The 57671-nt window shown below is 61.5% G+C and carries 49 protein-coding genes and 1 pseudogene (2 of these 50 only partly in view); 17 read left to right on the forward strand and 33 right to left on the reverse strand.

Features of this window, described 5'->3' with window-relative positions; all coding sequences use genetic code 11:
• The 11 genes from KP004_RS12945 to scpC form a co-directional block, all read right to left on the reverse strand.
• Nucleotides 1–197: the beginning of an enoyl-CoA hydratase/isomerase family protein gene (locus KP004_RS12945; protein WP_216798949.1), read on the reverse strand. The gene continues 586 nt to the left of window position 1, outside the view; 197 of the gene's 783 nt are visible here — the first part of the coding sequence; its start codon is at nt 195–197; its stop codon lies off the left edge, out of view.
• A gap of 18 nt (nt 198–215) precedes the next feature.
• Nucleotides 216–1067, reverse strand: coding sequence for a 3-hydroxybutyryl-CoA dehydrogenase (locus tag KP004_RS12950; RefSeq protein ID WP_216798950.1), 852 nt, complete (start codon nt 1065–1067; stop codon nt 216–218).
• A gap of 41 nt (nt 1068–1108) precedes the next feature.
• Nucleotides 1109–2284 (reverse strand): thiolase family protein, encoded by a 1176-nt coding sequence (locus KP004_RS12955; RefSeq protein WP_216798951.1) that lies wholly within the window; start codon nt 2282–2284, stop codon nt 1109–1111.
• Nucleotides 2285–2539: 255 nt separating this feature from the next.
• Entirely contained in the window at nt 2540–3706 is a 1167-nt protein-coding gene (locus KP004_RS12960; protein ID WP_216798952.1) for a M24 family metallopeptidase, read from the reverse strand.
• Complete coding sequence (locus tag KP004_RS12965) at nt 3700–4233, reverse strand: nitroreductase family protein (RefSeq protein ID WP_216798953.1); 534 nt, start codon at nt 4231–4233, stop codon at nt 3700–3702. The genes KP004_RS12960 and KP004_RS12965 overlap by 7 nt, the downstream gene beginning before the upstream one ends.
• Before the next feature lie 97 nt (nt 4234–4330).
• The gene (gene icmF, locus KP004_RS12970) at nt 4331–7579 is read right to left on the reverse strand and encodes a fused isobutyryl-CoA mutase/GTPase IcmF (protein ID WP_216798954.1); all 3249 of its coding nucleotides are present in this window, start codon (nt 7577–7579) and stop codon (nt 4331–4333) included.
• A gap of 25 nt (nt 7580–7604) precedes the next feature.
• Nucleotides 7605–8189 (reverse strand): DUF6125 family protein, encoded by a 585-nt coding sequence (locus KP004_RS12975; protein ID WP_216798955.1) that lies wholly within the window; start codon nt 8187–8189, stop codon nt 7605–7607.
• 305 nt (nt 8190–8494) lie between these two features.
• Entirely contained in the window at nt 8495–10504 is a 2010-nt protein-coding gene (locus tag KP004_RS12980) for a solute symporter family protein (RefSeq protein ID WP_216798956.1), read from the reverse strand.
• A gap of 32 nt (nt 10505–10536) precedes the next feature.
• Nucleotides 10537–10842 (reverse strand): DUF485 domain-containing protein, encoded by a 306-nt coding sequence (locus KP004_RS12985; protein ID WP_216798957.1) that lies wholly within the window; start codon nt 10840–10842, stop codon nt 10537–10539.
• 115 nt (nt 10843–10957) lie between these two features.
• On the reverse strand, nt 10958–11797 hold the full coding sequence (locus tag KP004_RS12990) for an IclR family transcriptional regulator (protein WP_216798958.1): 840 nt from the start codon (nt 11795–11797) through the stop codon (nt 10958–10960).
• Nucleotides 11798–11820: 23 nt separating this feature from the next.
• The gene (scpC, locus tag KP004_RS12995; RefSeq protein ID WP_216798959.1) at nt 11821–13380 is read right to left on the reverse strand and encodes a succinyl-CoA:acetate CoA-transferase ScpC; all 1560 of its coding nucleotides are present in this window, start codon (nt 13378–13380) and stop codon (nt 11821–11823) included.
• A gap of 500 nt (nt 13381–13880) precedes the next feature.
• Here scpC and KP004_RS13000 point away from each other — a divergent pair, with 500 nt between their 5' ends.
• Nucleotides 13881–14297: a MerR family transcriptional regulator gene (locus KP004_RS13000; RefSeq protein WP_216798960.1), complete on the forward strand. Its 417-nt coding sequence runs from the start codon at nt 13881–13883 to the stop codon at nt 14295–14297.
• Between the two features lie 26 nt (nt 14298–14323).
• Here the strand turns inward: KP004_RS13000 and KP004_RS13005 are convergent, their stop codons facing one another.
• The 6 genes from KP004_RS13005 to KP004_RS13030 form a co-directional block, all read right to left on the reverse strand.
• The gene (locus KP004_RS13005; RefSeq protein ID WP_216798961.1) at nt 14324–16894 is read right to left on the reverse strand and encodes a hybrid sensor histidine kinase/response regulator; all 2571 of its coding nucleotides are present in this window, start codon (nt 16892–16894) and stop codon (nt 14324–14326) included.
• A gap of 19 nt (nt 16895–16913) precedes the next feature.
• On the reverse strand, nt 16914–18098 hold the full coding sequence (locus KP004_RS13010; RefSeq protein WP_216798962.1) for an FIST signal transduction protein: 1185 nt from the start codon (nt 18096–18098) through the stop codon (nt 16914–16916).
• 38 nt (nt 18099–18136) lie between these two features.
• Entirely contained in the window at nt 18137–19186 is a 1050-nt protein-coding gene (locus KP004_RS13015; RefSeq protein ID WP_216798963.1) for a DUF3187 family protein, read from the reverse strand.
• 202 nt (nt 19187–19388) lie between these two features.
• The gene (locus KP004_RS13020; RefSeq protein ID WP_239026801.1) at nt 19389–19664 is read right to left on the reverse strand and encodes a YtxH domain-containing protein; all 276 of its coding nucleotides are present in this window, start codon (nt 19662–19664) and stop codon (nt 19389–19391) included.
• Between the two features lie 24 nt (nt 19665–19688).
• A complete protein-coding gene (locus KP004_RS13025) occupies nt 19689–20285 on the reverse strand; it encodes a DUF3618 domain-containing protein (protein ID WP_216798964.1) in 597 nt (198 codons plus the stop codon).
• Nucleotides 20207–20650, reverse strand: a complete 444-nt coding sequence (locus KP004_RS13030; protein WP_216798965.1) for a phage holin family protein — start codon at nt 20648–20650, stop codon at nt 20207–20209. The genes KP004_RS13025 and KP004_RS13030 overlap by 79 nt, the downstream gene beginning before the upstream one ends.
• Before the next feature lie 355 nt (nt 20651–21005).
• Between KP004_RS13030 and KP004_RS13035 the strand changes: the two genes are divergently transcribed.
• Nucleotides 21006–21374, forward strand: a complete 369-nt coding sequence (locus KP004_RS13035; RefSeq protein ID WP_216798966.1) for a DUF3135 domain-containing protein — start codon at nt 21006–21008, stop codon at nt 21372–21374.
• Between the two features lie 118 nt (nt 21375–21492).
• Here KP004_RS13035 and KP004_RS13040 read toward each other — a convergent pair whose 3' ends face one another.
• A complete protein-coding gene (locus tag KP004_RS13040) occupies nt 21493–22542 on the reverse strand; it encodes an adenosine deaminase (RefSeq protein ID WP_216798967.1) in 1050 nt (349 codons plus the stop codon).
• Nucleotides 22543–23040: 498 nt separating this feature from the next.
• Here KP004_RS13040 and KP004_RS13045 point away from each other — a divergent pair, with 498 nt between their 5' ends.
• Entirely contained in the window at nt 23041–24408 is a 1368-nt protein-coding gene (locus tag KP004_RS13045) for an ABC transporter substrate-binding protein (protein ID WP_216798968.1), read from the forward strand.
• Nucleotides 24409–24417: 9 nt separating this feature from the next.
• Here KP004_RS13045 and KP004_RS13050 read toward each other — a convergent pair whose 3' ends face one another.
• The 3 genes from KP004_RS13050 to KP004_RS13060 all read right to left on the reverse strand — a co-directional run bounded on the left by KP004_RS13050 (nt 24418) and on the right by KP004_RS13060 (nt 28206).
• Nucleotides 24418–25164 carry an SAM-dependent methyltransferase gene (locus KP004_RS13050; RefSeq protein ID WP_216798969.1) on the reverse strand — a complete coding sequence of 249 codons (747 nt, stop codon included), beginning with the start codon at nt 25162–25164 and terminating at the stop codon, nt 24418–24420.
• A gap of 534 nt (nt 25165–25698) precedes the next feature.
• A complete protein-coding gene (locus tag KP004_RS13055; RefSeq protein ID WP_216798970.1) occupies nt 25699–27543 on the reverse strand; it encodes an outer membrane protein assembly factor BamB family protein in 1845 nt (614 codons plus the stop codon).
• Nucleotides 27544–27666: 123 nt separating this feature from the next.
• Complete coding sequence (locus KP004_RS13060; RefSeq protein WP_216798971.1) at nt 27667–28206, reverse strand: hypothetical protein; 540 nt, start codon at nt 28204–28206, stop codon at nt 27667–27669.
• A gap of 461 nt (nt 28207–28667) precedes the next feature.
• Here KP004_RS13060 and KP004_RS13065 point away from each other — a divergent pair, with 461 nt between their 5' ends.
• Complete coding sequence (locus KP004_RS13065) at nt 28668–28850, forward strand: hypothetical protein (protein ID WP_129128231.1); 183 nt, start codon at nt 28668–28670, stop codon at nt 28848–28850.
• A 394-nt stretch (nt 28851–29244) separates the two neighbouring features.
• Here KP004_RS13065 and KP004_RS13070 read toward each other — a convergent pair whose 3' ends face one another.
• The 5 genes from KP004_RS13070 to KP004_RS13090 form a co-directional block, all read right to left on the reverse strand.
• Nucleotides 29245–29733: a DUF3592 domain-containing protein gene (locus tag KP004_RS13070; protein WP_216798972.1), complete on the reverse strand. Its 489-nt coding sequence runs from the start codon at nt 29731–29733 to the stop codon at nt 29245–29247.
• 174 nt (nt 29734–29907) lie between these two features.
• Nucleotides 29908–30366: an ankyrin repeat domain-containing protein gene (locus tag KP004_RS13075; protein WP_216798973.1), complete on the reverse strand. Its 459-nt coding sequence runs from the start codon at nt 30364–30366 to the stop codon at nt 29908–29910.
• A 57-nt stretch (nt 30367–30423) separates the two neighbouring features.
• Nucleotides 30424–31152 (reverse strand): DUF4304 domain-containing protein, encoded by a 729-nt coding sequence (locus tag KP004_RS13080; protein WP_216798974.1) that lies wholly within the window; start codon nt 31150–31152, stop codon nt 30424–30426.
• A 15-nt stretch (nt 31153–31167) separates the two neighbouring features.
• Nucleotides 31168–31581 (reverse strand): hypothetical protein, encoded by a 414-nt coding sequence (locus KP004_RS13085; protein WP_216798975.1) that lies wholly within the window; start codon nt 31579–31581, stop codon nt 31168–31170.
• Nucleotides 31582–32281: 700 nt separating this feature from the next.
• Nucleotides 32282–32908, reverse strand: coding sequence for a fibronectin type III domain-containing protein (locus KP004_RS13090; RefSeq protein ID WP_216798976.1), 627 nt, complete (start codon nt 32906–32908; stop codon nt 32282–32284).
• Nucleotides 32909–33426: 518 nt separating this feature from the next.
• Here KP004_RS13090 and KP004_RS13095 point away from each other — a divergent pair.
• From KP004_RS13095 to KP004_RS13105, 3 genes are read left to right on the forward strand one after another with little or no spacing between them, the layout of a single operon-like run.
• Nucleotides 33427–34533 carry a putative Ig domain-containing protein gene (locus tag KP004_RS13095; protein WP_216798977.1) on the forward strand — a complete coding sequence of 369 codons (1107 nt, stop codon included), beginning with the start codon at nt 33427–33429 and terminating at the stop codon, nt 34531–34533.
• Nucleotides 34534–34543: 10 nt separating this feature from the next.
• Entirely contained in the window at nt 34544–35128 is a 585-nt protein-coding gene (locus tag KP004_RS13100; protein ID WP_216798978.1) for an archaeosortase/exosortase family protein, read from the forward strand.
• Between the two features lie 34 nt (nt 35129–35162).
• Entirely contained in the window at nt 35163–35594 is a 432-nt protein-coding gene (locus KP004_RS13105) for a hypothetical protein (RefSeq protein ID WP_216798979.1), read from the forward strand.
• A 223-nt stretch (nt 35595–35817) separates the two neighbouring features.
• Here KP004_RS13105 and KP004_RS13110 read toward each other — a convergent pair whose 3' ends face one another.
• The gene (locus tag KP004_RS13110; RefSeq protein WP_216798980.1) at nt 35818–37716 is read right to left on the reverse strand and encodes a methyl-accepting chemotaxis protein; all 1899 of its coding nucleotides are present in this window, start codon (nt 37714–37716) and stop codon (nt 35818–35820) included.
• 194 nt (nt 37717–37910) lie between these two features.
• Between KP004_RS13110 and KP004_RS13115 the strand changes: the two genes are divergently transcribed.
• The 9 genes and pseudogenes from KP004_RS13115 (at nt 37911) to KP004_RS13150 (ending at nt 50528) form a co-directional block, all read left to right on the forward strand.
• On the forward strand, nt 37911–39683 hold the full coding sequence (locus tag KP004_RS13115) for a transporter substrate-binding domain-containing protein (RefSeq protein WP_216798981.1): 1773 nt from the start codon (nt 37911–37913) through the stop codon (nt 39681–39683).
• On the forward strand, nt 39680–41095 hold the full coding sequence (locus KP004_RS13120) for a sigma-54-dependent transcriptional regulator (RefSeq protein ID WP_216798982.1): 1416 nt from the start codon (nt 39680–39682) through the stop codon (nt 41093–41095). The genes KP004_RS13115 and KP004_RS13120 overlap by 4 nt, the downstream gene beginning before the upstream one ends.
• 80 nt (nt 41096–41175) lie before the next feature.
• Complete coding sequence (locus tag KP004_RS21580) at nt 41176–41358, forward strand: hypothetical protein (RefSeq protein WP_437178155.1); 183 nt, start codon at nt 41176–41178, stop codon at nt 41356–41358.
• Nucleotides 41335–41604, forward strand: a pseudogene (locus KP004_RS13125) (glutaredoxin family protein); the annotation flags it as partial. The gene KP004_RS21580 and the pseudogene KP004_RS13125, both read left to right, overlap by 24 nt.
• A gap of 323 nt (nt 41605–41927) precedes the next feature.
• Nucleotides 41928–43568: an anaerobic C4-dicarboxylate transporter gene (locus tag KP004_RS13130; protein WP_216798984.1), complete on the forward strand. Its 1641-nt coding sequence runs from the start codon at nt 41928–41930 to the stop codon at nt 43566–43568.
• A 144-nt stretch (nt 43569–43712) separates the two neighbouring features.
• Entirely contained in the window at nt 43713–46676 is a 2964-nt protein-coding gene (locus KP004_RS13135; protein ID WP_216798985.1) for an NAD-glutamate dehydrogenase domain-containing protein, read from the forward strand.
• A gap of 189 nt (nt 46677–46865) precedes the next feature.
• Nucleotides 46866–49403 carry a hybrid sensor histidine kinase/response regulator gene (locus KP004_RS13140; protein WP_239026802.1) on the forward strand — a complete coding sequence of 846 codons (2538 nt, stop codon included), beginning with the start codon at nt 46866–46868 and terminating at the stop codon, nt 49401–49403.
• A gap of 37 nt (nt 49404–49440) precedes the next feature.
• Nucleotides 49441–50037: a chemotaxis protein CheD gene (locus tag KP004_RS13145; protein ID WP_216798987.1), complete on the forward strand. Its 597-nt coding sequence runs from the start codon at nt 49441–49443 to the stop codon at nt 50035–50037.
• 20 nt (nt 50038–50057) lie between these two features.
• A complete protein-coding gene (locus KP004_RS13150) occupies nt 50058–50528 on the forward strand; it encodes an SRPBCC family protein (protein WP_216798988.1) in 471 nt (156 codons plus the stop codon).
• A gap of 235 nt (nt 50529–50763) precedes the next feature.
• On the opposite strand, the gene KP004_RS13155 is transcribed toward KP004_RS13150, so the two are convergent.
• From KP004_RS13155 to KP004_RS13180, 6 genes are all read right to left on the reverse strand, one after another.
• Complete coding sequence (locus KP004_RS13155) at nt 50764–51066, reverse strand: J domain-containing protein (RefSeq protein ID WP_216798989.1); 303 nt, start codon at nt 51064–51066, stop codon at nt 50764–50766.
• A 51-nt stretch (nt 51067–51117) separates the two neighbouring features.
• A complete protein-coding gene (gene tkt, locus KP004_RS13160) occupies nt 51118–53193 on the reverse strand; it encodes a transketolase (protein ID WP_239026803.1) in 2076 nt (691 codons plus the stop codon).
• A 293-nt stretch (nt 53194–53486) separates the two neighbouring features.
• On the reverse strand, nt 53487–54482 hold the full coding sequence (locus KP004_RS13165; protein ID WP_216798990.1) for an aldo/keto reductase: 996 nt from the start codon (nt 54480–54482) through the stop codon (nt 53487–53489).
• 322 nt (nt 54483–54804) lie between these two features.
• Nucleotides 54805–56235 (reverse strand): OmpA family protein, encoded by a 1431-nt coding sequence (locus KP004_RS13170; RefSeq protein WP_216798991.1) that lies wholly within the window; start codon nt 56233–56235, stop codon nt 54805–54807.
• 256 nt (nt 56236–56491) lie between these two features.
• The gene (locus KP004_RS13175; protein WP_216798992.1) at nt 56492–56860 is read right to left on the reverse strand and encodes a rhodanese-like domain-containing protein; all 369 of its coding nucleotides are present in this window, start codon (nt 56858–56860) and stop codon (nt 56492–56494) included.
• Nucleotides 56861–56872: 12 nt separating this feature from the next.
• Entirely contained in the window at nt 56873–57073 is a 201-nt protein-coding gene (locus KP004_RS13180) for a hypothetical protein (RefSeq protein WP_239026804.1), read from the reverse strand.
• 396 nt (nt 57074–57469) lie between these two features.
• On the opposite strand from KP004_RS13180, the gene flgM reads away from it, so the two are divergent.
• On the forward strand, nt 57470–57671 hold the 5' portion of the coding sequence (flgM, locus tag KP004_RS13185) for a flagellar biosynthesis anti-sigma factor FlgM (RefSeq protein WP_216798994.1). Its footprint extends 83 nt past the window's final position; the window shows 202 of its 285 coding nt (coding positions 1–202); its start codon is at nt 57470–57472; the stop codon falls past the right edge of the window.

Raw genomic sequence — 57671 nt, forward strand, 5'->3', positions numbered from 1 at the left:
GCGCCGGCGACGAAGGCCTTTTCACCGGCTCCGGTGAGGATGACGACCCGCACGGCGTTGTCCTGCTCCAGCTTGTAGAGGGTGCACTCCAGCTCCCCGAGAACCTGGCTGTTCAGCGCGTTCAGACTCGCCGGGCGGTTCACCGTGACGGTCGCCACTCCCTCGGCGATATCGCAAAGGATGTTCTGGTTTTCCATGATGATCGCTCCCCGGGCCTAGCCCTGATAGTCGTAGAATCCCTTGCCCGATTTCTTGCCGAGATACCCGGCGTTGACCATGTTCACCAGGAGCGGACAGGGGCGGTACTTGGGATCCTTGAAGCCGTCATGCAGGACGTTGCAGATGGCGAGCACGGTGTCGAGCCCGATGAAGTCAGCGAGGACCAGCGGCCCCATGGGCTGGTTGGTGCCGAGCTTCATCCCCTTGTCGATGTCCTCGGCGGTGGCGATCCCCTCGTAGAGCGCGAAGATGGCCTCGTTGATCATCGGGATCAGCACCCGGTTGACGATGAAGCCGGGGTAGTCGTTGGCAACGGCCATCTCCTTGCCCAGGCGCGCAACCAGGGCGCCTATGGCCTGGAAGGTCTCCTCGCTGGTGCCCAGTCCCCGGATCACTTCGACCAGTTGCATGATCGGCACCGGGTTCATGAAGTGCATGCCGATCACCTTGTCCGGACGCCTGGTGCAGGCCGCGATGCGGGTGATGGAGATCGAGGAGGTGTTGGAAGCGAGGATCGTCTCCTGCGCCACGATCTCGTCCAGCTTCTTGAACAGTTCGAATTTCAGGTTCTCGTTCTCGGTGGCCGCCTCCACCACCAGGTCGCACTGGGCGAAGTCCTTGAGTTCCTTGGTGGCGGTGATGCGTGTCATGATCCCTTCGATGCTGGTGGTGAAAATCACCCCTTTCCTCGCCTGCCGCTCCAGGTTCTGCTCGATCGATCTGAGCGCCTTGTCCAGCTGGGCCTGGGAGATGTCGTAAAGCAGGACCTGATATGCGTGCTGGGCGAAGACGTGGGCGATGCCGCTTCCCATCTGCCCGGCCCCGATGACGCCTATTACCTTGAACATGTGAACCTCCTGTCGAAGTTGGATTTCTGGAAAAGTACGGATCAGACCCGCTCGAATACCACCGCGACCGCCTCGCCGCCGCCGATGCAGAGCGTGGCCAGGCCGTAGCGGGCCTGGCGCCGGTGCAGTTCACGGACCAGCGTCGCGGCGAGCCTGCCGCCGCTGGCGCCGATGGGATGACCGATGGCGCAGGCGCCGCCGTTCACGTTCACCTTTTCCGGGTCCAGGGCGAGCTCCTTGATGGCGATCAGCGCCACCGTGGCGAAGGCTTCGTTGATCTCGAAGAGGTCGATGTCCGAGGTCTTCAACCCGGCCTTGGCGCAGGCGACCTCGATGGCGCCCACCGGAGCCTCGGTGTAGCGCTCGGGATGGAGGCTGCAGGTGGCGTGGGCCACGATGCGCGCCCTGGGCTTCAGGTTCAGGCGCTTCACGGCGTCGGCGCCGGCCAGCAGGGAAAACGCGGCGCCGTCGTTGATGGTCGAGGCGTTGGCGGCTGTGATGGTGCCGTCCTTCCTGAAGACCGGCTTCAGGGTGGGGAGCTTGCCGAAGTCGACCTTGAACGGCTCCTCGTCCTCGGCCACGGTCACCTCGCCGCCACGCGCCTTTTTCAGCACCGGCACGATTTCGTCCTTTAAGATGCCGCCCCTAACCGCCTCCTGCGCCTTTGCGTAAGAGCGGGTGGCGAACTGGTCCTGGACCTCGCGGGAAAGGGCGTGCCGCGCGGCGGCCTCTTCGGCGATGTCCCCCATGTGCCGCCCGGAGTACGGGTCCTGCAGGCCGTCGTAGATCATGAGGTCGATGAGCTCGCCGTGCCCCATGCGGTAGCCGTAGCGCGCCTTCTTGAGAACGAAGGGGGCGAGCGACATGTTCTCCATCCCCCCCGCGATGACGATTTCAGAATCGCCCAACATGATGGAACCGGCGCCGAGCATGATTGACTTCAGGCCGCTGCCGCAGACCTTGTTGATGGTCATGGCGTGCGTCGCGTCGGGGATGCCCGCGTAGCGCATGGCCTGGCGGGCGGGCGCCTGCCCCACCCCGGCACTGAGCACCTGCCCGGCGATGACCTCGTCAACCTGGGACGGGTTCAGGTCCGCTCGCTCCAGGAGCGCCTTTATCACGGTCCCCCCCAGCACGGGTGCCTCCACCTCGGAGAGGGAGCCGCCAAAAGAGCCAAAAGGGGTTCTCAGTGATTCGACAATGAAGACGTCTTGCATGGTTTCCTCCCGCGGTTGTTTGTGTTGTGTAGAACTTTATCTATCGTTTACGTAAAAGTCAAGCGAAAGTATAACGTGATTATAAATGCGTGAAATTATTTTACCACACCGGCGGCCACGCCGCAGCACGCCCCGGGTCAAACAAAGACCCAGTGCGCATGTTTACATATCAAAACGCACACTTGCAGGCAACAACCACAAAAAAAGGGCCCGCCTTGGCGAGCCCAACATTAAAACAAAAATTGTTTTTCGTGTTTACAGACAGACGATATTATCCGACAAATCCGTCAGTTTCACCCCTCCGTCGGGGGCCACAGCAAACGTGTTTTCGATTCCGATCACGCCGAGACCCGGAAGCACGAATTTTGGCTCGATAGCCACCGTCTGCCCTTGCTGCAGGGGAGATTTGAACCCCTGGGCCAGCACGGGGAACTCGTCCAGCTCGAGCCCCACGCCATGCCCTACGAACTTGGCGTTCTCGCCCGGCGCACCCATGAAGTTGCGGCCGAGCCCCGCACTCTCGGCCAGCTCCGCGGCCTTTGCGAACAGCTCCTCGCAGACCGCCCCCGGCTTCAGATTTTCGGCCAGGTGCTGCTGGATCTTAAGCGACGTGGCAAAGGCATGCTCCAGCTCGGGTGCGAGCGTTCCCACCACGAACATGCGGGTCATGTCCACGATGTAACCGTTGAAGACCCCGGTGTAGTCGACCAGCACCGGGGCATTCGCCTGGATGGCGTCGGTCGAGGCGCCGTGGGGGGAGGCGTTGGAGAGCCCCCGGCCGGTGACCGCGCCGTCGAAGAAGCCGGGATTGCCGGCGCCGGAGCTGACGGCGAGCCCCTGGAACAGCTCCTGGTTGTAGGCACGCATCCGGACGTACCCCTCGCCCCCCGCCTTGCGCAGCCGGTATTCGAACTCCGCGGCGAGGTCCAATTCGCGCATCCCCTCCTTCAGGAAACCGGGGATCTCCCGGAACACGTCGCAAAGCCGGGCGCCGCTTTCGCGCATCCGCTCCAGCTCCAGTCCCGACTTCACGCTGCGCAACTCCCGGTTCAGCGAGGAGATGTCGACGAACTCCACCCCCGGCAGGAGCTTGGCGTAGTACTGGTACTGTTGCACCGGCGCCACGTCGAAGGTGAAGCCGATCCGCTTCACCTGGGGCGGGAACAGGGAGGGGAATTCTTTGCTGGAAGGAAACGGGCGGGTGTCGTCGATGACGCTCTCCCCCTGGGCGCGGAAGTAGCTTTTGCGCACCACGAGGCGCGGCTTCCCTTCTGCCGGAATAAAGAGCGCGGAGTTCTGGCGCGTGCCGGAAAAGTAATAGATGTCGATGGGATAGATGAAGAGTGCGCCATCCACCTCGCTCTGTTTCAGCCTTTCCTGCAGCCTCGCTATCCTTTGCTCCGATTCGGTCTTGGTCAGCATGCTGCCCCCCAGTTGTTGTGATAGGCGATCTCCGCCAGTTCCTTGCGCGGCCGTGCCTTGGGCTCCTGGTCCGGGTACCCCAGCGGCGTCACACCGACCACCCGTATCCCTGCCGGGATGCCCAGCGCTTTCTTGAGGGTCGGCTCGTCGAAGAGCCCCATCCAGCAGGTGCCGAGCCCCAGGCCGTGCGCCGCCAGGCAGATGTGCTCGAAGGCGATGGCGGTATCGGCCACGTAATACTCGATGCCGTTCTCCACGCCGGACTGGGCCGGGTCGGCGCAGACCACGATGACTACCGGCGCCTGAGCCAGCGCCTTTTTCCCGGGGTTGTCATCGGGGAACGCGTCCAGCAGCGCGCTCCGCTTTCCCGTTGCGGAGAGCACCAGGAAGCGCCAGCACTGCATGTTCTTCCAGGACGGCGCCAGGCGCCCCGCGTCGAGCACCTGGCTCACCTTGTCCCACTCTACCGGGGTGTCCCGGTACTTCCGGATGCTTCTTCTGTCGTTTATGGCTTGGAATACGTCCATCGTGTTCTCCTGGTCTCGAATTCGAAGAGCAAAGGCTTCCCCCTCCCTGTCCCTCCCCCTCCGGGGGAGGGAACGTTGGGCCTCAAGGCTCCTCCCGCTACATGTTGCGCCGATACTCCCCTCCCACCTCGTAGAGGGCCCTCGTGATCTGCCCCAGCGAGGCGCACTGCACCGTCTCCATCAGCTCCGCAAAGATGTTGCCGCCTGCCACCGCGGTCTCCTGGAGCCGCTTCAGGGCGAGTGGCGCCTGGTCCTTGTGCCGCTCCTGGAACGCGCGCAGGTTGCGGATCTGCTGCTCCTTCTCCTCAACGGTGGCGCGGGCCAGCTCGCCGGGGATCTGGTACCCCTCTTCGCCGGCACGCGGGTTGAGGAAGGTGTTGACGCCGACGATGGGGAGCTCGCCGGAGTGCTTTCTCGCCTCGTAGAGCATGGACTCGTCCTGGATCCTGCTGCGCTGGTACTGGGTCTCCATGGCGCCTAGGACGCCGCCGCGCTGGTCGATCCGCTCGAACTCGGCGAGAACCGCCTCCTCCACGAGGTCGGTAAGCTCGTCGATGATGAAGGCGCCCTGGAGCGGGTTCTCGTTCTTGGCGAGCCCGAGCTCCTTGGTGATGATCATCTGCACCGCCATGGCGCGCCGCACCGACTCCTCCGACGGCGTGGTCACCGCCTCGTCGTAGGCGTTGGTGTGCAGCGAGTTGCAGTTGTCATAGAGGGCCATCAGGGCCTGCAGCGTGGTGCGTATGTCGTTGAAATCCATTTCCTGGGCGTGCAGCGACCGGCCGCTGGTCTGGATGTGGTACTTCAATTTCTGGCTGCGGTCGTTGGCGCCGTACTTCTCGCGCATCACCACAGCCCAGATGCGCCGCGCCACCCGGCCGATCACCGTGTACTCCGGGTCGAGGCCGTTACTGAAGAAGAAGGAGAGGTTGGGCGCAAAGTCGTCGATATGCATGCCGCGCGACAGGTAGTACTCCACGTAGGTGAAGCCGTTGGACAGGGTGAAGGCGAGCTGCGAGATGGGATTGGCCCCGGCTTCGGCGATATGGTAGCCGCTGATGGAGACCGAGTAGTAATTGCGCACCTGCTGCTCGATGAAGTACTGCTGGATGTCCCCCATCATCCTGAGCGCGAATTCGGTCGAGAAGATGCAGGTGTTCTGCCCCTGGTCCTCCTTGAGGATGTCGGCCTGGACGGTGCCACGCACGGTCTGCAGGGTGCGGGCCTTAAGCTCCGCATATTCGGCGGGGGACGGTTCGCGCCCCTGTGCGGCCCTGAACTGCTCCAGCTGCTGCCGGATGGCCGCGTTAAAGAAGAAGGCCAGCATGATCGGCGCCGGTCCGTTGATGGTGATGGACACGCTGGTCGAGGGGGCGCAGAGGTCGAAGCCGGCGTAGAGCTTCTCCATGTCCTCGACGGTGCAGATGGAGACCCCGCTCTCACCCACCTTGCCGTAGATGTCGGGCGGGAAGTCCGGGTCCTCGCCGTAGAGGGTCACGCTGTCGAAGGCCGTGGAGAGGCGCTTGGCGCCGTCGTCCTGGCACAGGTAATGGAAGCGCCGGTTGGTCCGTTCCGGGGTCCCCTCGCCGGCGAACTGCCGTTTGGGGTCCTCCTCGGCGCGCTTGAACGGGAAGACGCCGGCCGTGTACGGGAAGAAGCCGGGGAGGTTCTCCTTCATGGACCACTTGACGATCTCCCCCCAGTCCTCGTAGTCGGGGAGACAGACCTTCGGGATCCTGGTCCCGGAGAGGGACGTGGTGTAGAGCTCGGTGCGGATCTCCTTGTCGCGCACGCGGGTGACCTGCGCATCCTGGCGGTAGCACTCCTTGAGACCCTTCCAGCCGTCGATGATGCGCCGCGGCTCTTCCTGCAGTTTGGCGGAGAAGCAACCGATGACCTGGTCCAGCTCGGCGATGGTACCCTCCCCCTTCACCTCCCTCCTGGCCCCGGAGAGCTGGAACAGGGTCCGTGCCACGGCCGCCTGCTCCTCGACACTCTTACGGTAGCCGCGCACGCTCTGAACGATCTCCCCCAGGTAGTGCACCCGGTCCGGCGGGATGATGTACTGCTTCAGGCTCTCGCGCTCGGTGATCTGCAGGCGCGACTGCCACCCCCTCTGCTTCTTCTCGTTGACCCGGTCCAGGAGGGCCCGGTACAGCACGTTGGTGCCGGGGTCGTTGAACTGGGAGGCGATGGTGCCGTAGACCGGGAGTTCCGCATCCGGGATGTCGAAGAGGTTACGGTTGCGACGGTATTGCTTGCGCACGTTTCGTAGCGCGTCCTCTGCCCCCTTGCGCTCGAACTTGTTGAGCGCCACCAGGTCGGCGAAGTCCAGCATGTCGATCTTCTCGAGCTGGGTGGGAGCACCGAACTCGCAGGTCATCACGTAGAGCGAGACGTCGCAGATATCCACCACCCCGGCGTCCCCCTGGCCTATCCCCGAGGTCTCCACGATCACGAGATCGAAGCCGGAGGCGCGCACCACGTCGATGGCGTCGCGTATCGCCGCCGAAAGTTCGGAGCGGGAATCGCGGGTGGCCAGGGAGCGCATGTAGATCCGGTCGGTGTTGATGGAGTTCATCCTGATCCGGTCGCCTAAAAGCGCGCCGCCGGTGCGCTGCCGGGAGGGGTCCACCGCGAGGATCGCCACGCTCTTCTCGGGGAAATCCCTGACGAAGCGGCGCACCAGCTCATCGGTGAGCGAGCTCTTGCCGGCGCCGCCGGTCCCGGTGATGCCGACCACGGGTACGTCGCGCCCCATGGACCGGATCCGCTCCCGTACCGCGCCGTACCCCTCGCTTTGGTCGTGCACCGCCTGCTCGGCGAGGGTGATCAGGGTGTTGACCGCGCGGATGTCCCGCTCCTTGAGCCGCTCGATCTCCCGGTCGGTGTCGCGCTCCGGGCTGAAGTCGCACAGCTCCAGCATGTGGTTGATCATCCCCTGCAGCCCCATCCGCCTGCCGTCCTCCGGGGAGAAGATCTTGCTCACCCCGTACGCCTCGATCTCGCGGACCTCGTCGGGGACGATGACGCCGCCCCCCCCTCCGAAGACCCTGATGTGGTCGGCGCCGCGCTCCCTTAGCAGATCGCAGATGTACTTGAAGAACGGGACATGCCCCCCCTGGTAGCAGCTCACCGCGATGCCCTGGGCGTCCTCCTGGATGGCGGCGGTGACGATGGCGTCCACGGAGCGGTTGTGTCCCAGGTGGATCACCTCCGCGCCCGAGGACTGGAGCATCCGCCGGATGATGTTGGTGGCGGCATCGTGCCCGTCGAAGAGACTGGTCGCCGTGACGAAACGGATCTTGTGTCTGGAGCGATAAGGCTCCGCAGCGGCTATGTGCATGTCGTTTCTCCTTGTAACGTGGTCTTTACGGCTGCCCCGAGGTCAGGGTGAACTCCCAGGCGCACCAGAACTCCTCGGGGTGCGGGTCGGGGGGACAGGCGATGCAGCGGGTCGCGATCCGGGGATCGATGGTCCGGGCGAACTCGGAGTATTCCACGATGCCCACGGACTTGCAGGGGTGGTCCGGGAGCCCCTTGCGCTTGCGGGCGGACTGCACCCGGCAGTCGATCATCCGGAATACGGCCCGGGTGTCGCTCACCTCGATGCATTCCTGGAGGTTCAGCCTGGCGTAGAAGCGGTGCTTCAGGCACTCGACCAGTGCCGGGATGCCGCCGCCGGGCTTCATGGAGAGGCGCTCCATGATCCTTTTCGCCTCGATGGCCGTGAAGAGCCGCCAGGCGTCGGTGTCGATGTCCACCGCCACGTCCATGCCGTACTTCTTCTCCAGGGACTGGAACCAGACCCCGTCGTGGGCGAGCCAGTTCTTGGCGTCATCGACGATGATCCTGACCAGTTCCTCTTTGCTGAGGGAGTAGAGGAGCTGAATCCCCTCGTCTCCCTCCGGCTGCGTAGCGGCGGCTATCTCCTGCAGGTTGTCAGCGTGTGTCACGGGTTCACCTCCTTGTCGGTTGTGTTTGAAGCTCCCCCCTTGCTGTCCCTCCCGGAGGGGCGCTGCCCTGCGGCTCTATAGGGTGGAGAGCCGTGGGAAACTTTCCCCCTCCCTGTCCCTCCCCCTCCGGGGGCGGGGACGTGTTCGCGCCCGTTCCCCGGAGGCAGAAGACAACTCGCCTGCCTGGTGAAAGCCAGCGGGGCCCCTCCCCCCGGAGGGGGGAGGTCGGGAGGGGGGCCGTTTTGGGCAAAAGAGCTGGTGGCCGGCTGCCTTGGCGATGCCAGGGGCCGGTTTGGTGCAAAGGGCTAGTGGTCGGCCGCCTTGGCGATGCCGATGCCGGTATTCTGGCGCACGTCGATCTCGTCGAACATCTCCTCGGCACGGCGCTCCCTGAAGAGCAGACAGCCAAAGAAGGCGGCCATGAAGCCCAGCGGGATCGAGACGATGCCCGGGTTCTTGAGCGGGAAGATCGGGGCATCGAGCCCCACCATGGACTTGCCGTCCTTGTTCTTCACGTACTCGGCACGCGATTTCTCGAGGGCCTGCACTTCCTTCTCGGCCAGCACCGCACCGCCCGCCTGCTTCTTCTCCAGGGTCTCCACCACCTTCTTGGCGTCGGCCGCGATCTTCTTCGGATAGGTCATCACCGGCGAAACCATCACCAGGGCGAGTGCTGAGATGGTCCCCACCACCAGCCCGGAAACGATCCCGGCCGTATTGAACTTGCGCCAGAACAAGGAGAACATGATCACCGGGAAGTTGCCCGAAGCCGCGACCGCGAAGGCGAGCGCCACCAGGGCCACCACGTTCTCCTTCTCGGCCATGAGCCCCATCACGATGGCCGAGGTGCCCACGAAGAGCGAGGTGATGCGGGCCACCTTCACCTGCAGCTGCTGATCCGCCTTGCCGTCCTTGATGATGTTGACGTAGACGTCGTGGGCGATGGCGGCGGAGGCTGCCAGCACCAGGCCGGAGACGACGGCCAGGATGGTCGCGAAGGCGACCGCGCAGATAAAGGCGAGGAAGATGTCGCCGCCGAGGCTCCCCGGGCCGCCGCCCATGTGCTGGGCCAGGAGCAGGGTCGCCATGTTGCCCCCCTTGTCGACCGCCGAGATCGCCTGCGGGGTGAGGTAGAGCGCGGCGCCGAAGCCGATCACGCTGATCATGAAGAAGAAGCTGGAGTTGAGGAACAGGGCCACGATGATCGACTTGCGCGCATCCTTCGCGCTGGGAACGGTGAAGAAGCGCATCAGGATGTGGGGGAGCCCTGCGGCGCCCAACGCCCAGGCGAGGCCGAGCGAGATCTGGTCCAGGGGATTTTTGAGGAACAGGCCGGGCTCGAGGAACCTCTGGCCGTAGTCGACGCCGGGTTTTGCGATCACGTCCTTTAAGACGTTCATGCGCACGTGCTCCTGGATGGCGCTGTTGCTGACCACGTCCGTGAAGAAGCCGACCGGGTTGAAGCCCGCCTTGATGGCTACCAGCAGGCACAGGACAGTCGTCGCGCCCATGAGAAGCGATGCCTTGATGATCTGCACCCAGGTGGTCGCCTTCATGCCGCCGAATACCACGTAGGCGACCATGAGAGCGCCCACGCCGATGACCGAGACCCGGTACGGGATGTTCAAAAGCATCTGCATCAGCTTGCCCGCGCCCACCATCTGCGCGATGAGGTAGAAGATGGAGACCGTCACCGTCGAGAGCGCGGCGACCCCGCGCACCACCTTTGGGGAGCTCCTGAAGGAGAGGATGTCGCCCAACGTGTACTTGCCCGCGTTTCTGCAGGGCTCGGCGATGACGAGGAGGATGGCGATGAAGGAGAACATCGGCCCCACCGCGTACATGAAGCCGTCGATGCCGTAGAGCGAGATGAGGCCGGACATCCCGAGGAAGGACGCGGCGGACATGTAGTCGCCGGCGATGGCCCAGCCGTTCTGGAAGCCGGTGATCCCCCCGCCTGCGGTATAGAAGTCCGATGCGGTCTGGGTCTTCTTGGCGGCCCAGACCACGACCCCCATGGTGACGGCGATGATGAGCGCGAACATGCCGATGGTTATGCCGCGGTTGGGGGTGATCTTGGCCGGAGCACCACCCTTGGCCGGCGCCGCCGCGACCTTTGCCGCCGCGTTAGGAGCAGGAGCGGCCTGGGTCGCGCCGGTGGCCTGGGCAGGTGGGGCGGCGGCCTGGACCGGTGCGGCGGCGGTAGCGGTGGCCTGAGGAGCTGCGGCTGTGGCGGGCGCCTGGGCGCTGACGGCAGCCGCGCCGAACATCGATAGCGACAGTGCTACGGTTAAAGCGGCGATCCTCTTTTTCATATCTGGTCCCCCTCTTTGATTGATGGACGAATCTATTGCAAGGCTTCCAGCAGCTGCTTGGTGAGCCGGTCGAAGGTCTTGTTGGCCACGTGGGCGTAGTAGATCGCCACCCCGATGGCCATGACGAACTGGGACAGGATGAAGAGGTAGCCGAAGTTGATGGGGCCAATGACCTTGACCCTGAAGGCCTCGGGGAAATAGCCCGAGATGACCGGAAGCAGGAGGTAGTAGATGGTCGAGATGATCCACCAGCTGAAGAGGAAGTTTCGTTTCTTGCGCTTTAGCTCGATGAACTTGCTGTGGTTGGCGATTGCTTCCCATTGCTGTTTTTCCGACATGGCCGTCACTCCTTCTGTTAGGGTTACCAGTGTCTGAAAGCGGCGCCGCCGCTTCCGTCCTCATCCCCCCGCCTGCGCCGGGGGAGCCAATAGCTCCAGGAAAGGGTCGCGTGCTTCAGGGTGGGGCATAGCCGAACCGCGCGGAGAGGAGTTCGGCGCTCAGGCGCAGGGAGGGGATGATCTCCTGCTCCAGCCGATCTCCCAGCAGTCGAAACGACGGGCCGAAAAGCATCAGGGCGCCCACCACCTTGCCGGCGTAATCCCTGACCGCCACCGCCACGGTGACCACCCCGTCCCCCATGCCGCTGCATTCCACCGCGACCCCGTTCACCCGGATCTTTTCCAGTTCGACCCGCAAGGCAGCCAGGTCCGGACACCCGCCCCGGCTGCCGCGCCACCTCCTCCCGATCTGCTCCAAGAGGTCCCACGAATCGATGGCCCGCATCACCTTGCCGGCGGCGTTGGCGAAAAAGGGGAAGCGCCTTCCCACCAGCGGCTCTCCCCTCCCCTGCTGCAGGGGATCCACCAGGTCCAGCAGCAGCACCTCGTCCCCCTTGGGGATCGCCATGCAGATCGCCTCGTTGTGGCGGCGGGCCAGTGCCTCCAGCACCGGCCGGGCGTCCTTCAGGATGGTCACCTTCAGGTCGTCGTCGTGCTCGGACAGGACCGAGCGCACCAGCGGGCCGAGAAGCCGGTTGTCGCGGGCATTGTGCAGCAGGGACCGGGCGAGTTTCCTGGCCCGGCTTTCGTCGTACTTCCCGCTTTGCACCGCGCACGCCACCAGCCCCTTGTCCTCCAAAAGCGCCAGGAGAAGCCGTGCCCGGTACGGGGTGATGGCGGCCTGGCGCGCCAGCGCCGTCAGGGAACAGCGCGCACCCTGCGCCGCCACGATTTCGAGGAGCTCGACCGCCTTTTGCAACTCGTCGCGCGAAAGCTCACCTTTCTGCGTTTCCATCCGTCCACCTCAAAAGATGCCGGTTAGTTCCAGTTGTCGATCTTCATGGTCCCTTTTTCCGCCAGGTGCTGCTGCATCTTGAACACCTTGAAGAGCATGTGCGGCTCATGCCCCACGTTCAACTCGCAGCATTCCCGCTTCGCCCGCTCGTAGTACTCCTGCATCAGCGGCTTGTAGTCGGGATGGACGCATTTGGTGATGATGGTCCTGGCGCGCTCCTGGGGGGAGAGGCCGCGCAGGTCCGCGAGCCCCTGCTCGGTGACCAGGACATCCAGGTCGTGCTCGGTGTGGTCGACGTGGGGCGCCATGGGGACCACGCAGGTGATGCCGGTGGGGTCGGTCTTTGATGGGCGCGTCGACGGGGTGTGCATGATGGAGAGGTATGCGTTTCTCAGGAAGTCGCCGGAGCCGCCGATGCCGTTGATCATGCGGGTCCCCCCGACCAGGGTCGAGTTGGCGTGGCCGTAGATGTCGAACTCGACCGGCGTGTTCATGGCGATCACCCCCAGGCGCCGGATCGGCTCGGGGTTGTTGCTGATCTGCATGGGGCGCAAAACGACCTTCTGTACGTAGAAATCCCAGTTGTCGTAGAGCCGTTTGAAGCCGTTTTCGGAGAGGGAGAGCGAGGTGGAGGAGGCGAAATCGAGCTTGCCGGAGTCGAAGAAGTCCAGCATGGTGTCCTGGATTACCTCGGTCCAGACCTTCACGTTGGAGAAGGGTCCCTTGACCATGCCCCCCACCACCGCGTTGGCGATGTTGCCCACGCCGGACTGCAGCGGCAGGAGGTTTTTCGGCAGGCGGCCCGCCTTCACCTCGAACTGGAAGAAGTCGAGGATGTGGGCGGCGATCTGCTCGGAGGTCTCGTCGGGGTCGGATAAGGCGCGCCCCTTGTCAGGCAGGCGTGACTCCACGATGGCGAGGATCTTGTCCGGGTCGCAGGGGACGTAGGGGGAACCGATCCGGTCGTCCACCCTGCTGATCAGGTACGGTTTCTTGTAGGGAGGACGCTCGGTCATGACGATGTCATGGATCCCCTCGAAGGAGGGAATGGCGGTGTTGATCTCGATGATGAGCTTGTCGGAGTGCTGGATCACCTCGGTGGCGCAGCCGATGGAGCCCCCGAGGATGATGTGGCCTTCCTCGGTGATGCCGCTCGCCTCGATGAGCCCCAGGTCGAAGCCGCCCCCCCGCTCCTTGGTGTAGAACCCGTAGGCCAGGTCCTGGGCGTAGACGGAGAGGTGCTTGTCCCCCATGCGAACCGTGCCGTTGTTCACCTGCTTTTGCACCACCTTACCGGTCTGGTAGGGCCAGCGTTTGTCGGTCATCAGAAGCGAAGCCCAGCGGTCCTCGATCTCCGCGCCGATGGAGGCGCCGATGAAGAGGTTGAAGCGCATCTTCCCCTGGAGGTTGTGTTTCTCGACGTAATCGGCCAGGGCCGCCGGCACCACCTTCGGGTAGCCGACCGGGGTGAAGCCGGACCAGCCGAGGTCCATGCCGTTGCGGAAGAAAGGGATGGTATCCTCGGCAGTCATGATTCTCGAATGCAGGCTCGTCTTTCTGATCCTCTTGCGCAACTCGCTCATTTCAACCTCCGTTATTTAATGAATGAGACACAAACTATTTTCAACACGGTCACTTCCGCTAGCCGCTGGATTTATTGTGCTTTAACGCGGACCAGATTCTGCAAAACATAGGTTTGAATAACGTGAACAAACCTGGCAAGACGGGCATCGCACACCTCGTCCACGACACCTAAAAGTCCCAACCAACCTACGATACCGCCCACCACCGTCAGCGCAAATTTGACGCCTAAGGCAACTCTACAATCGAGTTGCAAATTACAACGAAGCACCTACACGTTCAAAATACTGTTTTTACGCAGATATATTCGCACAAGCCGCGACTGCGGTAAAAATGTACCAATCGTTTACGTTAATGTCAACCATAAATAAAACGGAATTCTACGTTGAACATATTTTTCTTTCTCGCCGGCAGCTTCCGCACGGATTCCGGACATGGAGTATTGGTTGACAAAACCCGGGGCTTCCTTGAGAATGTCTCAATTTACGTAAAGGTGAAGCGGATGACGAATGGGCAGAAGGAAGGCGAGAACATCGTCTCTATCAGCGACTTGGCGAAGGAGTTGGGACTGACAACGAGGACCCTGCGTTACTGGGAAGAGGTAGGGATAATTGACTCGGTGGAGCGGCAGGACGGCGCCACCAGGGGGTACACCCCCTACTATGTCAGAAGAATACGATTCATCATGAAGCTCAAAGAGTTGGGGCTGACCATCAGGGAGATGCAGGATCTCTATACCGCCTACGGCGACGCAAAGCAGACCGAGAAGATGATCCCGCGTCTCATCGAGACTCTCGACCAGCATGTCGCCAAGGTGGATGAAAAGATGGCGCAGCTCGCGTCGCTGCGACAGGATATCGTGGGGTATCGACAGAAGATGATGAAGCAGTTCGCGCTGGCCAAGGAAGCCGAGCAGTAAGGTAAATACAGGCTATGGGGCACCGGCTACCGGTCCTGCAGTGTTTCCTTCAGTTTCCGGCCCAGCGACTGCAGGTCGAACGGCTTCTGGATGAAATGCCGTCCCTCGTCCACGACACCGCGCTGGGCCACTAGATCCCTCGTGTACCCCGACATGAAGAGCACCTTCAGACCGGGACGGAACGACTCGATGACGTCGACCATCTCCTTGCCGTTCATCCCCGGCATGACCACGTCGGTGAGGATCACGTCGATGCGCGTGCCGCCGTCCCTGCAGATGGCGATGGCGTCGTCGGCGCCCGAGGCATGGATCACGGTGTATCCCAGGTCTCTCAGGGCGCGCAGCGTCATCTTGCGGACCAGGGCGTCGTCTTCGACCAGCAGCACGGTACCCGAACCTGCCGGCGCGGCGTCGTGGGCCGCGTTCTCCCCGACCGCGGCGCCCCCGGCAAACCTGGGGAAGTTGATCTGGAAGATGGTCCCCTGCCCCGGTTCGCTGTACACGTTGATGAAGCCGTTGTGCTGCCGCACGATGCCGTACACCGTCGCGAGCCCCAGCCCCGTCCCCTTCCCCACCTCCTTGGTCGTGAAAAAAGGTTCGAAGATGCGGTCGATGGTGTCGCGGTCCATGCCGCAGCCGGTATCGCTCACCGAAAGCTGCACGTAATCCCCCGGTGAGGCGTCCAGGTGGTATTGGCTGTAACTGCTGTCCACCGTGACGTTGGCGGTCGCCACGGTGAGTACCCCGCCGTTTTCCATGGCGTCGCGGGCGTTGACGGCCAGGTTGACCAGGATCTGGTCCAGTTGGGTCGTGTCGGCGTTGACCGGCCAGAGCTCGGGGTCGGGCTGGAAGGTCATCTTGATGTCTTCGCCGATCAGCCGCCCCAGCGTCTTCTGCATCTCGGCGAAGTGCTCGTTGAGGTTCACCTCCCGCGGCGCGATCACCTCGTTGCGCGAGAAGGCCAGCAGCTGCCGGGTGATGTCACTGGAGCGCTTGGCGGCGTGGATGATCTGGTCCAGGTCCTGCCACAGGGGGGTTCCCTCCTGGGCGTCGCGCAGCGCCAACTGGGCACACCCCAGGATGACGCTCAGCATGTTGTTGAAGTCATGGGCCACCCCGCCGGCAAGGCGCCCGATCGACTCCATCTTCTGCGACTGGAACAGCTGGGTTTCCAGCAGCTTGCGCTCGGTGATGTCCTCCTTCACCGCCAGGTAGTGCGTGACCATCCCCTTTTTGTTCCGGATCGGTGAAATGGTGGCGTGCTCGGAGAAAAGCTCCCCGTTTTTCTTCTTGTTGAGGAACTCCCCTTCCCATACCTTGCCGCTGGTGATGGTCTGCCAGAGCCTTTCGGATTCCTCCGGGGCGCCCTTCCCCGACTTCAGAAAGCGCGGATTCCTCCCCATCACCTCTTCCAGCGTGTACCCCGTCAACTGGACGAACTTGGGGTTTACGAACTCGATGCGGCCTGAGGTGTCGGTGATGACGATCGAGACCGGGCTTTGCTCGACCACCTGGGAGAGCTTGCGTAAGGCATCCTCGTCCCGCTTGCGCTCGGTGATATCCTGCATGATTCCGTCGATGTAGGCGAGCAAACCGCTGTCGTCGAAGGTGGGCCGGGTGCTCAGGTTGACCCAGATCCTGCTGCCGTCGTTGCGGTAGAATTCCACCTCGAAGTTCTTCACGTTTTGCCGCTGGCTCATCAGTGCGTACAGCTCGTCGCGCCGTTTCGGGTCGACGTAGAGCTGCGGCCCGATATCCACCACGTTTTCCAGCACCTCCTCCGGGGTCTGATAGCCGAGGATGGCGGCGGTGGCGAAGTTGCAGCTGAGAAACTTCCCCTCCGGCGTGGTCTGGAAGATCCCCTCCATGGCGTTTTCGAAGATGCCGCGGTACTTCGCCTCGGCAAGCCGCTCCTGCTCCAGCGCCTTCTTCATGCCGGCATAGTGGATCAGGTTCTCGATCGCCGAGGAGAGCAGCCCCACGAAGTTCCCGATGCCGAAGAGGGCCTCCTCGCTGTCGCTGACCCTGCGGTTGAACTCGGCGTTCTCCTCGGAGTTTCCTACCGCGACCAGCACGGGGGGGTCGGAGGGGTTTCCCAGCGCGCAAAGGAGGTATTCGTTCATCAACAGCTTGGCGCGGTACTCGGAGAGCGCGTGCTGCCGGGAGCCTTCGGTGCAGATGCGGTAGGTCTCGCCGCTGAAAAGCGGCGCAAGAAACGGGGCCTTGCGGGGGATGCTCAGGGAGGAAACGGCGCTTTCTTCCTCGTGGTCATAATAGCCGTCGCAGGCGCAGACCGCATAGGCGGCGCCGTCGTCGCTTTTGTGGAAGAAGAGCACGCGTTCATAGTTGAGGCTGTTGGTGACGTAGCCGGTGGCAAGTTCGAAGATGGCCGGGAGCTCGGTACAGGTCGACAGCTTCCGGCTCAGGTCGTAGAGTTCGCTGTACTCCTTGACCTGGGCGTCCAGCTTCTCCTGGTAGTCGTAGAGCCTGCTCTCGGCCTTGACCAGCCTTTTCACCTGCTCCGACAGGATCTCGTTCTCCCGGCGCAGCTTCTCCAGCTCGGCTGCCTGGGTCATGTCTTTTCCCGATTCGCTCATACGCTACGTTCTTTCAGCTTCAGTACACCGCGGTAACGACTGAGGTGAAGTTGTGGAAACAGTTGTACTTCCGGATCGGACCGATCTCGCCATAGGTGTACAACCCCAGCCAGGGCACCTTTTCGCCCAAGTCGCGCTGCAGGGACTTGACCAGCTCCATCCGTTCCTGCTCCTTGAAGACCACCCTCCCCCGCCCCATGCATTCGAACTGCAGCACGAACTTGGGCGGGTCGCCGCAGAGCTGTTCCTTGATCTGGCGCGGTATCGAGCGCAGGCCGTTCATCATCAGTTCCTTGTCGCGACGCACGATCCAGAGCTCGGTCCCCTCGCTCACGTCGGACTGGATGGTCACCGAACCTTCACGCTCGTCCTTGTCCGTTATGTACCGGATGAAGTACTCCTCGTACCCCTGGCGCAGGTGTTCGGGAGTCTTGAAGCCCAGGCAGAGGTTCAGGGTCGCCTTGTTCCACTTGATGGACCACTCCTCGTCGAGGTACTCCTTGAGGACCTCGAGTGCCGGCACCCCGTCGATCTCGTAGATGATGTTCCCCTTGCTGCGGGTTATGGTCCGCTTGGTCCCCACCGGAACGCAGCCGTGGTTGATCCCCCACGCGACCTGCCCCTGGCCCGACATGACCACGCAGCAGGCCCCGTCGCTGAGCACCTCGTCGTCGTGGTACTGGTAGGTCTTACGGGAGGCCCAGTTGTCCGCCGCGAGTCCGCCGAAGATCGGGAGCCGCGCCGACGGGGAGAGGACCCCTTCGAAGGCCGCGACGAAGGGATCGAAGTCGAAGTCCAGCCCGTCCGCCAGCAGGAAAAAGGCACGGCTGTCGGATGCCACAAGGGGCGCGACCTTTTCCGCCAGCCGCTCGCCGGCCAGGGCACCCCCTATCCCCGCTATCGAGGCGATGCCGAAGCGGAGTTCGTCGGAGGCGATCACCATGACACCGACGGCGAAATTGGTCTCGGCGACATCATCCTGTGCGATGATGCCTTCGCCCGAGCAGCCGCACAACGGCGCCCCGGAGGTCGCCTCACGGATGGACGCGATCAGCCTCTGCTGATGGTATCCCACCGTGGCGAACACCAAGACGAAATCAGGCTTGGCGATCCCCGCCCGCTCCAGCGCGGTCCGGGCCGCCTCGTGACCCGCCTCGACCGGGTTCTTGCGCATACTGAACCCTATTCCTACCGACGTCCCCATCACATCCTCCTACCACAGGGGTAAAGACGAAAAACGTTTCAGAACCGGTGCCCCAAGCCCAGGTGCAGCGCGACGTCCGGTGAGGCGCCGACGGTGACGTCCTCGGAGAGGGCGATGTCCAGGGTGGTGCGCGGCGAGAACGCGACGGTCCCGCCGAAGATGAGCTGCATGGCCCCGGAGCTGAGCTCCGAGAATTCGCTGTCCCGGTAGAAGGCGCTGTGCCCGGAGAGCTGCGCCTTCAACGCGAAAGATTGTGCGGGCGACCAGCCAAGGCCCAGGGTGCCGAAGCCGACCAGGTTCTGCTGCTGCTCCTTCAGCACCTCTCCGTCGGACATGGCCAGGGCGCCGCCCGCGGCGAATACGGTAGCGTGCCCCCATCTGCCGGGCAAGGCGTAGTCGCTGCTGCCGGTGAGCCACAGGGCGAAGTCGGTGCTGCCGCTGCCGGTGAGGCGGGAACTGCTTCCCGTGGGAAGCTTGAGGCTCGCTCTCAGCGCCAGCGCCACGGGGTTGTCGCCGCCGCCGTGGTAGAGCTGCCAGGCGCCGTTCAACCTCACATCACCCAGCCTCACTCCCGCTTCATCCATCTCCAGGCGCTGCCGGCCGTCCTTCGCGTAGGCGAAGCGGAGCTCCCCCTTGGGCGCACCGGGCCGTTGTCCCTGGGGGAGGCCGAAGAACTCGTGCCAGTCCTCGATGAAGCCGTCGAAGATGCCGCCGTTGTAGGCCACCAGCGGCACATCCATCCCCAACTCCAGATTCGGTACGACGCCGTAGCGAAGGGCGAGGGTGATCCGTTCCCCCTCGCCGTCGACAAGGAGCGTCTCGCGCATCGTTTCCCGCTTCAGATAGCTGTTCGCCACATCGACGGCGAGGAGCGTCCAGGCCTTCCCTGCCGGCTGCACCACGGCGTTTTCGGCGGCAGGAAGACCGTAGATCTGAACCAGGGGACTCTGATTGAAGGTGTAAAAAGGGGTGATCGCCAGCGGCTCCCCGTGGCAGGGGCCAACGGACAGCGCCACCAGTACCACCGCCGTGAACAACATTCTCTGTATCGACAGCTCGCGGGTCAGGAAGAAGGATCGGCTAGTCATAGAAGGTCCGGTCAACGGGTAGATACGTATACAGTTCCACAGATGGTACATGAGCTTTGAGGCAATGGCAAACTAATGTGTCACAGCTCTACCATCTCCGTCAACCGTTGCGCTTTTTGCCGATGCCGGTCACAGAGACGCAAAAAAGGCTGTCCGCTGCCGGACAGCCCTCTTCGATGCTTACCCGCGCCAGGGGTGGGGATTAGTGATACTGTTCCCTTTCCTCAATATTTGACGATAACTCCGACACTTTTTCCTCAGCGTAGTCGCGCCCTCTGCGCAGGTTTCTGTTCAGCTTGTCCTGTACGTCCTCGGTCAGGCCTTTCATCTTGGCGATGGCATCGCCGGTCACGTCGGAGACTTTCTCCCTCATCTCATGCCCGGTCTTCGGGGCGTAGAGCAGGGCGAGTCCGGCACCTACCAATGCCCCTGCCGAAAAACTGACTACCTCAGCCGTCGTGCTCGCATGTCTTCTCATGATGTCCTCCTTTGCTACCGCCCGCTACACTCTGCGGGTCCTGTGGGTGTACCAGTAGTTACCCAGCGCCGCTCCGATGGTTGTCGCCAGCCCGTGCCAGGCGACCTTCTTACCTTCCCTTGGGGAGCCGCTTTTTTCCGAGGCCCTTTTGCCTCCCAGGAACGCCTTGGCGGCAGAGAGTGCCAGCCCCAGCCCCGATACCGACACCTTCCCGGCTTGTCCTTTACCACTGCCACCGCCGAACTTGCGCATCAGCAGCCACATCGCGCCGGCACCGACCGCGCGGACCGCGGCCGGAACCGGATGCACCTCCACGACGTGCTTCCTGCCCGGCCTGATGTTCATCCGCTCCCGCACCCGGCTGTTCCCCAACAACATCAGCAGTGCGCTCCCCCCCACCAGCGACGCCTGCACCGTCGTCCGCTGGGCCAGGTCGAGTGCTTTGGCGATACCCTGCCAGGCGAAGAGTTTCGCCTTGCGCAGCCCCTGCCGTTTCAGGTAACGCGGGGAGAGTCTCTCTTCGAGGCTGTGCACCGTGTGCGTTATATCGCTTTCCGTATGCCGGATTTGCTCGCGGATCCTCTCCGGCGACTGTTCGTCAACCTTAACGTTTTCGCCCATTGTACCGTCTCCTTCAAAGCCCCCACCGTCTGCTCGGGCTTCGCATCCATCTCCTTGACGTCCTTGCCGGCTTTAAGAACCAGAACCGCTCCGATGGCGATCAACCCCACAGCCACCAGGAGCGCTGCCCCCCACGCGGGCATCACCGTAGCCAGCCCCAGCACGATCGCCGCCACGAGCACCAGGAACCCCGTATAGAGGAGTACCCCGCCTACCCCGACCGCGGCGGCGTCCTTCGCCACAGCCACCACCTTCTCCTTCATCTCCGCCGTGAACAGGTCCAGTTCCTGCCGGAAAAGCAGACGCACCTCGCCGGTCAGTTCTGACACCAGTTCGCCAATGCTCTTTTCACCTTTATCCGCCATGGCCGCCTCCTTTCGCCGCAGGAAGATCTCGTTTTCGCCACAACAATGATTGGTACAAATTAATGTTAAGGAATTTGCTTTTTAATTGCAAGTTCATTGGCGGGAAGCCCAGTGGAAGAGGCGGGCCGTTCGCCGCGCGGGAATGGAGCGGGCAAGGTGAGCCTGCGGGACGGCTCGCTGCGGCCGGCGGTCATGGTAGTCCATGGAAAATGGAGAGAAATTGTGTTACTGTCGCACCCCTCCGACCGTATACACAATTTGCTGGAATATTTTTGCCGGCGAGTCCACAATTAAAAAAACTCAACCGGCTCTACTGCCGCAACTTTTATTGTTATGTAAGGAGAAGGAGCGTGTCATGAGTACCAAAAAGGAGTTCACCGCGTATACCCCCGATGAATTAAGAGAGCTCTACCAGGAGAATCCCGCACTGTTCGACCAGTTGGCTGATCAAGCACTGAAAAACGCCTGCCGGGCGAGGACCCCGGAGAAGACCCTGAAACTCCAGCAGATGCAGTGGTCGATGACCATGCAGATGCGCCGGGCAAGCAGCAACCTCGGGCGGATGCACATCATGGAAAACATCTTTTACACCCAGGTCTACGGCAAAAACGGGCAGTTGGAGCAGCTGGTCGACAGTTGCAACACCCTGTTGCGGGCCATAGGCAAAAAACAGCAGATCATGGGGAAGGAAGAAGAGGAGAGCGTCAAGCTACGCAGGGTTTAAACGGTGCAGCGTAGCGCCGCCCCCCTACCAACTTCAAAAACAAAAGGAGCCGCAGAGCAGCATGCATATCAGTACATGCTGCTCCAGCGGCTCCTTGCCTTTCCATCTGCGGCTTACATCACCTTCCGGCGCAGCAGTCGGCGAAGAATGAATCAAGGGCGGCGATCCACTTCTTCCTGGTGTCATCCGCCACGAAGCTCGCCTCGAAGCTGTTTCGCGCCAGCAGGTATGCCTCCCTCGCGCCTAGTTCGGGGAGCGCCGCGAAGGTCGCCGCGTAGTTATCGTTGAGATAGCCGCCGAAGTAGGCGGGATCATCCGAGTTGATGGTGGCGACGATCCCCTCGGTGAGCAGGCGGCCCAAGTTGTGCCGCGCCAGTTCCGGAAACACCGCCAGCTTCACGTTGGACAGCGGGCACACCGTCAGCGCGACCCGCTCCGCCGCGAGCCGGGTGACCAGTTCCGGGTCTTCCAGGCAGCGCACCCCGTGGTCGATCCTTTCCGCATGCAACAGGTCCAGGGCGTCGCGGATGTACTGCGCCGGCCCCTCCTCACCGGCGTGGGCCACCAGCCTAAGTCCCAACTCCCGGCAACGGCCGAATACGGCGGCGAATTTCTCCGGCGGGTTGCCGCGCTCGCCGCTGTCCAGGCCGACGCCGATGAACTTGTCCCGAAACGGCAGCGCCTGCTCGAGGGTCTCAAACGCGTCCTCCTCGCTCAGGTGGCGCAAAAAGCAGAGGATCAGGGATGCGGAAAGCCCCAGTTCCTCGCGCCCCCGCTGGACGGCCCGGTCCAGTCCGTTGATGACCGCCGCCATGGGCACCCCCCTGGCCGTATGGGTCTGCGGATCGAAGAAGATCTCGGTGTGCACCACGTTGTCGGCCTTGGCCCGGACAAGGTAGCTCCACGCCATAGCGGAGAAATCTTCTTCCGTCTGCAGCACCCCGGCTCCGGCGTAGTAGATGTCGAGAAAACTCTGCAGGTCGGTGAAGGCATAGGCGGCACGCAGCGCCTCGACCGACGGATACGGGAGATCGACACCGTTTTTTTGGGCCAGTGCGAAGATCAGCTCGGGCTCCAGGGAGCCTTCGATGTGGATGTGCAGTTCCGCCTTAGGCATGCGGCGCAGGATGGAGGCCAGCTCCTGACGGGGGATCGTTTCCAGGTTCATACTCTACTCCGTGTTGGTTCGGTTTGCTGCGTCCGAAGGCGCGGACGGGGATAGTGCCACAACCGTCCCGACACGACAAACACCTTTCGCGCCGGAGAGCATTATAAAAATTCAACCCTCTCTATCTACATCGGACGACTGATACCTTTATCAGCGACGGCCACTGATCCGGTAGAAGGTCGGGGTTGAGGTCCATAGTCCTTTGACAGGCATTTTTTTGTAGTATACATTGCGCGTCAATTTGGAAGCGCAATTCACCGCCGCCATGAGCACGGATTACACCTCGTCTTCCAGGTTACACCGGGTTTTCCAGCCGGGCAACCTTGTCATAGAGTAATCCCGCGGGCGCCGCCGTGCACATAGCCGCTTCGATGCCCACTCCTCTCTCAAGTGTCGCCGCATTGTGCCGAAACAATTGATACAGGCGCAGATTTTGGCCGTTGCGGCTCCGTTACAGGGCCACAACGGAAGCGAAAATGGTTCCGCATGGAGAAAACGATGCCCAGGATTTGGTTCCTTAACAGCCTGCTATGCCTACTGGTCCTGGTCTGCCTGCTGGGGACGGTGACCGATGCCGCCTGCACCGAGACGAAGCCCGCGAAGAAAATCCTGATCCTCAACTCGTACCACTCGGGGTACAAGGGGTCCGACGACGCCGTCCAGGGCTTTACCGAGACACTGCTTCGGTCGCTGCCGGAAACCGAGATCCAGATCGAATACCTGGACTCCAAAAACAACAGCGGCAAGGAGTACGACGCACGCGTCCTCGATCTGCTCAAGTTCAAATACCAGCAGCACCGCTTCGACCTCATCCTCTCCACCGACGACTATGCCTTCAACATCATCGAGCGGTACAGGGAAGCCCTCTTTGACTCCACCCCCGTGGTCTTTTGCGGCACCAACTCCTTCGACCGATCCAGGCTTTCCGGCAAGAGCGGCATCATCGGCATCGACGAGCGTCCCAGTTTTGACGCAACCCTTGCCCTCATCTTCTCCCTCCATCCCGGAACCAGCAACATCGTTGTCATCCGCGACGATTCCGTCACCGGGCAACTGAACGACATGGAGTTCAAGAAGGCAGCCTCGCAACTGCCGGGCAAAGCCACCTTCTCCGACTGGGCCGGAATGCAGCTGGACGAGCTCACCGGTCGTGTCATGCAGCTTAAACCCGGCAGCGTCATCGTCTATTTCGCGTCCTTCGTGCCGGACAGAAACGGCGACCGGGTCTCCAGCAACGAGGCGTTGCGCCGAATTTCCGCCGTGAGTCCCGTCCCCGTGTACGGCGGGTGGGAGTTCAACCTCGGCAAAGGCATCGTTGGCGGCAGGCTGTTAAACCTTCACGAACACGGGGCCGCAGCGGCGGCACTGGCGGTGCGGGTGCTCAAAGGAGAGTCCATAGACCGCCTCCCCCCGGTTTCGCCGAGCCCGAACAAAGACATGTTCGACTACAACGAGCTGCGCCGCTTCGGGATTCCCCAGGCGAAGCTGCCAGCGGACAGCATCGTGGTCAACAGGCCGCCCGGATACCTCTGGAGCCATCGCGTCGACATACTGGCGACGATATCCGTGCTGCTTTTACTGGCGCTGGTCACGAGCTTCGTCAAGCTGATCAACAGCCGGAAGAACCTGAAGGTACACCGGGACGCCCTGATGCAGCGCAACGTGGAGCTCGAACAGGCCCTTTCAAAGGTAAAGGTATTGGAGGGGATCATCCCGGTCTGCATGTACTGCAAGAAAGTAAGGAAGGACGAAGAGAGCTGGCAACAGATGGAATCGTACATATCCCAGCATACCGAGGCCCAGTTCAGCCACGGTATCTGCCCGAGTTGCTTCGACGACAATTTCTCGAGCAAAAAAAAGAAGTAGCAGGATCCATCACCGCGGCATCAGCGCGAAGACACCCCACCCCAAGTATTCACGCGTGTAAGCGGCGTAGCGCTCGGGTTCCGAGGTCAGTGCGGCTCGGACTTCTTTCGCGAAGTCGTCATCGGGATTGGCTTCGAGCCATCGGCGCATGGTGAGCCACTTGGCCGCCTCGTATCGATCCCAGCTGTCCTGGTCCGCCAGAACCATTTCCACGACATCGTAGCCGAGGCCGCCGAAAGACGCCAGAAGTTCTGGCAGCAGAAGAAAGTCGGAGATCGAGCCGGCGTGACACTCTTTAGCGACATCTTCGGTCGGCGGTAACTGCCGCCAGTAAGGTTCGCCGACAAGGATGATCCCCCCCGCGCCCAGGCTCTGTGCCAGAAGCGCGATGGTACCGACGACTCCCCCGCCGATCCAGGTGGCACCGATACAGGCCGCCACCCCGACCTTCTCGACAGAGACGTATCCCGCAGCATCGCCATGGATGAAGTTGACTCGATCGGCGACGCCGAGCTCTTCGGCACGGAGTTTGGCTTGCTCGGAGAACAACCGGCTCATGTCGATGCCGGTGCCGACGACTCCGTAATCGCGCGCCCAGGTACACAGCATCTCCCCCGAACCGCTGCCAAGGTCGAGCACTCGGGTCTCCGGTTCCAGACGCAGTGCCGCGCCGAGAGTGGCAAGCTTTTCGGGCGTGAACGGGTTATGGACGCGGTGAGCACTTTCGGTGATGTTGAAGATCCGTGGAATGTCCATGTGGTTCCTCCTCCTTTATTCGTTCCCAGCCACCTTCCCTCCACCTTCTCCAGCACCACCTTCCCCTTCATAGATGATCATCAGCCGGAAACAAAGCACGAAGATGCCCGCCGCTAGGGATATTTGCCGTCAAATTCACGAACCATTTCCTTTATAGGCTCCAAGGTGTATGGCGCAATCTCTTTTAGTTCTCGCGGTGGGCTGGTGGCGCCATACGGATGGAAATCAGAGTCGGGGGTGAATATGATGACGCTTTTCACAAGCCTTTGTCTTTTCGTGCCGTCGTAGTAAAACTCGAATGCTATGCCTGATCTGGGATCTACCCAATAAACCAACTCACGATCTCCAGCGGTCTTGCTATGTCCGCTGCCGAGTAAGACGTATGCTTTTTCCAGATGAGGGAAGTGCTTTCGCACCTGCTTGGGGGAACTACCTTGCGTAATGCCCTCCGGTGTAGGGGGGCGTGCCGAGAGTTGGACATCGCTTCCCCTGATTATCTCCCCTGTAAGAGTCCGGCCGTTTTGTCCTGCCCTTTCAATGAACGTTGATCGCGACTATCGGCGCCGTGGAGCCTTGTGTGCCGTATCCCTCAATATAGAGGATGCCTTTGGGAGACAACGCAAGATTCCCCGCCATCGGGTAGCTCCACACCACGTGGTGCGTGGACCGGTCTATCGCGTAGGTCGAGAGATTCGTACTCAAGATCACGACGTTCTGCGTGAGCAGGACCTCGCTCACGAATCTGGTATCACCCGATGCCGGAGGCGTCCAAGACCAGATCAGCTTACCGTCAGCCTCGGAGCGCGCCTCCAAGCGCAGCGGATTGTTGTTAGCCGCGTATACGACTCCGTTGTCGTAAGCAGGCGTCGTCGGGTAGACGCCTTTGATAGTCCAGTCCACCGTGTTCGATAGTAGATTGAAGTGCACGAGCGAGTTGCCTATCGCGCCGCCGTTAAGGATGCTGTTGCCGTATGCCGCGGCGAACACCGAGTTGGCCGCCCCCAGCACGGCCGATCCGCCGATTTCGTAAATGTAGTTCGTGAAGGTCGGGTCGGTGATGCTCGTCTTGAGCGTCCCCTGGACCGGATCGAACACACGCAGGGCATCACCCGTATAGGCATACACCGAAGTGGAATCAACCGCTGGGGTCCACGCGGACTGCTGTGCGGTCCCCGCGAAATACAGCTGGCTTCCCTGGGAATTGAACGCATACATCCCGCCGTACATGCCAGCATTGGTATAGACTCCCGATGGTCCCACGGTGGGGGCGAGGTAGTTTTCCCACTGGGAAGACATGGCGGATTGGAACAACTTGGAGCCGGTCATCGCATCTAAGGCGAACATGTAGGTCGATGACTGTTGTCCGGCCGCCACGTAGACGATCCCGTCGCTGACTGCGGGCGGGTTCACAGACGGGAAAGGCAACCCGCTGAAGCTGTAGCTCCACAGGGTGGATCCGTCGTACTCGTTGCGGGCGGTGACGGCATTGGCACCTGCCGTGTAGAATTTTCCGCCTGCCGTGGACACCGTGGCCAGATTGAACCTGCTGTTGAAATAGAGGAACGCAGGGACCGATATTTGCCAGCGCGTGTCGAACCTGTTGGGATCGAGCGTGACCGGCACGTATCCCGTATGGGCAGCGTTACCCTGGAATGTGGCCCATTCCGGGGCACCTTGGATGGACGACAGGGCAGTCAAATGATTGCCTGGCCACGCACCGCCCGGGGCGAGGACATTGACCGTATAGTTTACCCACACACTCGGCATCGCCTGAGAGGTTGTGCAACCCGGGTCAGTGTAAAGGTTCACAACAGCTCGTCCGGTATGGAGGCCGGTGCTCGCGGAACTCAGCGTTGAGAGTTCGAGCACGCAGTTACCCGCGCTGGCGTTCACCGCAACCGGCGTGCTGAAAACGCCGCCTGCGTCACTGGCCTTGGCGTACACGGTGCCACTGAGGCCCGTGGCTGCGGCATTGAGCGTCACGAGCGGAGAAACAGACGTACTGGCCACAACCATCCTGGAAACGGAGACCACCGGCACTACGGCGAGGCGTAAGTTGGCCGTTGTGGAACCGCCCGGTCCCGTAACGGTAATCGTATAATCAGCGGTTGCCGCGGTTGCGACAGGCGTACCTGAAATGGCCCCCGTAGCGGCATCCAGAACCAGACCGGCAGGCAGCGAAGGGGTAACCCTGTACGACGTCGCCGTACCGGAGATGGTCGGCACCAACGGCGAGATAGGTTCGTTCTCTCCGTAAACCTGGGGCGACATATACGACGCTTGCGGCGCTGCAGGATTGCTTAAAGAACCGCCTCCACCGCCACACCCAGCTAAAATAACAACACAAATGATTGCCGCCCAAAGGATGATCGCTTTCACACCTGCCCTCCAGTTTTCATTTCACTAAATATGTCCGTGTCTGTACCAAATCAGTCCACCTTCACTTGCATTGGTCTATCGCCTGTGCGAAGGTATCAATAAATCAATTCCATAAGCGTCCCCCTACTTTGCAAACTCCAGGAAAGTAAATCCGTAAGATAAAAAGCCGGCGATTATACCCGCAGCAACGATAACGGAAATAGACCACTGAGCCTTAACGTCTTTATTCGCATCTAGAAATGATGAGTGAGCAGCGGCAATCATCGAGCCGGTAATTGCTCCAATAGGTCCTCCCACAACAACAAAGAAGATTCGACCATGGGGAATAGGAAGTCCGACTTTCTCAGACAGAGTCCCAAACATAAAGGCAAGGATGAAAGTGGCAAATGGCCATACAAAAGCTGCTACTGTATTAAAGACCAGCCATTCCAGCCTTTTCGTTACCATAGACCGCAGGGCCGCCAATTGGATTAGTGATATCAGCGCAGCAGTGACCGGCATCGCCCAAATCCAGCGCAGTTCATGTGAAGTTGTCGCTAGTCGTGAAAATATCCCATAGGCGACAGCGGAGGCGATAAGAGTCGCAATGGCATTCAATACCAAGTAGAATGTTACGCCCATTCCAAATGACAGCACATCAGTTGGCTTTTGTTGTAAATTCATCGACACTTCCAGTTAGGATTTAAACGTGCCAGCCCCCCTATCCCCCGCTAGTTGCCCGCATCAATGTTGAAACCACACGTAATACCAGACGAAAGACCATGTTCCGCTGAGGCCAAGAGGTAAGAGGCAGGTTGCCAACGCGAAAAAAAACAGGACAATCGCGGAGGATTTTTCATCGAGTTCGCCAAGACCTGCTGTGGCGGATGCAACGGAAGGGGCTACGGCAAGAAAGAGAGCGAGCAGCGCCCCTGGCATCAGGTTCTTTGACGTTATGTTTTGCATATATCTCCGTCAATATTGTAACGGGGGCGCCCTTGACCGGCGGCGTCAGCCGTCCGCGTCTAAGGACGTGGGTGGGTGTTGTTCTTCAATAGCAGCGTGTCTGGCGCCTTTTTTGACATCCCGAGCGACTTGTGTGATAATCCATCTGCCTTCAAACCAGGCTCACGGGGTGGTCATTCATGCCACAGACAACGGCAAAGGATTTCGTTAAAGTTCCCAAGCAGGAATACGCCCTGCTCAAAGAGGTCTACCGCACCGTGCAGCGGCAGGCTTTTCTTGTACGCATCGGGGAGGCCGAAAAAAATCTGGCCGAGGGCAAGACCAAGAAGGTCTCTGTCGATGATCTGATCGGCGCCCTGTAGCTCCGGGTATGAGACCAAAGGCCATCAATTACGATGCGAGTGGCTCAAGTATCTGCGAAAGCTCTCCGCCAGAGAGAAAGAACAACTGTAGGAGCGCTTTTCGGTTTTCAAGGAAGATGTCTTCGACAAGCGTCTCAAGACCCACCGTTTAAAAGGCAACCTAAAGGAATACCACGCCTTTTCCATTTCCTATTCAGATAGAATTGTGTTCAGGCTCCTTGACGAGGAAGAAGCGCTCTTCATTCAAATCGGCAGCCATGATATCTGCTATTGACCCCGCCCTTTCATACACTTTTCCGCTCTTTTTTTTCTCTTTCCTTCTTTCGCCTCGTCCAACGGTTGGAGGCTGACCCACGGAGCGTAGCGGAGATGGGTCTAGCCTTGTGGTTGGGCATCATTGCAGCGCAACTACAGCAAACGACAAGATGATGCCAATGACCATTACCGCGGCTACTGTTGCATAGTGTCTTCTCTCGTTTACTATGCCTGGGACGAGGACCGCAACCGATGGCACAAGCGGCCAATATCGCACCGTGAAGTTATTACTTTTAAGTTGTCTCGTTAGTTCATCATTTTCGAGTTCTTGCGGTGTTCGGTAAAGTCCTTGCTCAGTTAAATAGTACTTGTCGACTCCGAAGTTAAACCTCTTGCTTCTGTAGACTTTCCCTCCCACTTCATAGGAATAGGTCACGTCTAGGAGGCACTGCACGGAGTCTCCCTGTATCGATGGGAATTTCGATGTAGCTGTCCACGTCCTAGAGCGGAATTTTTCGAGATTGCCTCTGGCTGTTGGCCAGCGTTCTGCCGCCTTTCCCAACAAGATCTGAACGATCAGATAAAGGGCTATAGCAATCGTAATTACTGAAATTCCTAGGAGCAGCATTTGTCCCCTGTCTTGTCGCTCTTTGGCCAACGGATCGGCGGGTGAGCGGCGAAGCGACCTTCCTTTTTAGGCTACTATCAACTTTCATTGGCACGCGGAGTCCGTCTCCACCCGTTCTGGTTGGCATCCTTCAGATATAAAAGGTGCCTGCCTTTTAAGGTCCTGTATCTACCACTATCCTTCGTCTTCCTTCGCTCCATGGGCTTTTAATAAGTCAACAATTTCTGAATGCCCAAAATGTCGTGCATATCCCAACGGTGTGCCACCGAAGTAGCTACGTGCATTAACATCTGCACCAGCTTCTAAAAGTAGTTCAACGACTTCTTTTGATCCGATGACACATGCTGCTTCGAGGGCCGATCCACTTACTTCGCACTGGTGGTTAACGTCAGCACCATGATCGAGCAGCAACTTGACCATCTCAAGATTTCCATTATCAGCGGCGTACAATAAAGCAGCGCCGTCACCACTTGGCGGAGCATTTGGATCAACCCCCATCTCAAGTAAAAGACGCACTTTGGCAAGGTTGTTGTCACCAGCGACCTGAACTAATCGCTCTTCCTCCACCGTTAGCTTCCGGCGAGGCTTGAATTGCGGCAAAACCGTACGAAGAAAGCGCTTGAGGTTTTCCATGTCGATCTTCTTCCGTCCAATCTGGCCAACGGGACTGAGGCTGACCAACTGCATTTTTCAGCGGTTTCGTCCTGTCGATTGTTGGATCTCAGGCAACAAAGTCAGTATCTCTTCGCGATAACCATCTGTAGTCTGGAAACTGGCAAGTCGAATCCGTCCCGCGACATCAGCAGAGATAACACCTACGATGACTAGCCATTCCAAAATCGCCTCTATACCTCTTGGGCAAGTCGATAACCACTCGCGGATCTTCTCGTAAAAAGCGTCAGTGCCGTATATCTCCAGGTACTCCCTAAAGAACGAGTATTCTCCATAAGTCTCCATTCGCCATTCGAGCGCTCCAACTTTGTTCCACACTCTTTCAAACCAAGGAATAGCATTTTTTTGTAGCAGTTTTTTAATTTCTTTCATTGCTGCTTCGAGTTCAGTTTCATTATTAACAGACCACCACGCATCACCAGTCATTTTGTCAGAAAGGCGCGTGTAAAAGGTCTCAATCTCTCCGCATCGACCAGACCCGATGCTTGGCACGCTCCAGCGGTGTCCGTTCCAAAGGTTGATCGCAAACTTACCGCCTGCCGTGTCCCAGTACTTATCTACCTGCAGTTCAATTCCTTGGACATGCTCAGGTGTTCGTTGCCAGTACTCACGTGGCTTCTCTTTTGCCCAGCCGCGGAAATAACCTTGGGAAGAAATGGCTTCTTGAAAGGATCTGTTTAATTTTTTTATCATCTTAGTTGGTCCAACGTCTTCAGGGTGAGCGGCGGCGGAGCCGTCCAGCTCCACCCGTCTTGTTGGGCATCAATCATGTGCAATGCAGAATGGTACCCCATCCTTGATTAGCTTCTCGAACGAGAGAACAAACTGACTTAAAAATTCGCCTTCGATCTCAAAGTGCCCTTCAATGGTGAGACGACCTGGGAACGAAGGCTCCCAGTCGTTGAGTGTGAACGAAATTTTCATCCCACCGTGGGACGTCATCTTAAAAAGAAATTTTATGCGAAGGCCGCCATCTAATAGAGCTTCACCCTTTCGGGTCACCTCTAAAACTTTCAACCTTGCCAGGAAGTCATCAGGTTTATCGAAATAGATATCTTCAAAACTAACACTGATGCCGCAATAGGAAACTTCTACTGGGAAATGAGGAGTGGAGGTAACGTCTAAATAAGATACCTTGCTGATCCGTAGTGATTTTGCCCTTTTGGCTATTCCCATTCAGTGTAGGTCCTCGAATGTTTTCGCCCAACTACCTATTAGTGGGAAATTGCCGCCATCCCGCCACGCGGGACGGCAGTATCAAGTTATACACATAAACAACATTGACGTAAGGATGGCACACTGTGAAGGTCGGAATTCGTGCAAATTGGGGGATGGCCAGAAAACTGGCCATCCTCCCGCCCCCTTCCTGCAGCGGAAGACGCACCACCTATAACAACTTTCATTTGCCAGAACAAATCCATCGTAATATATAGAGATCCTCTATACATGTCAAAGGCGAAGTGATGAATGGTAGGGGTTTCAACGCAAAGCCGCAATGTCGCAAAGAGTTTCCTATTTTGACACTGCGTTTTCTGATTTCAGACGGACGTTTATCGATTTTGAAGGGGCATTTTATGCTTTTATCGGAACGTTTTTCGATTTTGTGGGAACGTTTTCCGATTTTAGGAGGACGTTTTCCTATTTTAGCGGAACGTTTTCGGATTTGAGGGAGACATTTTCTTAACTTAGGGTGACGTTTCCCGATTTCAGCGGCGAGGGTGCTGATTCTAGAGGGGCGGTTTCCGATTTCGTCTCGCCATTTGCAGTTTTGCCGACAAACGGTACCTGGAAGGTGGGAGGATGGGGGGGAGTGCCACCACCGGCCGTCACGGAAACTCGTAACGGTGCGATGGTGGCACCATAGATTCGTTCTGTTCTAGATCGCCATCATGCTGATGAAGTTGGACCAAGGACCTGAGTCATTTGCCCCGACAGCCCTGATCCTGAAATAGTAAAGCCTACCGGGTGTGAGACCGGTTATCTCAATCCGGTTGATCTTGCCTGAGGTCGCGTGGTGCCTCCAGTTGGCCTCCGTGAAGGGGTCGCCTTCACAAACCCAGATCTCGTAGCTTCTAGCACCCTTCACAGCGGATCCGCGGGCGATGATCATGCGCCCTTCGTATACCATCCTGAAATTCTCCGGCACTGAGAGGCCCCCAGCCGGCGAACGCTTCCCGGTGAGTGGGTGCACCAGGCCCAGTTTCTGCGGAATGGTCGGGTCGTGCTTTCCGGTGAGGGTCGCCATGCCGGTGACGAGGTTCATCTTGGCGACGTGGTCATTACGGGCCGCCTCCAGTTCCGGCTCCTTGTCATGGGCGCCGTCCACAACCTGGTGGAAGAGACTGCGGTGCCGGTCACGGGCCTCTTGTAACTTCTCCTGGTTCGGCAAGACATCATAGATGCTTTGCATGATGGTGGGATCCTTGCTCAAGCTGGTGAGGAGATCGTCGGATGCGCGGATGATTTCGTCGTCCTTCCCCCCGCCGTCACGATTTTTACTCATGTCTTTGGCCTCCGTTAGATAAATTAGAATACTCCAATACACTAGCATGCGAAACGGTCATTTCAAGAGCAAAATTTAGGGGGGGGAGGACGAAAGGCATCATTAACGCAAAGGCGCGAAGGCGCAAAGAACGGCCACAGCTTCAGGATTACATGGCGGCGTATGGGGGAGGGCCGGTGACGCTACTGCTACTGCGCGCTTTTGCCCGACACTTTCGGAGATACGGTATGATCGGGCTATGCGCCACCGCCTGGTCGACAATGCTGATAGTTACAGGTCCCCTTTGCTACCTGTGGCTGGACCAGCCCCCTATCCACATCCATCTTTCGCGAAAAGACCGTATTACACAGTCAAATAACAGATGTACGAGGTCCAATCGCCGTTTCCACTGCGCGTCAGGCAGACAGGAGAACGACTTCATGCCGCTTTGAAGGGCTGCAGGTGGCGGCACTGTTCTTGCTCCTAATGAAGAGCTGCACAGTGTGGTATTCAGTTATGTGCGGCTCGGAGGAGGTTGTATGAAGTATCGGATTCTTGTTCCGGCCCTGCTCTTTTACCTCGCACTTGCCCTTCCTGCCTGGGCAGTCTGCCCGGAAGGTTCCAACTGGACCTCATCGTGGACCGACAGCTTCGGACAGACCACATACTCCGTCACGGCGCCCTGTGTGGTCTACCTCGGCATTCCGTTCACCATCACGGCAAATGTGCATGACGTGTATTATGCCAACACCGCTGTCGGCTGGAACTGGGCCATCACCGACAACGGCACAACCCTTCTCGCAAACCAGGACCCACTGGGCATAACCACCGACGCCGGCGGAAACTGGCAGAGATCGGTGCAGCAGACCTACAGCGGCATCGCGACGGACCACAACCTGACCTTTTCCTTCACCGACTTCGGGAAAGGCCTCGGGTTCGTGAGGGCGGCAGGCTCATCGGTCGGCGGCCTGACGGTGGACCCGTTTTTCATTACCCTTACCTCTTCTTTCACCCTGTCCGCGGCCGACCAGGGCGCCACCACGATCCCCGCCACGGTCTTCAACCCGACAGGGGGAAATCCCTTGAGTTACCGGTGGCTCGACGCGGGCACGGTGGTCCAGGATTACCAGGCGGTGATCGGCACAGGCACGGTGAGCATCCCTCTCAACCTCTCCGCGTTGCCGCCGCTTTCCATCGGCACCCACAGCTACACCGTGGAGGTCACCGACGGCACGCAAACCGGCTCCAAAAAAACGGACGTCACGGTTACCCTGCCCCCCCCGACCATCTCGGGTTCCCCGGCCGGGGCAATTGTCATCGGCACGGCCTACAACTTCACCCCGACTTCCGCCTACGCCTCCAGTTTCAGCATCAGCAACAAGCCGGCGTGGGCCAGTTTCAACGCCTCGACCGGAGCCCTCACCGGCACGCCCTCCAATTCCGATGCGGGCACCTATGCCGGCATCACGATCACTGCCAGCAACAGTGCGGGCTCTGCGTCCCTCACCCCCTTTTCAGTCGTCGTCTCCGCCTCGGGAAGCGGCGGGCAGGGAGGCCCCACACCGGTTCCGGTGCTGAACGGCTGGTGGCTTCTTCCCGGGATGCTCGCGGGGTTGGGATTATTAGCGCGGAAAAAAGAGAAGTGAACCGGCGGCGATGCTGAAGAAACCAGGAAAACCGCGGCCGCTGGCACCAGAGAGGGATGCGGAGGAGCGCAGAGGTGACGTCAGCCGTGCCGTCTCGCCGCTGTTGAAGACCTCGCTCCTGTTCGTGGCGTTCATGGCGGCCATGAACGGGATGCTGTGGTTTCTGGAGTTCCAGGGGATAGAGCCCTTGACCCGGCAGACGACCCGGACCGTATCGTGGCTTCTCAACGCGGCGGGTTGCGCCAACGAGGTCGCGCAGGGAAACCATATCTTCCTGGGGACGGCGCACTGGATCATCACCCCCGAGTGCAGTGCCGTCACCGCCGGGGTCCTCTTCCTTTCTTTCGTTCTCGCCTACCCCGCTTCCCGGAAGGCAAAAGCCGTGGCGGTGGCAGCAGGCGTTCCGCTCATTCTGATCGTGAACGTGGTGCGGCTCGTCCTTCTTGGGCTCATTACCCGGTGGAACGCGCAATATGCCCGTATGAGCCACGACTACCTGTGGCACGTGCTTTTCGCGGCGTTCGTCGTTACTCTATGGCTGGTCTGGATCGAACTGGTGGTAAAGCGTGAAGGCGATCGCCCTCTTCCTCGTTAGGTTAATCCTCTGCTCCTTCCCCGTGATATGGATCATGCCGAGGCTGGATTTCGCTTTCCGGTATCTCCAGGTCCTGCTGACCTCTCACCTGCATCCCGACTACGCGTCGATGAGTCAGCTCTTCTTCGTCAGCGCCAGCAAGCTCACCCCCTTTTTCCTCCTCGTCCTCGCTACTCCCCGGGTGAGCGCCGCTCGCCGCGCAGTAGGCTTTGCGGCTGCCATCGTCTTCTACTTCTCCATGGACATGGCCATGGCCGCGATGTGGCACGTCCCGCCGTTTCTGGTGCCGGAACCTACGACTCTGCACATCGTCAGTTGCTATGCATGGGACATGCTGGGGCGGTGGCTGATGCCTTACCTGTTGTGGCTTTTGCTGGCGGGTCGGCAGATTCCGGCGCTGGCTGCCATTTGGCCTCAAGCTGGTGGGGGGCGGGGGGGCGGGGGCAGAAGGGACTGGCTCCGCTAGGTGCCTGTCCCTCTAGCGGAACGCTCCTTTCAGCTCAGCCACCTCCCTCAAGCACTAAGGGGACAGGCACCTGACGGAGCCAGTCCCCTCCTCCGGTTGTGGGAGCGCTAAAGGTGAAAAACGGTCGCGGTTTTGAGGTGACGGCTGATCTGCGGACCATAAAAAAGGGGGGCGAATATCATTCGCCCCCCTTTTCACGCCATGTTTGCTGCCGGCCGCTCCCTCAGAGCTTGAATTTGCCGACGATACGCTGCAATTCGCCGGACAATTCGGAAAGCCGGGAGGCGGACTGGGCGGAGTCCTGAGCACCGCTGGCGGTCTCCTGGACCACGGCGGTCACCTGCTGGATGTTGTTGGTGATCTCACCGGTCGTGGCCCCCTGCTCCTCGGCGGCGGTGGCGATCTGACTCACCTGGGCGGTCACGTCGTTCACCTGCTCCAGAATCCTCTGCAGCGCCCCCTCCAACTGCTCGGCCTCGATCGCCCCCTGCTCGGTCCCACGCACCCCCTCCTCCATGGAGGTAATGGCATCCCTGGTCTCCTGCTGGATCGCCTTGATCATGTCGCCGATCTCCTTGGTTGCGCGGGTGGTGCGCTCGGCAAGGGCACGCACCTCATCGGCAACGACAGCGAAACCGCGCCCCTGCTCCCCGGCCCGGGCGGCTTCGATGGCGGCGTTGAGCGCCAGCAGATTGGTCTGGTCGGCGATATCCTCGATGGTCGCCACGATGGCGCCGATCTGCTCGGACCGCTCGCCCAGGGAGGATATCCGGTCGGCGTTCTGACGGGTCTGCCGGCCACGGTAACGGATCCCTTCCACTGTGCTGCTGACCACCTTGAACCCCTCCTGGGTGGTGTCGGCGGCGTGCTGCGCGCTGTCCGCGGCGCGATGACAGTTGTTGGCGATATCGGCAGCGGTGGCGGCCATCTCCTCGCTTGCGGTGGCCACGGTGGCGGTCTGTCCTGCCACCGACTCGGCGCCAACCGAAATCGACATGGAGGTGGAGGTGAGCGTGTTGGACTCGGAGGCAAGCGACCTGGAGGCGGAGGCGATCTGGGAGATGATGCTCCCCATGTTCTCCACGAAGGTGTTCAGCTTCTCGGCCAAAAGCCCGATCTCGTCGTGGCGGTCCCCCACGTCGACCCGCTTGGTCAGATCCCCCTCCCCTTCGGCGAGGTCGGCTACGCGGTTACAGAGCACTCCAAGCGGGCTCAAGAGCCGTCTCACGATGAAGAAGATCACCGCGATCCCCGCGGCGAGGAAGATGGCGCCGATGGCCAGGAGCGCCTGCACCTGCTTGTTAACCGGTGCGAAGACCTCGGCCTTGTCCGCGGTGACGCAGAGATACCAGTCCGCCGCCGGGATCCGGGCGTAGGAAGCCATCTTCTCGACGTCACCCATCTTGTAGTCGAGACTGCCGTTGGGTTGGGCGGCAAGTTGGGCGCTCAGGTCGGACAGGCCGGTGGTGACATCCTGGAACTTCTTCTTGAGCACGAGCTCCTTGTTCGGGTGCACCAGGATCTTGCCGCTCTTGTCCATGATGAAGGCGTACCCGCTGCGGCCGACCTTCACGTTCAGCACCTGCTTGATCACGTCGTCGAGCATGATGTCGGAGCTGAGCACGCCGGTGAAGCTCCCGCCCGCGGTGATAGGCGCGATGAAGGAGATGATGGTCTTGCCGGTCTGGGCATCCACGTACGGCTCGGTCTGGGACACCTTCATCTCCGTCTTTGCCTTCTCGTACCAGGGCCTCTTGCGATGATCCCAGGTGGCCTCGGGAACCCAGCCGTCGGAGGAGACGAAGAGGCCGTTCTCGTAACCGGGATAGACGGTGGAGAAGCCTCCGGCACCGGCCAGGAGCTTGATCAGGCCGGTGAGGTACTCCTTGGACTGGCCCGACTCCTTGGACAGCTCCTTGGCACCCGCAGCTATGATCCCCTGCTTGCTCAACAGCCACGCGTTGACACTTTCAGCGTTGTCGTTGGCCAACGACAGCTGCGAGCTGTGCACCATGCTCCCCATGATGTTGCGGGAACTGGAGGAGGCCGTAACGATGAGGGCAACAATTGCTATGGCGAATGCTATCACAACCGTCACGTTGACCTTGTTTCTGAGATTCATATGTCACCTCTCATAATTTCGCCCAAAAGACTTTTTCATCGTTGTTGTTTCGGTGCAAAGAGGAACAAACTTGAGGACTTTAAGGGACAAGGCCAGCAACATTGGTGCAAAATAATGTAACAGCGGGCGTGTTAACCAGTCCGCTGCGTCAGATCAATCTTGCAAGCGGCGAATTTGATAGATAAGCTGCATCCATGCCATCAGCGAGCGCCATTCAGCAGCAACGTCACCGCACCCGGCCCGTGAGCCTTATCGTCGCCGCGATCCTCTCCATCTGCACGGTTCTTTGCGCGCAGACGGCCCTGGGCGCCGATGCCGCTCCGGCACTGGTCATCGTCGGCGGCGACCGCAGCTATCCTCCCTACGAATTCCTGGACAAGGACAACAAGCCAAGCGGCTACAACGTGGAGCTCACCCGCGCCGTGGCCCGGGTGATGGGGCTCAAGGTCGAAATCCGGCTGGGGGCGTGGTCGGAGCGGCGCCAGGACCTGCTCAGGGGGGACGTCGACCTGCTGGAGGGGATGTCCTACTCGGACGAGCGCGCCAAAACGGTAGACTTCTCGCCGCCGCACACCATCGTGCACCACTCGATTTTCGCCCGCAGAGGGGGCAACCGGCACCCGACCCTGGCCGACCTGCGCGGCAAGGAGGTCCTGGTGCTGAACGACGGGATCATGCAGGAGTTCCTGGCGGCCAAAGGCGTCGGCGCCAAGGTGGTGCCGGTCCCGACCCACGCCGACGTGCTGCGCTCGCTGGCGTCGGGCAAGCACGACTACGCGGTCATGGCCAAGCTCCCCGGACTGTACCTGATCCGGGAGCTGGGACTCTCCAACCTGGAGGCGGTCGGAGACCCGGTATCGGCGCAGCAGTACTGCTTCGCGGTGAAAAAGGGGAACGCGGCGCTTCTGGCCCGCTTCAACGAGGGACTCGCCATCCTGAAGAACACCGGGGAGTACCAGATGATCTACAACCGGTGGCTCGGGGTCCTGGAACCGCCGGGGCTCTCCTGGAGCGAGGTCTTCAGGTACGGGGCGGTCGTTGTGCTGCCGCTCATCCTGCTGGCCGGGGGGGCCGTACTCTGGTCGCGGATGCTGCGGCGCGAGGTGGCGACCCGCACGGCCGAACTGACCCGCGAGGTGGAGGAGCGCCGCCACGCCGAGGAGGAGCTGATAAACCGGCAGCAGCAACTGGTCCAGGCGGACAAGATGGCGGCGCTCGGCATCCTCGTGTCCGGGGTGGCCCACGAGATCAACAACCCCAACGGCCTGATCCTTCTGAACCTGCCGGTGATGATGGAGGCCTTCCGCGACGCGGAGCCTATCCTCGAGGAGTACTACGAGAAGAACGGGGATTTCGAGTTCGGCGGGCTCGCCTACTCCCGGATGCGCGAGGCGCTTCCCAGGCTGATGCAGCAGATGCAGGAAGGGTCGCGGCGGGTGAAGCTGATCGTCGAGGACCTGAAGGATTTCGCGAGACAGCAGGAACCGGGACAGGCGGCGGAATTCGACCTGAACGAGACGGTACAGGCGGCGCTGCGCCTTCTCACCAACCTGGTGGAGAAGAGCACGGAACATTTCAGCGTGAGCCTCGGGGAAGACATACCGAGACTCAACGGCAGCGCCCAGCGCATCGAACAGGTGGTGGTGAACCTTCTGGTGAACGCCTGCCAGGCGCTTCCCTCGCCGGACCGGGGCATCGAGCTGGTCACCTGGTTCGACGGGCAGCAGAGGCAGGTGGTTCTGGAGGTGCGGGACCAGGGGACGGGGATCGCGCCGGAACATCTCTCCCGTCTCACCGACCCCTTCTTCACCACCAAGCGCGAGAGCGGCGGCACCGGGCTCGGGCTGTCGGTATCGAGCGGCATCGTCAAGGAACACGGCGGCGAGCTCTCCTTCAGCTCCGCACCCGGCGCAGGCACCACGGCGCGCCTCACCTTCGCCGTGCCCGACAAGGAGTCATCACCATGACCACGACCCTCTACCCCGCCTTCAGCATCCTGCTGGTGGACGACGAACCGGACTGGCTCTACTCCATGAGCATCACCCTGGAACGCGCCGGTCTCAGCAATATACTCACCTGCTCGGACAGCCGCGAGGCGCTGAAGATGATGGCGGAGCACGCGGTGGGCGTGGTGCTGCTCGATCTGACCATGCCGCACCTTTCCGGGGAGGAGCTCCTGGAGCGGATCGCCGAGGAACACCCCGAGGTGACGGTGATCATCGTGAGCGGTCTGAACCAGCTGGAGACCGCGGTGAACTGCATGCGTAGCGGCGCCTTCGACTACTACGTGAAGACATCCGAGGAGGGGCGCATCGTCAAGGGGGTGAAGCGGGCGGTCCGTGAGAAGGAGCTGCAGCTGGAGAACCGGGAACTGAGAAACCGCTTCCTCTACGACCGGCTGGAGCACCCGGAGGCGTTTGACAACATCGTCACCGGCGACAAGGGGATGCGTTCCATCTTCCAGTACGTCGAGGCGGTGGCGCTTTCTTCCCAGCCCATCCTGGTAACCGGGGAGAGCGGCGTCGGCAAGGAGCTGATCGTCTCCGCCCTGCACCGGCTCTCGGGGCGCAAGGGGGAGCTGGTGGCGGTGAACGTGGCGGGGCTGGACGACGCGATGGTTTCGGACACCCTGTTCGGGCACGTGAAGGGTGCCTACACCGGCGCGGGCGAGGCCAGAAAGGGGATGATCGAACAGGCCGCCGACGGGACCCTTTTCCTGGACGAGATAGGGGACCTGAGCCTTTCCTCGCAGGTGAAACTGTTGCGGCTTTTGCAGGAGGGTGAGTACTACCCGATCGGGAGCGACCGTCCCCGGCGCATCCGGGCGCGGGTCGTGGTGGCGACGCACCAGGACCTGGCCGCGCGGCAGGCGGCGGGGGAGTTCAGAAAGGACCTCTACTACCGGCTGCGGGCGCACCACCTGCACATCCCCCCCTTGAGAAAGAGGAAGGAGGACATCCCGCTTTTGCTGGATCACTTCCTGGAACTGGCGGCGCGGGAATTCGGCAAGAAGAAGCCGACGCTTCCCAAGGAGCTCGCCGTGCTCCTGGCCACCTACGATTTTCCCGGCAACGTGCGCGAGCTGAAGGCGATGGTCTACGACGCGGTGAGCCTGCACCAGGGGGGCGTCCTCTCGATGGAGGCGTTCGTGCGCGCCATCGGCGAGCGGCCGATAGCGTCGGCGGCGGAGCAGCCGGCGGAGCCTTCGGACAACCCCTTCTTCGGCATGGACCGGCTACCGGGATTCACCGAGGCGATCGATCTGCTGGTGGCGGAGGCGATGAGGCGGGCGGAGGGGAACCAGTCCATCGCGGCGAGGCTTTTAGGTGTGTCGCAACCGACCTTGAGCAAGAGGTTGAAGCAGCAGCGGGGAGAATGAATTTCCTGGGGGCCTAAGGGGACAGGCACCTGGCGGAGCCAGTCCCCTCCTTCGGTCGGAACAACAAGGGAGAAGACGCGATGAAGCACGGTTTCAATCCACGCCGCATTCCGGCACGAGCGCAACGAGGCAACCTGCTGGCGGGCTCGCTCGCTTTCTTGCTGCTCGCGCTCTCCGTCCTTGGCTGCGCGACGACTTATTCGTCTCCTCTGCCGACATCCCCCCTCCAGCCAGCCATCACCATCTACGTCGGCAGCGGCTGAAGCTACTGCGCCGAGGTGGAAAGTTTTTTCACCGAGAGAAAGATACCCTACACCACCCGCGACATCCGCAAGGACCGCGCCGCACACCAGGAGTGGCGCGAGCGCTATCACGGCGATATCGTCCCGCTCATCGTCTTCGACAACGGCAAGCGGATCGTCGATGGATGCGATGTGCGCGCCATCGAACGGGCGCTAAGGGAGCTTGGGTATGGGGGGGGCGGGACGGGGATTGGAGTAATCAGGTAAGGTAAGGTAAGGCAAGGTAAGGCAAATCCCCCCTGGCCCCCCTTTGACAAGGGGGGGACGTGAGGCCACAGGGGTATTCCCTTGGGCATACTATGCCGATTGTCATACATCGCCCTAACTGACCGTAGTTTCATATCATTTCTCGCTTACACCTCCCTCACTATTCCCTGCGGCATACCCCTCATGTTGATCTGCCCCTTCAAACTCCTCGCTAACATGCCGATTTTATAACACTTCATTCTCTGACCTCCTCTTGGCATCGCCGATGCTATGTACCGGTCATGGGCGTACCTCGCCTGATTACCTCAAAGGGGAGAAAGATCATGTTCTGGCTAGAGTTCGTAGTGGTACTGGCAGCTATCTTCGTCGGAGCCCGCTTGGGCGGTATCGGCCTCGGGGTCATGGGCGGCCTCGGCCTCGCCGTGCTCACCTTCCTGTTCCACCTGCAACCGACCGCTCCACCCATCGACGTGATGCTGATGATCGCCGCGGTGGTCACCGCTGCGGGCGTCCTGCAGGCAGCCGGCGGGCTCGACTACCTGGTCTCCCTGGCGGAAAGGATTCTCAGAAACAACCCGGACCGGATCACCTTCCTCGGTCCTATGGTCACCTACTTCTTCACCCTATTCGCCGGCACCGGCCACGTCGCCTACTCGGTACTGCCGGTGATCGCCGAGGTGGCCCGGGAAACCGGCGTCCGCCCGGAACGCCCCATGTCCATCTCGGTCATCGCCTCGCAACAGGCCATTACGGCAAGCCCCATCGCCGCCGCGACGGTCGCTCTTCTCGGCCTCTTGGGCGGCACGACCGCGAAGCTCGGCTTCAACGTGGAACTGATCGACATCCTCAAGGTCTGTATCCCCTCCACCCTCATCGGCGTCATCCTCGCCGCTTTCGTCTCCAACAAGCTCGGCAAGGACCTCGACAAGGACCCGGAATACCAGAAACGCCTGCAGGAAGGGCTGGTCCCCCCGCCGCGTAACGCGGGCGCGGACAGCGCCAAGGTGAACGAGACGCTCCGTAACACGCCGGCGAGCGCCAAGGTGGCGGTCGCCCTGTTCCTGGTGGGAACTATCCTCGTGGTCCTCTTCGGTTCCTTCCCGCAACTGCGCCCGGAGTGGAGCGTCGGTAGCGACACCCGCATCAGCCACATCGTGGTGAAGAGCGAGACCGAGGCGAAGCAGGTCCTCGCACAGCTAAAATCCGGCGGCAACTTCTCGGAGGTCGCCAAACAGTGCTCCATCGACGCCACTGCGACAACCGGCGGCGACCTCGGCTGGCAGGCCAAAGGGAAGATGATCCCCGACTTCGAAAAGGCCTGCGCGAAGCTCAAGAAGCCGGGCGACCTGACCGAGGTGATCAAGACCCCGTTCGGCTACCACATCGTGAAGTTCGACGACAAGCGTCCCGCCCAGAACAAGGAGAAGATGGGGATGCCGCACGTGATCGAGATCGTCATGCTGACCATCGCGGCGCTCATGCTGCTCCTTTGCAAGGTGAAGGTCTCCCGCGTGGTCGAGGGGAGCGTCTTCATCGCCGGCATCCAGGCGGTCATCGCCATCTTCGGCATCGCCTGGATGGGCGACACCTTCTTCCAGGGGAACATGGAACTTCTGAGCGGTTCGATCAAGGGGATGGTCACCACCGCCCCCTGGCTCTTCGCCTTCGCCCTCTTCGTCCTCTCCATCCTGCTCTACAGCCAGGCCGCGACGGTACGTGCCCTCATGCCGCTGGGGATCAGCCTGGGCATCCCCGCCCCGTTCCTGATCGCCATGTTCCCGGCGGTGAACGGCTACTTCTTCATCCCGAACTACCCGACCGTGGTGGCCGCGATCAACTTCGACCGCACCGGCACCACCGGCATCGGCCGCTACGTCCTGAACCACAGCTTCATGATCCCGGGGCTCGTCGCCACCTTCTCCTCCATCGGGGTCGGATTCCTCCTGGTGAAGCTCATGTTCTAGCCACGTAAGCTCCCTCCCCCGGAGGGGGAGGGTCGGGGAGGGGGAAGCATGAAAAGAGCCCTGCCTCCCCCCTCCCAGCCTCCCCCCTCCGGGGGGAGGAGTAGCGTCATACACCGCCAACATTCCATTGAGGAGTCACGAGCAATGAAAACCACTACCGCCGAATTAAAGAGACTGAGCGCCGCTACCATGGAAAACCGCAGCTGGCTCATGGAACAGTTCCCCCCCTATTTCTTCATCGCCATGAAGGACGAGCCCGAGGCGATGGCCATGCTGGAGCGCGAAATGGCAAGCCTCGCGCACAACCGCCGGCTGGTCCTCTCCGACCGGGAGAAGTGCCTGATCCAGGCGCTCCCCAACGTGCCGGGTTCGCTCTACGACACGCTGCGCCGCATCCCGGAGAGGGAGATATCCTACGCCATGATCGCCCACTCGGAAAGCCCGCTCCCAGGCAGCGACCGCACCCTCGAAATCCAGCGCTTCGAGTTCGATAGAAAGAGCAACAAGGAGATCCAGGACGGCGGGGACGTGGTCATCCCGGCGGGAATCCGCGCCAAGGTCGCCGCCTCGCTGCGCCAAAGCTACCCGGACTTCGTCATGGGCGAGTTGGACCGCCTGCTGCGCATGCTCTGGCTCAACAACGAGAAGTACGTGCGCATGGCCTGGCCGGAGCGGGTGGCCCAGGTGGTCAACCTGTACCAGAAAGGGGTCAAGGCCGGGGGACTCTACCTGGACGTCGAGGAGATGGAGGGGGGGCGTGAATCGCGCATCCACTTCGCGGTGGGCAACCCGCCGCAAAAAGACTTCCTGCTCCAGGTGATGGAGGTGTTCAACCGACTGGATCTCGGCGTGAACCGCGCCTACTGCCTCACCATCTCCAACGGCACCCACCCCTATTTCCTGGGGACCTTCTACGTGCGCCGCCGCGACGGCGAGGTGCTCTCCCGCGGCAGCGAGCTCTTCAGCCGCCTGCAGGATGAACTGTGCAACACCCAGATCCTCGCCACCACCTCCATCGCCTACCGCGACTTCGTCACCAAGGGGACCTTCAGCGGCAGGGAGGGGTCGCTCATCAACGCCTTCATCGCCTTCTGCCACACGAACCTGGCGCACAACCAGCCGGACCGCTTCGGCCTGGATGACGTGAAGAGCGCCTTCTTCTCGCACCCCGAGATCACCCTGCAGTTGGCGGAACTCTTCGCGGTCCGCTTCGATCCCGCGGTCGCCGGGCGCGAGGCCGAGTACGCGGCCAAGCTCGAGGAGGCCGAGAGGATGGTGGGCGACTACAACACGGGGCACCGCTACCTGGACGAGGTGCGCCGCGCCATCTTCCGCTGCTGCCTCATCTTCATCAAGCACACCCTGAAGACCAACTTCTACGTCCTGGAGAAGCAGGCGCTCGCCTTCCGGCTGGACCCCGCCTACCTGACGGAGCTGGGCGCCGAGTTCACCTCGGATCTCCCCTCCGCCCTCCCCTTCCGGGTCACCTTCTTCTTCAGCCGCTTCGGCTTCGGCTACCACATCGGCTTCTCCGACATCGCCCGCGGCGGCTGGCGCACCGTCATCGCCAGAAACGGCGACGACTTCATCACCAACGCCAACACGATCTTCCGGGAGAACTTCGTCCTCGCCCACACCCAGCACCTGAAGAACAAGGACATCTACGAGGGGGGCTCCAAGCTGGTGCTGATCCTCGACGCCGGGGACCTGCAAAGAAGCGGCGAGCGCGACCAGGAGGTCTTGCGTCTTTACAAGCTGCAGTACGGGGTGGCCAACGCCTTTTTGGACATCTTCGTGACCGAAAACGGCGTGGCGAAACTGCCGGCGGTGGTGGACTACTACCGCGAGGACGAGCCGATCGAGCTCGGGCCGGACGAGAACATGCACGACTCCATGATCGAGAGCATCGCCCGCATCTCCAAGACGCGCGGCTACCTCCTGGGCATCGGCATCATGTCCAGCAAGAAGGTCGGCATCAACCACAAGGAGTTCGGGGTCACCTCGACCGGCGTGGTCCGCTTCGCGGAGATCACCATGGCGGATCTCGGCATCGATATGGTGAACGATCCCTTCAGCGTGAAGTTCACCGGCGGCCCCAACGGTGACGTGGCCGGCAACGCCATGCGCATCATGCTGGAGCGCTACCCGAGGATGCAGATCCGCCTCATCCTGGACGGTACCGCCGCGCTGTTCGATCCGCAGGGGGCGCGCCACGGCGAGCTGTCACGCATGCTCCTCAAGGAGGATCTGGATGGCTTCAACCCGCAGGCGCTGCACGAAGGGGGCTTCATGCTCTTTAGAAGCGGCAGCAGGACCGAGGGGCTGAAGACCCTGTACCGCAAGGTGACCATGGGGGCCGACGGCATCAGCGAGCAGTGGATTTCCATCGATGAGTTCTCCCGCGAGTTCGGCGACCTGGTCTTCACCACGGAGGCCGATCTGTTCATCCCCGGCGGCGGGCGCCCGGAAACCATCGACGCCGGCAACTGGGAGCGCTTCTTCCTCCCCGACGGCACCCCCTCGGCGCGCGCCATCATCGAAGGGGCGAACTCCTTCATCACCCCGGAGGCCAGGGCCCAGCTGCAAAAACGAGGCGTCATCATCATGCGCGACGCCTCCGCCAACAAGTGCGGCGTGATCTCCTCCTCCTACGAGATCATCGCCAACCTGCTCATGAAGGACGGCGAGTTCCTGGCCGAGAAGGAGGAGTACGTGGCCGGGGTCATCTCCATCCTGGAGAAGAGGGCCGCCGACGAGGCGCGGCTCATCCTCAAGCGCCACCGCGAGCGTCCGACCGCTCCCTGCACCGAGATCTCCGACGCCATCAGCACCGAGATCAACGGACACTACGCGCGCCTGTTCCGCTTCTTCCAGGGGCGGCCGGAGCTTTTGGGGCAGGCCCCGTTCCGCCGGGTGATCCTGGCGCACCTGCCGGCCCTGGTGGCCGAAAAGGCGCTCTACCGCCGCAGGATCGCCACCCTCCCCCAGAAGTACCTCTGCGCCATCCTGGCGGCCGAACTGGGCTCCTCGATGGTGTACCGCGGCGACCAGGAGACCGAGTTCGAGGATATCCTGAGGCTGCACATCGACCGCAACTTCGCCGCCTGATCGCCAGGCGCCGCGAATTAGAACGTAAAACCCATGAGCCCGCCGGCAACGGCGGGCTCAGCCGTTTGAGGAAGTTGGTTTTGCTGCTATTATCATTAAGTTGCCCGCCTTGGGGGTAATCCCGCGCTCAACATTTCCTGCCCCATGCCGATGAGGAGCAGGTCGTCACGAATCCTGTCGGAGGAAGTAGTGCCCCACCTCAAAGGTCCACATCCGCATCCCCGCAGCCGCTCGGCGGCCCTGCGCTACAGCGCCATCCTGTTCGCCGCCTTCCTGGTGGTGTTCGGGCTGATCGTCTGGTTCACCGAAGGGAACAACCTGAGGGCGAAGCAGAACGACTTAAGCAGCAGGGCCAGGACCCTCAGCGGTTCGCTGCAGCTTACCCTGGAAGGCGATGCCAGCTACCTGCAACTGCTGGCCCTGGACCGGGCCTCGGGAAAACTCACCGCGCAACTGTTCCAGGAGCGTGCCGGCCAGTACGTGCAGGCGCACCCACAGCTGATCAATATCACCTGGGTCGACGCCGACTTCCGTATCACCGACGTCTCACCGCTGGCGCCGAACCGGCAGATCGTCGGACTCCAGTTGAACCTGCCGGAGCCGAAACGGGTTTCCGCCCTGGCCCGGGAACGGCGCAAGCCGGTGTACACCCACCCCTTCGAGGCCATCCAGGGACGGCCCTCCTTCGAGATCTGGGTCCCCGTGTTCCGGGGCGACACCTTCCTCGGGCTCTTCGGGGGCGTCTACTCGTGCGACAAGCTCCTACAGCAGCTCGCCGCGCAGACCCAGCCGCACCTGTACCACCTGAGCCTCAACGACAGCAGCGGCGGCCTGCTGGCCACCATGCCGCAGATGCAGCTCCTGGACCGTGATTTCTACAAAGAGATGCCGGTCACCGACCCGGAGAGCGGGGTGATGCTGCGGGTAACCCGCTACCAGGTGCGCAGCGACTGGCGCCTGTACCTGTTGAAGGCGGTCTCGCTTTTGCTGATCATGGGGATGTCCTACACGCTCTGGACCCTGAAGCTCGAGATCGACGAACGCAAGCGCGCCGAGGAGGAGATCAAGAAACAGGCCGCCCTTTTGGAGGAAGAAATCACGGAGCGCCAGGCGGCCCAGGAATCGCTGCAGGAGCAGGCGGCGCTGCTGGAGGAAGAGGTTTCCGAGCGCTGGCAGGCGGAGGAGGCGCTCAGGGAGAGCGAGGAGCGGCTGCGCCTGTTGCTCGATTCCACCGGCGAGGCGATCTACGGCGTCGACATCGACGGGAAGTGCACCTTCTGCAACCGCGCCTGCCTGCGCATGCTCGGCTACCAGAACGAGGGCGACCTCCTGGGAAAGAACATCCACGACATCATGCACCACAGCTACCCCGACGGCCGGCACATGCCTCAGGAAGAGTGCAGCGCCCACACAGCGATGCTGCAGGGCAAGGGGAGCCACGTGGATGACGAGGTGTTCTGGGGCGCGGACGGCAGCAGTTTCCCGGTGGAGTACTGGTCCTATCCCCAGGTGAAGGATGACAAGGTGGTGGGGGCAGTGGTCGCCTTCATCAACACCACCGAGCGCAGGCACCTTGAGGAGCAGTTCCGCCAGTCGCAGAAAATGGAGTCCATCGGCCGGCTGGCCGGCGGCGTGGCGCACGACTTCAACAACATGCTGAGCGTCATCTCCGGCGCCGCCGAACTGTCCAAGCGCAAACTCGAGGACGGCGAGCCGATCGGGCAGTACCTGGAACTGATCATCAACGCCGCCAGGCGCTCCAGCGACATCACCCGCCAGCTCCTCGCCTTCTCCCGCAAGGAAGTGGTATCCCCCAAGCCGGTGCAGTTGAACCGGCTCATCGAAGACTCACTGAAGATCCTGACCCGGCTGATCAGCGAGGATGTGAAACTCTCCTTTCATCCCGCGCCGGAGCTCTGGAGCATCATGATCGCCCCTTCGCAGGTGGACCAGATCCTGATGAACCTGGCCGTGAACGCCCGCGACGCCATGCCGGAAGGGGGCAGCCTCGCCATCGAGACGGCCAACGTCCAGATCGCCAGCCACTATGCCTACCTCCATCCCGATGCGAGACCGGGGGAGTACGTGCTGCTTTCGGTGAGCGATACCGGCCACGGCATGGACAAGATGACCGCCGCCCACATCTTCGAGCCGTTCTTCACCACCAAGGGGCAGGGTAAGGGAACCGGCCTGGGCCTTTCCACGGTGTACGGCATCGTCACGCAAAACGGCGGGTTCATCAACGTCTACAGCGAGCCGGGCCAGGGTGCCGTGTTCAAGATCTACCTGCCCCGCCTCCAGGAGAGCGAGGCGACGCCGCAGGGGCCCCTCCCGGCGGAGCGACGGATTTCCGGGACGGTGCTGCTGGTGGAGGACGAGGAGATGCTGCTATGGCTCACGACGAGGCTTCTGGAGGAGATGGGACTCACGGTGATCCAGGCGCAGAGTCCCTTGGAGGCCCTCGAGATCAGCCGGCAGCGGGGAGCGGAGATCGACCTGCTCCTGACCGACGTGGTGATGCCGGAGATGAACGGCAGGGAACTGGCGGAGCGGGTCAAGGAGAGCCTGCCGGAGATGAATGTGCTCTTCATGTCGGGGCACACCTCGGACAACGTGTTGCAGCGCGGAGTCATTGAAGCGGGCATGCACTACATCCAGAAGCCGCTGGAAATGGAGAAGCTGAACCGGAAGATATCGGAGATGCTGGCGCAGCGGCAAAAGCCCTGAGCCCGACTGAGATGCCCGAAAGCGCGGCAGGTGCGGGATGAAGATAGAGACATACCAAAAGGGTGAGCGGGTCACCATAGCGCCGGGGGAGTTCTACGTCACCGGCAAGCCCGGCGTAATCACCACCCTGCTCGGCTCCTGCATCGCCGCCTGTCTGTACGACCGCAGCCGCCGCATCATCGGGATGAACCATTTCATGCTGAGCAACCCGCGCTACTCCAAGGAGCTCCCGCTCAACATCACCGACGCGGGGCGCTACGGCATCCATGCCATGGACCTGCTCATCAACGCCATGATGGCCCAGGGAACCGACCGCTCCCGGCTCAGGGCCAAAATCTTCGGCGGGGCCACCATCATCAACCCCGAAAGCAACACGGACAACTTCTTCTGCGTCGGGCAGGTCAACTGCAGGTTTATCCTGCAATACCTGGAGCAGGAGCGGATCCCCATAGATGCCATGGACATCGGCGGCGACTTCGGGAGGGTGATCCACTTCTCCAACGGCGACTTCGCCGTACACCGCAGGAAGGTGGACTCAAGCCGCAGCAGCAAGCTGGCCCAGCGCGACCGCTACTGCTGGCAAAGGGCGATCGAGCAGCAGCAGGCGGCCCTCACCGAGGTCGAGCTCTGGTAACGGGAAAGGGCGGATTCGTCATGAAGATGCACCTACTGAAGCAGGAACAACTGATACCGCTGCCGCTGGAACAGGCGTGGGGATTCTTCGTGCACCCGGGGAACCTGCCGCGCATAACGCCGCCCGACCTGGGCTTCAGGATCACGGGGGAGCTCCCCGAAAAGATGCACGCCGGGATGATCGTGAGCTACACCGTGACCCCGTTCCTGGGCTGGCCGGTCAAGTGGGTCACCGAGATCACCCACATGCGGGAGCCTTATTTCTTCGTGGACGAACAGCGCTTCGGCCCGTACCGGATGTGGCATCACCAGCACATCTTCCAGGAAACGCCCCAGGGAACGCTGATGACCGACCTGGTGCACTACGTCCTTCCTTTCGGCCCCTTCGGGGAGCTCGCCGCCCCCTTCGTGGCGCGCCGGGTACGCGACATCTTCGAGTACCGACGGCAGGCGCTGGCCGGTGAGCTGGGCTTTGCGCTCCGGCCAGGATAGGGGATCGGGTAGCGGCACCGGTGCAACGGCACCAGCGTGCACATTTTTTAGGCAAAAAGGTAGAAAACCATGATCTTTGAGGGGAAACCGGCGCAATCCCGAAAGTTATCCACAGCGTTTTCCACGAAACTGTGTACAGCGAAGCCGCGCCCAGCAGGGACTTAGGGTATCGGCGCGGTTTTTATGCACTTTTCACCTCTTTCACCGCTCCCTGACACATTATTGACGAAGCCAATCAACCGTTCTCCTTGTCGTTACCCCAGAACGGCCCCTCGAAGAACTGGCGCCTGAGGCGCTCGTCCGGATTCTGCTCGTAGAATTCCTCCTCGGCGAAGGAAAAGCGGTAGTCGGAGACGTACTCGAGCAGGACCCGGTAGGCGGCGTTCACCTTCCTCATCTCCTCGCTGTCGTCCGGCGCCCCCAGGTCGGGGTGGTGTCTTTTCACCAGTTCCCGGTGCCGGCTCTTGATCTGACTGAGGCTCGCCCGCTGCTCCAGGCCGAAGACCGCCAGCGCCAGTTGCAACTCCTTATAGGTCATCGCTTTCCTCCCGTCTCAACCAGGCGCCGCCGCGCGCTCCGGGATAACCGCTCACCTCCCCGCCAACTGCCGGGCGAGCCTGCACAGGTTTGCCACCGAGAAGCCGTACTCCTCGAGGACCCGGTCTCCCGGCGCCGAGGCGCCGTATCCCTCGACGCCGAGTACCACGCCGGCGTCCCCCACGTAGCGGTGCCATCCCTGGGGACTCCCCGCCTCGACCGCGAGCCTGAGCGGGACCTCCCGCGGGAGCACGGACTCGCGATACTCCGGCGGCTGCTCGTCGAAGATCTCCCAACTCGGCAAGGAAACCACGCGCACCGCGAGTCCCTCCTCCTGCAGCTTCAGGCGCGCCTTCAGGGCGAGGGAAACCTCGGAGCCGGTGGCGATCAGGATGAGACGCGTCCCCTCCCCTTCAAAGTCGGCCAGCACGTAGCCGCCGCGCAAGAGCCCCTGAGCCGCCCCGTAGTGCTCCCGGTCCAGGGTGGGGACGGCCTGGCGCGACAGCACCAGGGCGACCGGGCGGTTCCTGATGGAGAGCGCGGCACGCCAGGCAAAGGCGCTCTCGTTGGCGTCGCAGGGGCGCAGCACGATCAAGCGCGGAATGGCCCGCAGCGAGGCCAGCTGCTCCACCGGCTGGTGGGTCGGGCCGTCCTCGCCGAGGGCGATGGAATCGTGGGTGAAGACGTGGATCACCTTCAACTCGGAGAGTGCCGCCAGGCGCAGCGACGGACGCAGGTAATCGGAGAAGGTGAGGAACGTGGCCCCGAAGGGGATGGTGCCACCGTGGGCGGCCATGCCGTTCAGAATCGCCGCCATGCCGTGCTCGCGCACGCCGAAGTGCACGTTGGCGCCCCCCGCTCCCCACTCGCCGCCCACGGCCCCCTGGCGGTCTTCGGGCTGCCACGACTCGCTCTGGAAGTCACCCCTGCCGGTGAGCGCGGTGACAGTGGAGGGGTTGAGGTCCGCGGAGCCGCCGAAGAACTGGGGCAGGCGCCCCGCCAGCGCGTTCAGTACCTTCCCCGAGGCGGCACGGGTCGCCATCCCCTTCTCGTCCGCGGGGAACTGCGGCAGGGCCTCCTGCCAGGCGGCGGGAAGCTCCCCCGAGACGGCAAGTTCGAGTTCGGCAGCCGGTCCGGGGTACTCGAGCGCGTAACGGGTGCGCAACGCCTCCCACTCCCGCTGCGCGGCGCCCCCCTGCTCCAGCGCCTGCCGGAAACGCTCCAGCGCGCGCTGCGGTATGTAAAATTCCGGCCCGGCCGGCCACCCCAGCCGCTCCTTGCTGCGCAGCACCTCGTCTGCGCCCAGCGGCGAACCGTGCGCCTCGAAACTGTCCTGCTTGCCGGGAGAACCGAACCCGATGCGGGTGCGCACCATGATGAGGCTGGGGCGCCGGGTGTCGGCACGCGCCTCCTCGAGCGCGCCGGCCAGGGCCGCCAGGTCGTTGCCGTCCTCGACCTCGAGAACCTGCCAGCCGAAGGCGGCGAACCGCGCCGCGCGGTCCTCGGTAAAGCTCAGGGAGGTCGAGGCGGCCAGCGTGATGCGGTTGTCGTCGTAGAGGCAGATGAGCTTCCCCAGTTGCAGGTGCCCCGCCAGGGAGGCGGCCTCCGACACCACCCCCTCCATCAGGTCGCCGTCACCGGCGATGAGGTAGCTGTAGTGGTCGATGAGGCGGAAGCCGGGGCGGTTGAAGCGGGCGGCCAGGTGCGCCTCGGCCATGGCCATGCCGACCGCGTTGCCAAACCCCTGCCCGAGCGGCCCGGTGCTCACTTCGACGCCCGGTGTGAGGCCGCGCTCGGGGTGTCCGGGGGTGCGGCTCCCCCACTGCCGGAAGCGCCGTATCTCCTCCAGCGGCAGGTCGTACCCGGTCAGATGCAGCAGGGCGTACAGCAGCATGGAGCCGTGCCCCGCAGAGAGCACGAAGCGGTCCCGGTCGAACCAGGCCGGATCGGCCGGGTTGTGCTTCAGGAATCGGGTCCAGAGCTGGTAGGCCATGGCAGCGGCCCCCATCGGCATGCCGGGGTGGCCGCTGTTGGCATTTTGAATGGCGTCGACCGCGAGAAAGCGCAGGGTGTTGATGCAGAGCTGGTCCAGATCGGTGGCGGGGTCGGTGACGGGATGCATAGTCATGGCGCTGCTCCTTCAGGTCTGAAGTCCGGGAGCATCGGCACTTTTCCCGCCACGCCTCTTTTTGATGCAGAGAAGCTTCTGAACGAACTGTGGCAGGGAAGTAGTGGTGCTTCCTGCCATGACTATAACAAGTGATAAGGGAAATAGGAACTGGGTCATTGATTGACAATTGACAATTGACAATTGACAATTGACAATTCGAATCCAGAAATGACTTTGTCTCGCGAACTCTATGACTTGGCCTCCCTTGCCCGGTACAGTTTTATCAACGGTCCGTCCCCCTCCATGGTGGCTTAATCGGAGTTGTCCGCGAAACTGAGCGCCGCTTCGGGCGAACGCGCGCCGGCCACCCGGAAGCCGGAAACCGACTTGTCGAGCCTGCACCAGACGTCCTCACACAGTTTCAGCCCCACGGCCTGGGCGTTTTCCTCCAGGTAGCGCAGGTGCCGGGTCCCCGGTATGGGGACGATGTCGCTGCCGCGGCGCAAAAGCCAGGCGAGCGACACCTGTGCCGGGGTCGCGTCGTGGGCGCAGGCGAGCTCGTTGACCATGGAGACCAGGGTGAAGTTGTGGTGCAGGTTCTCCGCGAGAAAGCGCGGGTTTTTGCGGCGCCAGTCGCTGGGCTCCAGGTCCTCCGGGGTCCGGATCTTGCCGGCCAGGAAGCCCCGTCCCATCGGGCTGTAGGCCACGAAGCCGATGCCCAGTTCGCGCAGCACCGGCAGGAGCTTGTCCTCCACCCCCCGCTCCCACAGCGAATATTCCGACTGCACCGCGGTCAACGGGTGTACGGCGTGGGCGCGGCGCACGATGCGGGGCCCCACCTCGGAGAGTCCTATGTAGCGCACCTTCCCTTCACGCACCAGTTCCGACAGGGCGCCCACCGTTTCTTCGACCGGGACGGCGGGGTCCAGGCGGTGCTGGTAGTAGAGGTCGATGTAGTCCGTCCCCAAGCGCTTCAAGGACCCGTCGATCGACCTGCGTACCTGTGCAGGGCTGCTGTCCAGGCCGATCTGCCTGCCGTGCGGGCCAAAGCGCCAGGCGAACTTGGTGGCCAGCACCAGCTTTTGCCGCGGGACCTCCTTCAAAAGGCGTCCCAGGAGTTCCTCGTTGCAGAAAGGGCCGTAGACCTCTGCCGTGTCCCAGAAGGTGATGCCCAGCTCGACGGCGCGGCGCAAGACCCGGATCGACTCGGGCAGGTCGCCGCTGCCGTAGCAGTAGGTCAATCCCCGGCAGCCAAGCCCCAGCGCCGACACCTCCAGCCCCTGTCGCCCCAGTTTTCGTTTGTGCATAAAACCTCCTAAGACCGTTCAAGGTTCAACGTTCAACGTTCGATGTTGACAAAGCTCGGGCCGACGATTTCCCGACGGCAAATGTTGCCGCTGCTCGCTGCACCCTGCCCAAACCTTCAACCTGTAACCTCGCCCTCACCCTTGCCCTTGCCCTCGAACATTGAACATTGAACATTGAACGTTGAACGGGTGTTGCTTCTTCCCTTTGGTACGGCGACAAAAATAGCCCATATGGCTATGGGCTACTTTTGCGGCGGCGTTGGTCAGGGGTGCCGAAGGCCAGGGTGCTGCAGGTAAGCGAAGGTCCCCTGGCCGCTCATGTCTACTTGTTGACGACGCAGTCGATGATGGCGTTGATCCTGCGGTTTTTCTGCCGCCCTTCCGCCGTGCTGTTGTAGGCGATGGGGCGGGTCGAGCCGTAGCCCTTGGCGGAGAGACGGGAACGCTCGATGCCGAAGTTCTTCACCATGTAGTCGACCACGTTCTGGGCACGCTGCTGGGACAGTTTCATGTTGTGGGCCTGATCGCCGGTGTTGTCGGTGTGACCTTCGATGACGGCGGTCGTGGTGGTGTAGCGTTTCATGTAGTCGGCCACTTTGGCGATCTCATCGCGGTACTGGGGCTTGATCTCCGCCTTGCCCAGGTCGAAGTCGACCACGAGGGACATGCACAGCCGCTCCGGCGGGGTGACCTGCTGCACGTCGAAGGCGCAGTCGATGATGGCCTCGATGCGGCGGTTCTTCTGCTTCCCTTCATCGGTCGCGTTGTCGGCGATGGGACGGGTGAAGCCGTATCCCTTGGCGGCGAGACGGGAACGCTCGATGCCGTACTGCTCGGTCAGCACATCGACCACGGCCTGGGCGCGGCGCTGGGAGAGGTCCATGTTGTGGTTGTAGGAACCGACGTTGTCGGTATGCCCCTCGATGACGGCCGTGGTGGTCGGATACTTCTTCATGAAGTTGCCGACCTGGGCGATCTGGTCGCGCAGTTCCTTGCGCACGATGGCCTTGTCGATGTCGAATTCGCCCTGCAGGGTGATGCAGTACTTGTAGTGCCCGGGGCTCGGCTCGGCGGCGGTCGGCTGCGGCTGCGGTTCGGGGGCCGGTGCAGGCGCCGGGGCCGGCGGCGGGGTCTGCGCGACGGTGCCACCCGGTTCGGCTGCGGTGGCCTTGGCAGGGGCAGTCCTCGCGGTCCGCCCCCCCATTACGAAGGTGAGGCCGACGCTGTATTCCCAGTTCCTGGCGATGTTCTCCTCGATGTCGGAGCTCTGGAAGTCGATGATGCGGCGGGCGTCGGCCCTAAAGGCTATGTCGTCGGTGAAGAAGAGCTTGAAGCCGGCGCCGCCGTTGGCGGTGCCGTCGTGGAGGTCAGTCCCCTTATACCGGATGGTGTACCCGCCGCCGCCCAGGGCCAGGTAGGGGACGAAAGCGGACCTGGGCATGAAGTTCCAGATCAGATCCAGGTGGTACGAGTACATGCCGTTCTCGCGATCGGAGGCCTGGTCTTCCACCCTCAGGTAGCTCCCCACGAGCTCGGTGGCAAAGTTGTCGGTCCAGTCATAACCGAGCCGCAAGCCGCCCGTGATCCGGTTTTCCCTGTAGTTGCGTTGGGGCAGTTTCGAATCGTCGAAAATGTACCCGCCGGCGTAGGGGGAGATGGAGAACGCCCCCGCACGTTCTCCGGCGTGCGCCGTGGCGGCCAGCGCCATCACGGCCATGACCATGATGCAGATAAAGCCGGTGATCTTTTTCATCGTGGTAGCCTCCTTGTTGAGGAGAATCCTCCGTGGGACACTCCCGCTAAATTTTTCGAGCCGGCGTCCGGCCCATCCAGTCCCGGCCCGAGCCGGTGTGAAAGATCCCGCAAACTACCTGATCGACTATCTGCAGTGCCTCGCATGCCACTGCCGGAAAAATTAACGTTTACCAATATAGCGACATTCCTGCGGCTGTCAACCGGCGAAAAACCGCACTGGAAGCCGCTGCGCAAAGCATGCACAGCAGACAGGCTCACTCTCCCCGGGTGCGCGTCATGTCGCGCGCCGCCTTGACCTCATCCGCGGGAAGCCCCGCCTCGAGATACCGGGACACCCCTCCCTCGAGCGCCCGCGCCGGCACACCGTTGTCGGTGAGGAAGGCGGCCAGCTCCAGGGCGGGCTCGTCGCCGGGAACAGCCGAGCAGACCACCACCAGGCGGTCGCGCGGCATTTCCCGGAGGTGCCGCCTGGCGTCGTCGAAGTTGACACGCAGCGCCCCCCGGATCCGGTAAACCGCGAGGTCGGCATCGCCGGGGTGCCTCAGCTCGACAAAAAAAAGCGGCTCTCCCCCCTTGATCCGCTCCCATACCCATTGCGTTGACACCGCCAGATCGCGCCCCATGGTTCCTCCCGGTCAGTCCTCTCCCTCGTCGCCGGCTTTCTGGTCGACATGTCTGCCGTCCACCTTCCTCCTCAGGGTGAGGTACACGAAGAGGGCGAGGGCCGCGATGATGAAGAGGGTGACGCTCAAGGCGAAGGTGCCGAAGGAATGCTGCTTGACCGCCGGGGCGGGAACGTTCGACGGCGCCTGGGTTTGTGCTTGCACAGTGGCCATGGCCTCCTCCTTTTGTCCGGTCATCCGCTATTACCCAGCGGGCGGCACCCATCTAAAATAACTTAGTGCATTTTAATGTCAATACGCCAATCTTTGTTTTTTGCCGATACTGGAGCAGAAGCCGACAACTGAACAGCTAGCGCAATGGTCGACTCGACAGGGGCGAACGGGGAAAAGAATGCTGGTGCGGCCAGACAGCGGTCGAAAAAAACGCTGCTGTCAGGGGGAAAGGTCAATGACTGTCGTGGCGGGCGGGACTGGGTGGGGAGTGCGTCTGCAGGCGATGTTCCCCCGCAGTGATAATGAAATAAATATCACTGGGATTTATGCAAGAAAACTATTACCATTCAAGTAGTTCCTGCACACACACCTACAAACGAGCAAAGAGCCGGAGATATGAACATCACCGATAAAATAGAGCAGGCGAAGCCTGCACTTCCCGTCGAGGGAAGGATGGATACCGCGCCGCGAGCCCGGGCGCAGCAATCGGACCGCCGTCCCGAACACCAGCAAGACCTGGTGGAGCTTTCCTCGTCCCTGTCCCAGATCTCCACCAAGGAGCTGGACCAGCAGCAGGCCCGGCGCGTCGCCGCCATCA

Source organism: Geomonas oryzisoli, from assembly GCF_018986915.1.
GTDB lineage: Bacteria > Desulfobacterota > Desulfuromonadia > Geobacterales > Geobacteraceae > Geomonas > Geomonas oryzisoli.

Coding starts and splice junctions, on each gene's coding strand:
- KP004_RS12950 (WP_216798950.1), bottom strand. CDS start 1,067: ATGTTCAAGGTAATAGGCGTCATCGGGGCCGGGCAGATGGGAAGCGGC.
- KP004_RS12955 (WP_216798951.1), bottom strand. CDS start 2,284: ATGCAAGACGTCTTCATTGTCGAATCACTGAGAACCCCTTTTGGCTCT.
- KP004_RS12960 (WP_216798952.1), bottom strand. CDS start 3,706: ATGCTGACCAAGACCGAATCGGAGCAAAGGATAGCGAGGCTGCAGGAA.
- KP004_RS12965 (WP_216798953.1), bottom strand. CDS start 4,233: ATGGACGTATTCCAAGCCATAAACGACAGAAGAAGCATCCGGAAGTAC.
- icmF (WP_216798954.1), bottom strand. CDS start 7,579: ATGCACATAGCCGCTGCGGAGCCTTATCGCTCCAGACACAAGATCCGT.
- KP004_RS12980 (WP_216798956.1), bottom strand. CDS start 10,504: ATGAAAAAGAGGATCGCCGCTTTAACCGTAGCACTGTCGCTATCGATG.
- KP004_RS12985 (WP_216798957.1), bottom strand. CDS start 10,842: ATGTCGGAAAAACAGCAATGGGAAGCAATCGCCAACCACAGCAAGTTC.
- KP004_RS12990 (WP_216798958.1), bottom strand. CDS start 11,797: ATGGAAACGCAGAAAGGTGAGCTTTCGCGCGACGAGTTGCAAAAGGCG.
- scpC (WP_216798959.1), bottom strand. CDS start 13,380: ATGAGCGAGTTGCGCAAGAGGATCAGAAAGACGAGCCTGCATTCGAGA.
- KP004_RS13000 (WP_216798960.1), top strand. CDS start 13,881: ATGACGAATGGGCAGAAGGAAGGCGAGAACATCGTCTCTATCAGCGAC.
- KP004_RS13005 (WP_216798961.1), bottom strand. CDS start 16,894: ATGAGCGAATCGGGAAAAGACATGACCCAGGCAGCCGAGCTGGAGAAG.
- KP004_RS13010 (WP_216798962.1), bottom strand. CDS start 18,098: ATGGGGACGTCGGTAGGAATAGGGTTCAGTATGCGCAAGAACCCGGTC.
- KP004_RS13015 (WP_216798963.1), bottom strand. CDS start 19,186: ATGACTAGCCGATCCTTCTTCCTGACCCGCGAGCTGTCGATACAGAGA.
- KP004_RS13020 (WP_239026801.1), bottom strand. CDS start 19,664: ATGAGAAGACATGCGAGCACGACGGCTGAGGTAGTCAGTTTTTCGGCA.
- KP004_RS13025 (WP_216798964.1), bottom strand. CDS start 20,285: ATGGGCGAAAACGTTAAGGTTGACGAACAGTCGCCGGAGAGGATCCGC.
- KP004_RS13030 (WP_216798965.1), bottom strand. CDS start 20,650: ATGGCGGATAAAGGTGAAAAGAGCATTGGCGAACTGGTGTCAGAACTG.
- KP004_RS13035 (WP_216798966.1), top strand. CDS start 21,006: ATGAGTACCAAAAAGGAGTTCACCGCGTATACCCCCGATGAATTAAGA.
- KP004_RS13040 (WP_216798967.1), bottom strand. CDS start 22,542: ATGAACCTGGAAACGATCCCCCGTCAGGAGCTGGCCTCCATCCTGCGC.
- KP004_RS13045 (WP_216798968.1), top strand. CDS start 23,041: ATGCCCAGGATTTGGTTCCTTAACAGCCTGCTATGCCTACTGGTCCTG.
- KP004_RS13050 (WP_216798969.1), bottom strand. CDS start 25,164: ATGGACATTCCACGGATCTTCAACATCACCGAAAGTGCTCACCGCGTC.
- KP004_RS13060 (WP_216798971.1), bottom strand. CDS start 28,206: ATGAATTTACAACAAAAGCCAACTGATGTGCTGTCATTTGGAATGGGC.
- KP004_RS13065 (WP_129128231.1), top strand. CDS start 28,668: ATGCCACAGACAACGGCAAAGGATTTCGTTAAAGTTCCCAAGCAGGAA.
- KP004_RS13070 (WP_216798972.1), bottom strand. CDS start 29,733: ATGCTGCTCCTAGGAATTTCAGTAATTACGATTGCTATAGCCCTTTAT.
- KP004_RS13075 (WP_216798973.1), bottom strand. CDS start 30,366: ATGGAAAACCTCAAGCGCTTTCTTCGTACGGTTTTGCCGCAATTCAAG.
- KP004_RS13085 (WP_216798975.1), bottom strand. CDS start 31,581: ATGGGAATAGCCAAAAGGGCAAAATCACTACGGATCAGCAAGGTATCT.
- KP004_RS13090 (WP_216798976.1), bottom strand. CDS start 32,908: ATGAGTAAAAATCGTGACGGCGGGGGGAAGGACGACGAAATCATCCGC.
- KP004_RS13095 (WP_216798977.1), top strand. CDS start 33,427: ATGAAGTATCGGATTCTTGTTCCGGCCCTGCTCTTTTACCTCGCACTT.
- KP004_RS13100 (WP_216798978.1), top strand. CDS start 34,544: ATGCTGAAGAAACCAGGAAAACCGCGGCCGCTGGCACCAGAGAGGGAT.
- KP004_RS13105 (WP_216798979.1), top strand. CDS start 35,163: ATGCCGAGGCTGGATTTCGCTTTCCGGTATCTCCAGGTCCTGCTGACC.
- KP004_RS13110 (WP_216798980.1), bottom strand. CDS start 37,716: ATGAATCTCAGAAACAAGGTCAACGTGACGGTTGTGATAGCATTCGCC.
- KP004_RS13115 (WP_216798981.1), top strand. CDS start 37,911: ATGCCATCAGCGAGCGCCATTCAGCAGCAACGTCACCGCACCCGGCCC.
- KP004_RS13120 (WP_216798982.1), top strand. CDS start 39,680: ATGACCACGACCCTCTACCCCGCCTTCAGCATCCTGCTGGTGGACGAC.
- KP004_RS21580 (WP_437178155.1), top strand. CDS start 41,176: ATGAAGCACGGTTTCAATCCACGCCGCATTCCGGCACGAGCGCAACGA.
- KP004_RS13130 (WP_216798984.1), top strand. CDS start 41,928: ATGTTCTGGCTAGAGTTCGTAGTGGTACTGGCAGCTATCTTCGTCGGA.
- KP004_RS13135 (WP_216798985.1), top strand. CDS start 43,713: ATGAAAACCACTACCGCCGAATTAAAGAGACTGAGCGCCGCTACCATG.
- KP004_RS13145 (WP_216798987.1), top strand. CDS start 49,441: ATGAAGATAGAGACATACCAAAAGGGTGAGCGGGTCACCATAGCGCCG.
- KP004_RS13150 (WP_216798988.1), top strand. CDS start 50,058: ATGAAGATGCACCTACTGAAGCAGGAACAACTGATACCGCTGCCGCTG.
- KP004_RS13155 (WP_216798989.1), bottom strand. CDS start 51,066: ATGACCTATAAGGAGTTGCAACTGGCGCTGGCGGTCTTCGGCCTGGAG.
- tkt (WP_239026803.1), bottom strand. CDS start 53,193: ATGACTATGCATCCCGTCACCGACCCCGCCACCGATCTGGACCAGCTC.
- KP004_RS13165 (WP_216798990.1), bottom strand. CDS start 54,482: ATGCACAAACGAAAACTGGGGCGACAGGGGCTGGAGGTGTCGGCGCTG.
- KP004_RS13170 (WP_216798991.1), bottom strand. CDS start 56,235: ATGAAAAAGATCACCGGCTTTATCTGCATCATGGTCATGGCCGTGATG.
- KP004_RS13175 (WP_216798992.1), bottom strand. CDS start 56,860: ATGGGGCGCGATCTGGCGGTGTCAACGCAATGGGTATGGGAGCGGATC.
- KP004_RS13180 (WP_239026804.1), bottom strand. CDS start 57,073: ATGGCCACTGTGCAAGCACAAACCCAGGCGCCGTCGAACGTTCCCGCC.